The following is a 56,368-nucleotide window of genomic DNA, read 5'->3' as shown; positions in this document are numbered from 1 at the left end:
GTGGTGGAGGCCGACAATGGCAAGGCCATGGGCGTGGCCTACGTCAATCCCAACTCGCTGATTTGTGCGCGGCTGGTCTCCCGGGATCCCAAGCAGGGCCTCGACCGCTCGCTGCTGGTGCACCGCCTCAACCAGGCCCTGGCGTTGCGTCAGCGGCTGTTCGCCGCCCCCTATTACCGACTGGTCCACGGCGAGGGCGACCTGCTGCCGGGCCTGGTGATCGACCGTTTCGGCGACACCCTGGTGGTGCAGCTCAATACCGCCGGCATGCAGGCGGTGCTGCCCGAGCTGCTCGATGCCCTGGACAAGGTGCTCTCGCCCACCACTGTGGTGCTGCGCAACGATACCTCGGGGCGCCGCCAGGAGGGCCTCGAGCGCGGCGTTGAGGTGGTCAAGGGGGAGGTGAGTGACCCCGTGCTGCTGGAGGAGAACGGCGTGCGCTTCGCCGCCCCGGTACTCGACGGCCAGAAGACCGGCTGGTTCTATGACCACCGGGTCAACCGCGCCTGGCTCAACCAGTTCGTGGCCGGCAAGCGGGTACTGGATCTATTCAGCTATGTGGGCGGCTGGGGCGTGCAGGCCGCGGCCCACGGCGCCAGCGAGGTGCTCTGCGTGGATGCCTCCGCCCCGGCGCTCGAGCGCGTCGCCGAGAATGCCGCGCTCAACGGCCTCCACGAGCGGGTGTCGGTAGGCGAGGGCGATGCCTTCGAGGCCCTGGCGGCCCTCAAGGCGGAGGGAGAGCAGTTCGACGTGGTGATCCTCGACCCGCCCGCCTTCATCAAGAAGCGCAAGGATATCCCCAATGGCGAGCGTGCCTACGGCAAGCTCAACCGCGAGGCGATGCGCCTGCTCGGGCGCGACGGCCTGCTGCTCTCCGCGTCCTGCTCCATGCACCTGGCGCCGGAGCGCCTGGTGGACGTGGTGCGGGGTGCGGTGCGTCATCAGGACCGCCAGGGCCAGATCCTCTTCCAGGGCCACCAGGGGCCGGATCACCCGGTGCATCCGGCGATTCCCGAGACCAGCTACCTCAAGGCGCTGGGCGTGCGGGTCTTCCGGGACTGATATGGCGGGCGAGGGGGTGCGGGTCTTCGCCCACAGCAATGCGCTGCTGGTCAGCCATGTGCGCAACCTGCTCGAGGCGGCGGGGATCCCGGCCCAGCTGCGCAACATGACCCTGGGTGGTGGCGCCGGCGAGCTGCCGCTGGGGGAGTGCGAGCCCGAGGTGTGGGTAATGCCCCACAACCGCGAGCGGGCCGAGACGCTGATCCGCCAGGCCCTGGCCGGGGAGGGCGAGGCGCCGGCCTGGCGCTGCCCCGGCTGCGGCGAATCGCTGGAGGGCGTGTTCGAGGCCTGCTGGAACTGTGGGGCGCCTCGTCCCTGAGCCTCGCCCCCCCCGATACCCGAGGAGTCTTCAATGGAGTGGGAGCTGCCCGAGCCCTTCGTCATCGAACTCGTCGTCGAGCCCGCGGCCATCGACGAGTATGACCATGTCAACAACGCCGAGTACCTGCGCTGGATCGAGCGGGTGAGCTGGGCCCACTCCGACGCCCTGGGGCTCACCCTGGCGCGCTACCGGGAGCTGGATCGCGGCATGGCGGTACATCGCCACGAGCTGGACTACCTGGCCCCGGCCTTCGCCGGCGACCGTCTGGCCATGGCCACCTGGATCATCGACGATGACAGCCGCCTGACCCTGACCCGCCGCTTTCAGCTGATCCGCCCCGCCGACGGTCGCACCCTGCTGCGGGCCCGTACCCGCTTCGCCTGCATCGAGCTGTCGAGCGGCCGCCCGCGGCGCCTGCCCGAGGAGTATCGGCGCATCTACGGTGAGGCCGCCGTCGCCGAGTGATCCCTCGGCGGATAGCCGCAGTAGCCCTGACCCCGGTCGCCTTGACGGGGTGCGCGCGTTACCATAGCGGCCATTTACGAACCGCAGAGTCCGCCTACCCCATGAGTGCAGCATCCGAGAAGACCCGCGTTCTGACCGGCATCACCACCACCGGTACCCCCCACCTGGGCAACTACGTCGGCGCCATCAAGCCCGCCATCGAGGCGAGCCAGGATCCCAACGTGCAGTCCTACTACTTCCTCGCCGACCTGCATGCGCTGATCAAGTGCCAGGACCCGCGGCGGGTGCAGGAGTCGCGCCTGGAGATCGCCGCCACCTGGCTGGCGCTGGGCCTGGATACCGACAACGCCATCTTCTACCGCCAGTCGGACATCCCCGAGATCCCCGAGCTGACCTGGATGCTCTCCTGCGTCTGCGCCAAGGGGCTGATGAACCGCGCCCACGCCTACAAGGCGTCGGTGGCGGAGAACGAGGCCGCCGGCAACCAGGACCCCGACAAGGGCATCACCATGGGGCTGTTCGGCTACCCGGTGCTGATGGCCGCGGATATCCTGATGTTCAATGCCAACAAGGTGCCGGTGGGACGCGACCAGATCCAGCATATCGAGATGGCCCGCGACATGGCCGGGCGCTTCAACCACCTCTACAAGGGGCAGTACTTCTCCCTGCCCGAGGCGGCGGTGGACGAGAAGGTGGAGGTGCTGGGCGGCCTGGACGGGCGCAAGATGTCCAAGAGCTACAACAACACCATCCCGCTGTTCGTCTCCGAGAAGAAGCTGCTGAAGCTGGTGCGCAAGATCAAGACCAACTCCCTGGAGCCCGGCGAGCCCAAGGACCCCGACACCTGCACCCTGTTCCAGATCTTCTCCGCCTTCGCCAGCGCCGAGGAGACCGCGGCCATGCGCGACGAGTACGCCAACGGCATCGGCTGGGGCGAGGCCAAGAATCGTGTCTTCGAATACCTCGATGAGCACCTGCGCGAGCCTCGCGAGCGCTACCAGGCGCTGCTGGAAGATCCGGGGCATATCGAGCAGGTGCTGCTGAAGGGGGCCGAGCGTGCCCGTGCCGAGGCCGCCCCGCTGATGGATCGCCTGCGCCAGGCCGCGGGGCTGGGCCGCTTCGTCTGAGGCGACGCCCTGCCGATCGTGGTGGCGGGCGCCTTCGGGCGCCCGCTGGCGTTGGCGGCCGGGGGGATTGCTTATTCATTTTTGGAATCAATTCTTTCGTTTAAATGCTTTTACGTGCTTTTTCGGGATCGTTACCATGGCCGGTCACCCGGGCTCCCCGCCCTGACGACTTCGAGAGAGCACGCCATGAGTGAACTCGCCCTGACGCAACGACCCCGCCTCTCCCTGCCGCTGCTGGCCGCCGCCGGCCTGGTCGCCGCCGCCCTGGTGGTCGGCAGCGTTTTCGGCATCCGCCTCGGTGCCCTGATGCTGGTCGGCGGCCTGCTGGGCATGGTCCTCTACCATGCCGCCTTCGGTTTCACCGCCGCCTGGCGGGTCTTCATCACCGAGCGCCGCGGCCGCGGCCTGCGCGCCCAGATGGTGATGCTGGCCATCGCGGTGCTGCTGTTCTTCCCGGCGCTGGGTGCCGGCAGCCTGTTCGGCCAGCCGGTCTATGGCTACGTGTCGCCGATCGGCGTCTCGGTAGTGTTCGGTGCCTTCCTGTTCGGCATCGGCATGCAACTGGGCGGCGGTTGCGCCTCCGGCACCCTGTTCACCGCCGGCGGCGGCAACGCGCGCATGCTGATCACCCTGGCGTTCTTCATCGTCGGCTCGCTGATCGGCACCGCCCACTTCAGCTGGTGGCAGAGCCTGCCGGCCTTCCAGCCGGTGTCGCTGGTCAACGAGTTCGGCGCCGGTGGCGGTATCGTCGTGAGCCTGGCGCTGTTCGCCGTCATCGCCGCCTTCACCGTGCTGATGGAGAGGCGCCGCCATGGCCAGTTGGAGCGGGCCCCGACCATCGACGCCGGCAACCGGCGCTGGCTCACCGGCCCCTGGCCGCTGCTGTTTGGCGCCGTGGCCCTGGCGCTGCTGAACTTCGCCACCCTGGCCCTGGCCGGCCGACCCTGGGGCATCACGTCGGCCTTCGCGCTGTGGGGCGCCAAGGGCTTCGAGGCGCTGGGCGGCGACGTCAGCCAGTGGGGCTACTGGCAGGCGAGCTGGAATGCCTCCGCCCTGGAGGCCAGCGTATGGAGCGACATCACCACGGTGATGAACGTCGGCATCATGGTCGGCGCCCTGGTGGCGGCGTCCCTGGCCGGCAAGTTTGCCCCCAACTTCCGTATCCCGGCGCGCTCGGTGCTGGCGGCGGTGATCGGCGGCATCATGCTCGGCTATGGTGCCCGCCTGGCCTTCGGCTGCAATATCGGCGCCTACTTCGGCGGCATCGCCTCCGGCAGCCTGCACGGCTGGGTGTGGCTGGTGGCGGCCTTCGCCGGCAACATGCTCGGGGTCAGGCTGCGGCCCTTCTTCTTCACCGGAGAGGCGGCGCTCAAGCCGGCCGCCAAGGGCTGCTGAGCCCGGTCGGTGCTCCGAGATTGTCCCGTGATTGCCCCGTGAAGCGCGCCCCGGCCTCGGCCGGGGCGCGGTCGTTTCGGGCATGGTAGAGTATTCGGGAAGGCGCCGGCAGAGCGCCCACGGCCCGTTCCCGTCAACCGATCGAGAGTCGAGATGACCACCCAATCCAAGCGTCCCCTGTATATCCCCTATGCCGGCCCGCCGCTGCTGGAGATGCCGCTGCTCAACAAGGGCAGCGCCTTCAGCCACGAGGAGCGCATCGAGTTCAATCTGATCGGCCTGCTGCCGCAGTGCGTGGAGACCATCGAGGAGCAGCTGGAGCGGGCCTACCGCCAGTACCGCCAGTGTCAGACCGACCTCGACAAGCACATCTACCTGCGCGCCATCCAGGATGATAACGAGACCCTCTACTACCGATTGGTCTCGGAGCATCTCGAGGAGATGCTGCCGATCATCTATACGCCCACGGTGGGCAAGGCGTGTCAGGAGTTCTCGAACATCTATCGCAATCACCGCGGCCTGTTCATCAACTACGGCGACCGCGACCGCATGGATGACATCCTGCGCTCCTCCACCAAGGATAACGTCAAGGTGATCGTGGTCACCGACGGCGAGCGCATCCTGGGCCTCGGCGACCAGGGCATCGGCGGCATGGGCATTCCCATCGGCAAGCTGGCGCTGTATACCGCCTGTGGCGGCATCAGCCCGGCCTACACCCAGCCGATCATGCTCGACGTGGGCACCAACAACCAGGCGCTGCTCGACGACCCCATGTACATGGGGTGGCGTCATCCGCGCATCTCCCAGGAGGAGTACGACGCCTTCATCGCCGAGTTCATCGCCGCCGTGAAGCGGCGCTGGCCCAGGGTGCTGCTGCAGTTCGAGGACTTCGCTCAGGCCAACGCCGTGCCGCTGCTCACGCGCTACCGCGACGAGCTGTGCTGCTTCAACGACGACGTCCAGGGCACCGCCTCGGTGGTGGTGGGCACCCTGATGGCGGCCTGCCAGGCGCGTGGTGAGGGCATCGCCCAGCAGCGCGTGGTGTTCGTGGGCGCCGGTTCCGCCGGCTGCGGCATCGCCGAGCAGGTGGTGGTGGCCATGCAGGCCGAGGGCCTCACCGACCGCGAGGCCCGCGCCCGTATCTACATGGTCGACCGCGAGGGGCTGGTCACCGACGACCAGGAGTGGCTGCGCGACTTCCAGAGCCGCCTGGCCCACGAGGCGGCGCTCACCGAGGGCTGGAGCGGGCAGGAACTGGTAGAAACGGTCCATCGGGTCAGGCCCACGGTGCTGATCGGCGTTTGCGGGCGACCGGGAATCTTCACCGAGGAGGTGGTGCGTACCATGCATGCCGGCTGCGAGACGCCGGTGATCATGCCGCTCTCCAATCCCACTTCCCAGGCCGAGGCGCTGCCCGAAGACGTGATTCGCTGGACCGACGGTGCGGCGCTGGTCGCCACCGGCAGCCCCTTCCCGCCGGTGGAGCATGAGGGACGCGTCATCCCCATCGCCCAGTGCAACAACGCCTATATCTTCCCCGGCATCGGCCTGGGGGTGGTGGCCTCGGGCGCGCGGCGGGTGACCGACGACATGCTGATGTCCGCCTCCCGGGCGCTGGCCCGCGAGGCGCCCATCGTCAAGGCGGGCGAGGGGGCGCTGCTGCCGCCGCTCGCCAAGATCCGCGAGCTCTCCAAGGCCATCGCCTTCGACGTGGCCGGCCAGGCCCAGGGCGAGGGCGTGGCGCTGAAGACCAATGGCATCAAGCTGCGCGAGGCCATCGAGCGCAACAGCTGGACGCCGGAGTACAGGCGTTATCGTCGCCGCTCCTTCTGATAGTGCACTGATTCATTACTGCGCTCGATATCCTGGCCGCCGGCGGTGCTCGCAATCCTCATTGAGCGGCCTGCCAACTCCGGTTGCTCTGCTCCGGCGGCGGCCAGCCTATCTTCGCTCGTGACATGAATCAGAAGCACTATCCCAGTTAATCGATAAAGGCCCCGCCGGCTGAATGAACCGTCCAACTATTGGGGGTCAGTTCAAACCGGCGGGGCCTTTTGCTTGGGCGATGGGGGGGCGGTTTACGCCGTCCTGTCAGGCCGACCCGATCATCTTGCGCAGCACGTAGTGCAGGATGCCGCCGTGGCGGTAGTACTCGAGCTCGTTGGCGGTGTCGATGCGGCACAGCGCGTCGAGCTTCTTCTCGCCCTTGTCGCTCTTGACGGTGACCTTCACCTGGCCGCCCGGGGTGAGCTCACCGAGCCCTTCGATGGAGACCTGCTCGTCGCCGGTGAGGCCCAGCGACTGGCGGCTCTCGCCCTCGGGGAACTGCAGCGGCACCACCCCCATGCCGATCAGGTTGGAGCGGTGGATGCGCTCGTAGGACTCTGCCAGCACCGCCCGCACCCCGAGAAGGCGGGTGCCCTTGGCGGCCCAGTCGCGGGAGGAGCCGGTGCCGTACTCCTTGCCGGCCACCACCACCAGCGGCGTGCCCTCCTGCTGGTAGCGCATGGCGGCGTCGTAGATCGCCATCTGCTCGCCGGAGGGCACGTGGCGGGTCTCGCCGCCGACCACGCCGTCGAGCATCTCGTTCTTGATGCGCACGTTGGCGAAGGTGCCGCGCATCATGATCTCATGGTTGCCGCGGCGGGAGCCGTAGGAGTTGAAGTCCACCGGCTTGACCCCGCGCTCCTGCAGGTAGCGACCGGCGGGGCTGTCGGGCTTGATGGCGCCGGCCGGCGAGATATGGTCGGTGGTCACCGAATCGCCCAGCATGGCCAGGATGCGTGCCTCCTTGACGTCCTCGATGGCGTCGGGCTCGCGCCCCATGCCCTCGAAGAAGGGCGGGTGCTGGATGTAGGTCGAGTCGTCGGACCACTGGTAGACCTTGCTCCGCGGCACCTCGATGGCCTTCCAGACCTCGTCGCCGTCGAACACCTCGGCGTACTCCTTGCGGAACATCTCGGTGTTGACCTGCTCCACGGCCTCGGCGATCTCCGCCTGGCTCGGCCAGATGTCCTTGAGGTAGACCGGTTCGCCATCCTTGCCGGTACCCAGGGGCTCGCGAGTCAGGTCGAGCTGGACGTTGCCGGCCAGCGCATAGGCGACCACCAGCGGCGGGGAGGCCAGCCAGTTGGTCTTGACCAGCGGGTGCACTCGGCCCTCGAAGTTGCGGTTGCCGGAGAGTACCGAGGCCACGGTGAGGTCGGCCTTGTCGATGGCCTTCTCGATGGGCTCGGCCAGGGGGCCGGAGTTGCCGATGCAGGTGGTGCAGCCGTAGCCCACCAGGTTGAAGCCCAGGGCATTGAGGTCATCCTGCACGCCGCCGGCGGCCAGGTACTCGGTGACCACCTTGGAGCCCGGTGCGAGCGAGGTCTTCACCCACGGCTTGGTGGAGAGTCCCTTCTCGCGGGCCTTGCGGGCCAGCAGGCCGGCGGCCATCATCACGCTGGGGTTGGAGGTGTTGGTGCAGGAGGTGATGGCGGCGATGACCACGGCCCCCGGGTCGAGCCGGAAGGCCTCGCCGTCGAGATCGACGTCCTGGCTGTCGTGGTGTTCGTAGCTCTCCTCGACGCCCACGGCGGTCTGGCCGCCCTCGGACATCAGCTTGCCCTTCTCGGTGGAGGAGAGCGGCTTGCCATCGTCCTCCATGACCTTGGCGAAGGTCGACTTCATGTCCTTGAGCGCCACTCGGTCCTGGGGCCGCTTGGGGCCGGCCAGGCTGGCCTCGACCTCGGTCATGTCCAGCGCCAGGGTGTCGCTGAACACCGGCTCGTCGCCGGGCTCGCGCCACAGTCCCTGGGCCTTGCTGTAGGACTCCACCAGCGCCAGCTGGGCGTCGTCGCGGCCGGTGAGGCGCATGTAGGTCAGGGTCTCGTCGTCCACCGGGAAGAAGCCGCAGGTGGCGCCGTACTCCGGGGCCATGTTGGCGATGGTGGCGCGGTCGGCCAGCGGCAGGTCCTTGAGACCGTCGCCGTAGAACTCGACGAACTTGCCCACCACGCCATGGTTGCGCAGCATCTGGGTCACGGTGAGCACCAGGTCGGTGGCGGTGATCCCCTCGCGCAGCTTGCCGGTAAGCTTGAAGCCCACCACCTCGGGGATCAGCATGGAGACCGGCTGGCCGAGCATGGCCGCCTCGGCCTCGATGCCGCCCACGCCCCAGCCGAGCACGCCCAGGCCGTTGATCATGGTGGTATGAGAGTCGGTGCCCACCAGGGTGTCCGGGTAGGCCAGGGTCCTGCCGTCCTCGTCCTTCGTCCACACCGTCTTGCCCAGGTACTCGAGGTTGACCTGGTGGCAGATGCCGGTGCCGGGCGGCACCACGCGAAAGTTGTCGAAGGCCTGCTGGCCCCAGCGCAGGAACTCGTAGCGCTCGTGGTTGCGCTCCATCTCGATGGCCACGTTGTCCTTGAACGCCGTGGGGTTGCCGAACTTGTCCACCATCACCGAGTGGTCGATGACCAGGTCCACCGGCGACAGCGGGTTGATGCGCGCAGGGTCCTCTCCCAGGCTCTCCACGGCGGCACGCATGGAGGCGAGATCGACTACCCCGGGCACCCCGGTGAAGTCCTGCATCAGTACACGAGCCGGGCGATAGCCGATCTCGCGGTCGGAGCGGCCCTTCTTCTGCCAGTCGACCAGCGCCTGCATGTCCTGGCGGGAGACGCTCTCGTCATCGGCGAAGCGCAGCTGATTCTCCAGCAGGATCTTGAGGGTCTTGGGCAGGCGGTCGATGCTTCCCAGCGCCTCGGCGGCCTTCGGCAGGCTGTAGTAGTGATAGGTGTTACCCGAGGCCTCGAGGGTCTGCAGGGTGTCGGGAATGGAATCGGTGCTCATCGAAGTCCTCCTCGTCGCGGAGAGTGAACGAACCTTCCTGGTACGCTTGAGAGTACATGGTCATGATAGGCGGGCTTTTCAACCGCTGCCCGGGAGGCGCTTGAAATGCCCCGGGCCCGGCGCCATGTCACCACCCATGCGTCCGTGCTGCCGAGCCGGCAGGATGGCACCAGTCCATGACAGGCCGAGGATGGTCGGGGAGTTCCCATGCATGAAGAGTCGCTTATCCCGCGACGAGTGCGTTGCCCCTACTGCGATGCGCCCTTCGATCTGCTGCTGGATGTCTCCCAGGGCAGCCAGTTCACCTGGGAGGATTGTCACGTCTGCTGCGCGCCGATCCAGGTGCGTATCGATGCCGACCCCGGCGATCCCGAGTCGCTGACGGTGATCCTGGGCCGCGATGACGAGGTGCTCTAGCCGGCCGCGGAGAGGCGCCGCGGCTGCTACAATGGCGCCCCCTTTCTGAACGCTACAGCCACGAGGTTTTCCCATGAGCGATGCGCGTCACGAACGCCTGATCATTCTCGGCTCCGGCCCGGCGGGCTACACCGCCGCGGTCTATGCTGCCCGCGCCAACCTCAAGCCGTTGCTGATCACCGGCATCCAGGCGGGCGGTCAGCTGACCACCACCACCGACGTGGATAACTGGCCCGGCGACGATGCCGGCGTGCAGGGTCCCGAGCTGATGGAGCGCATGCAGCGCCACGCCGAGCGCTTCGACACCGAGGTGCTGTTCGATCACATCAATGAGGTCGAGCTGCGTGAGAAGCCCTATACCCTGAAGGGTGATAGCGGCACCTATACCTGTGACGCCCTGATCATCGCCACCGGCGCCAGCGCCCGCTACCTGGGCCTGCCCTCCGAGCAGGCGTTCATGGGCCAGGGCGTGTCGGCCTGCGCGACCTGCGATGGCTTCTTCTACCGCAACCAGCAGGTGGTCGTGGTGGGCGGCGGCAACACCGCCGTGGAGGAGGCGCTCTACCTGGCCAACATCGCCTCCAAGGTGACCCTGGTGCACCGTCGCGACAGCCTGCGCTCGGAGAAGATCCTCCAGGACAAGCTCTTTCAGAAAGCTGAGGAGGGCAAGGTGGTGCTGGAGTGGAACCACACCCTGGACGAGGTGCTGGGCGACAACACCGGGGTAACCGGCGTGCGCCTCAAGTCCACCGAGAGCGGCGAGACGAAGGAGATTGCCGCGCCGGGCGTGTTCATCGCCATCGGCCATAGCCCCAACACCGGCATCTTCGAGGGGCAGCTGGAAATGAGCGGGGGTTATATCCGGGTCAAGTCGGGCCTCGACGGCAACGCCACCGCTACCAGCGTGCCGGGCGTGTTTGCCGCCGGCGATGTCATGGATCATGTCTACCGCCAGGCGATCACCTCTGCTGGCAGCGGCTGCATGGCCGCCCTGGACGCCGAGCGCTACCTGGACGAGGTGTAACGGCGGCGAGTGCCGAGCGTGACGTGGCCTCGCTGCCTAATGTGGCATGAGGTCGCGGCTTACCCGGCGACAGGCCTGTACGGGGGCGCTGTAAACCCCTCCCTGGGCGCTACCGACGCCATCCCTGGCGTAGGACCCCCTGCCAGGCCTGTCCCCGGCGCCGCTCGCCTAGGTGCCGCCGCTTATCGTCCCTTGCTCCTTACCCCTTGAAGCTGGGGTCAATAGTGCGGCGGCAGCTCGTCCTCGGGGCGAGGTTGCGCCGCGTCACCCTCCTGCAGCGCCCGCTGCTGCTCGCGGATCTTCTGCTGCATCAGTGCATTGATGCGCTCCAGCCTGGTCAGGCGCGTCTCCTGGGCGGCGACGGCCTGGTCCAGGGTGTCCAGCCAGTGCTCCTGATAGGCGATACGGCTCTCCAGCGCCTCCAGGCGCTCGTTCAGGGCGTCGGACGCCTGTGTCTTGCTCATGCTAGAATCCTGTCGCTGTGTGTCACCGTTCACCTTGGCACCTTCCCGTGGTTGTTAACACTGGTTGTCAACATCGTTCATTACCAACAAGAGAGTCATTCGAGTCCATGAATCGCAAGGTCATGTTTCGCTGTAGTCTGGTCAGCCTGCTGCTCGCCGCCCCGGCGCCGCTGCTGATCGCCCTGTTCATTCATCTGGCCGGCGGCGCCCTGTCGGAGGCGCTGTTCGACAGCCTGCGCATCGGTGGCGTGGCCGTGGTCTATGCCGCCGCGGCGCTGGCGGTCTTCCTGGTGCTGCTGGTCGCCACCCTGGCGGTCAATGCCCTTAGCCCCCAGCTGGTCAACTTGGCCGAGATCGAGAGCGACGACCGCGAGCTCGGCGAGGTGAAGTGGTTCAACGTCAACAAGGGGTACGGTTTCATCACCCGCGACAGCGGCGAGGATGTCTTCGTCCACTTCCGCGCCATCCGCGGCCGCGGCCATCGCACCCTGGCCGAGGGCCAGAAGGTGCGCTATCACGTGGTGGAGAACGAGAAGGGGCTGCAGGCCGACGACGTTACTGTGATCACCTAGCCACTCGGCCGTGCCCGGCGGCGTTCCGTCCGTCGGTGCGGCCTGCGTCACCCCGGCTTTCGTCCGACACGACATCGCCCCGCACTCGCGGGGCGATGTCGTTTGCGGCTACTGGCCGGAGTCGGGCCAGTGGATCTCCTCCTCGCGGCCGTCGGGGAGCACCCGCAGGAAGCGGTCGGGCTCGTCGCCGGGCTGCCAGCCGCCCAGCGAGCAGCGTACCTCGCTTCCCAGGTGCCTGGCGGCGGCGCGGGCGCAGGCCGCGTCGTCGGGCCAGGGGGTCTCCGCGCTGTCGAACCACAGGCTGGCAAAGCCGTCGGCGGCGCGCTCCATCAGCAGCACCGGGATCGCGTGCTCCCCCACAAGGCCGCTGCTGCGCCACTTGCCCTTGCCGACGGGGGTCAGGGGCTCGGCGCCGATGGCCATACCCAGCCACTCGTTCAGCGACGCCATGGGGGCCTTGGCCAGGTAGATCTCGATATCGGGGTAGCGGGTTTCGCTGTCAGCTGTCATGGAAGCCTCAGGGTCAGGCGCTGCCGTTGATGAACAGGTGCTTCATGACCGCCTCGTAGATGCGGCTCAGCTCGTCCAGGTCGGCGGCGCGTATCCGCTCGTTGGCCTGGTGGATGGTGGCGTTGAGGGGCCCGAGCTCCACCACCTGGCTGCCCAGGGTGGCGATGAAGCGCCCATCGGAGGTGCCGCCGCTGGTGGAGAGCTCCGGCGCCTGGCCGGTGACCTCCTCCACGCCGCGCACCGCCGCCTCCACGAGCTCACCCTCGGCGGTGAGGAAGGGCTCGCCGTTGAGGGTCCAGTCCAGCTCATAGTCGAGGCCGTGGGCGTCGAGGATGGCCTCGGTGCGTGCCCGGAGCTCCGCGTGGGTGACCTCGGTCGAGAAGCGGAAGTTGAATACCGCCTCCACCTCGCCGGGGATGACGTTGGTGGCACCGGTGCCCGAGCGGAAGTTCGAGACCTGGAAGCTGGTGGCGGGGAAGAAGTCGTTGCCGGCGTCCCAGTGCTCCTGGGTCAGCGCATCCAGCGCGGGCAGCGCCTGGTGGATGGGGTTCTTCGCCAGGTGAGGATAGGCCACGTGGCCCTGCACGCCCCTGATATGCAGCACGCCGCCCAGCGAGCCGCGGCGGCCGTTCTTGATCACGTCGCCCAGTCGGGACGTGGAGGAGGGCTCGCCGACGATGCAGTAGTCGAGGCGCTCGTGGCGCTCGCGCAGGTGCTCCACCACGGCCCGGGTGCCGTCCATCGCGGGCCCCTCCTCGTCGGAGGTGATCAGGAACCCCAGGCGGCCATGGTGATCGGGGTGGTCCGCCACGAAGCGCTCCACCGCGGTGACCATCGCCGCCAGGCTGCCCTTCATGTCGGCGGCGCCACGGCCCCGCAGCATGCCGTCGTCGTCGATGCAGGGCTCGAAGGGCGGGAAGTCCCAGCGGGTGTGGGGGCCGCTGGGTACCACGTCGGTATGCCCGGCGAAGGCCAGCAGCGGGCCGTGGTGGCCGCGGGTGGCCCAGAAGTTCTCGACGTCGCCGAAGGGCAGGCGTTCGATATGGAAACCGAGCGCCGCGAGGCGCTCGATCATCAACTCCTGACACCCCAGGTCGTCCGGCGTCACCGAGGGGCGCGCCAGCAGGTCGAAGGCGAGCCTCAGGGTGGACGTGAGACCGGCGGGATCAGTTATGGGCATGCAGCGCCTCGTTGAGCGCGATGGCACTCTTGTTGGTCAGGCACTCGATGCGGCCGTTCTGGGAGTTGCGGCGCAGCAGCAGGTCGTCCTGGTTGGCCAGCTCGCGGGCGGCCACGGTCTTGACCTCCTGGCCCTGGTCGTCGAGCAGGGTGATCTTGGCGCCGGCGGTGAGATAGAGGCCCGCCTCCACAGTGCAGCGGTCGCCCAGGGGGATGCCGATGCCGGCATTGGCACCGATCAGGCAGCCCTCGCCGACCTTGATCACGATATTGCCGCCGCCGGAGAGGGTGCCCATGGTGGAGCAGCCGCCGCCGAGGTCCGAGCCCTTGCCGACCATCACGCCGGCGGAGATGCGGCCCTCGATCATGCCCGGCCCCTCGGTGCCGGCGTTGAAGTTGACGAAGCCCTCGTGCATCACCGTGGTGCCCTCGCCCAGGTAGGCACCCAGGCGCACCCGGGCGGTGTCGGCGATGCGCACGCCACTCGGTACCACGTAGTCGGTCATCTTGGGGAACTTGTCGACGCAATCCACGGAGAGCGGGCGGCCCTCCAGTCGTGCCTTGAGGCGGCGAGCGGGCAGCTCCTGGACGTCGATGGCGCCTTCGCTGGTCCAGGCGATATTGCGCAGCAGGCCGAACATGCCGGTGAGGTCGAGGCCGTGGGGCTGGACCAGGCGGTGGGAGAGCAGGTGCAGCTTGAGGTAGACCTCGGGCGCGCCCTGGGGAGGCTGGTCCTCGGCGATGAACATCGCCACCAGCGGGCGTGTCGCGCCGGCGAAGGCCTCGGCCAGTTCCGCCTGCTCGGGGTGGCCGGCGGCCTTGAGGGCGCCGGCCAGCTCGGCGCACTGCTCGGGCAGGAAGCTCACCGCGGCGTTGCCCGCCGGCACGTCCAGCACCCGTTTGACCGCCTCGACCAGGCCGTCGTCGGGATTCAGCAGCGGGGCGGGGTAGTAGATCTCCAGCCAGTCGCCCTGGGTATTCTGGGTGCCGGTTCCGAGTGCAAAGCTCAGCATGTCGAGAGTCCTCGTGGGTCGAGTGTGAATAACGTGGGTCGTGAGAGTCGGGGGTCAGCCCTGGAGGTCATCGTAGTCGCCATCGCGGTAGCCGACGCGGATCTCCTCGCCGGTATCCAGCAGCGGGCGCTTGAGCAGGGTGGGGTGGGCGAGCAGCAGCTCGCGGGCACTGTTGGCGTCCACCTCCCGCTTTTCCTCGTCGGGCAGGTTGCGCCAGGTGGTGCTGCGCTTGTTGAGCGCCGTGAGCACCGGCACCTTGTCGAGGATATGCTCGAGCAGCGGCGCGGAGAGGCCATCCTCGCGCAGGTCATGGAACTGGTAGGGAACCCCGGAGCCATCCATCGCCTTGCGCGCGCGGCGACAGGTGTCGCAGTTCTTGATGCCATACAGGGTGAACATCACAGCCTCCTTTCGATGAGGTCGCGGATGCGGCGTGCCGCCTCGGCGGTGGCCCGGGCCTCGGCCACCAGCGCCAGGCGCACGCGGCCGCGGCCGGGGTTGGTGCCGCGCGTGTCGTCGCGGCCCATCCTGTCGTCGGCAGCGGGACGACCCATATAGGAACCGGGCAGCACGCTGACGTTGGCATGGCGCAGCAGCTCCCGTGTAAAGGCCTCATCGTCGCCGCCGGGTACCGCCGGCCACAGGTAGAAGCTCGCCTCGGGGGCGGGGAAGTCCATCACCGGGGCGAGGATCTCGGTCACCGCGGCGAACTTCTCGCGATAGGCATCGCGGTTGGCGCGGACATGGGCCTCGTCGCTCCAGGCGGCGATCGAGGCCTGCTGCAGCGGCAGCGCCATGGCGCAGCCGTGATAGGTGCGGTAGCGCTTGAAGGGGGCGATCAGGTCGGCGTCGCCGGCCACGAAGCCGGAGCGCAGCCCCGGCAGGTTGGAACGCTTGGAGAGCGAGTGGAACACCAGGCAGCGGCGGTAGTCGTGGCGCCCCAGCGCCGCGCAGGCCTCGAGCAGCCCCGGCGGCGGGGCGGCCTCGTCGAGGTAGAGCTCCGAGTAGCACTCGTCCGAGGCGATGATGAAGTCGTGTTCATCCGCCAGGGCAATGAGTCTCTTGAATTCGTTGAGCGGCGTCACCGCGCCGGTGGGATTGCCCGGCGAGCAGAGGAACAGGATCTGCACCTGGCGCCAGGTGTCGGCGGGCACGGCGTCGAGGTCGGGGCGAAAGCCGTTCTCGGCGCGGCAGTCGAGATAGAGCGGCTCGCCGCCGGCCAGCAGGGTGGCGCCCTCGTAGATCTGGTAGAAGGGGTTGGGCATGGCCACCCTGGCCGGGCGCGTGCGGTCGAGTGCCGCCTGGACGAAGGCGAACAGCGCCTCGCGGGTGCCGTTGACCGGCAGCACCTGGGTCTCGGGGTCGAGCCCGGCGAGACCGAAGCGCCGCGTGGCCCAGTCGCCAATCGCCTCGCGCAGCGCCGGGAGCCCGGCGGTGGCCGGGTAGCGGGCGAAGTCGTCCTGGTGGGCGTGCAGCGCCTCGAGGGCCGCGGCGTAGGGGGCGTGCCGGGGCTCGCCGATGGTCAGCGGGATGTGCGCGAGCTCCTCGGGGGGCGTCACACCGGCCCTGAGGGCGGCCAGCCGCTCGAAGGGGTAGGGCTTGAGGGCGTCGAGATCGGGGTTCATGGGGGTCCAGGCGCGCCTCTGGGCCGTGGCCTCGGGCGTCGTTATGTGGGTCGTTGTCGGAGAAGGGGCTCGATTATAGGGAAGCCCGCAGTAGGCCTCAAACGCGAGGCCATGCACGAGGGGCGCCGGGGACAGGTCGTAGAGGAGGTCCTACGCCAGGGATGGCGTCGGTAGCGTACAGGGAAGTATTCACAGCGCCTCCTCGCAGACCTGTCGACGGATCAGCCCCGAGCACCTCTGCACGTAACTTGCGACCTCAGCCGGAGACATCCAGCACCTCCACCAGGCGCTCGCGCAGCCGTGCCTGGCGCTCGGGGTCGGTGAGGGGCGCCCCGGCCTTGTCGGTGATGAAGAAGACGTCCTCCACCTTCTCGCCGAGGGTGGCGATCTTGGCCGCGGAGAGGGCGATGTCCTGCTCCATGAAGATGCGACCCACCCGGGCCAGCAGGCCGGGGCGGTCGGGCGCGATCAGCTCCAGCAGGGTGCGCTCGTTGGCCGGGTCCTGCTCGATGATCACCTCGGTGGGCACCTTGAAGTGGCGCAGCTGGCGCGGGGTGTGGCGGGTGACGATCTGGGGATAGTCGTCGGGATCGTCGAGCTCCTCCACCAGGTGGGCGCGGATCTCCTCCAGCCGCTCGGGCTCGCGGATCGGGTCGCCATGGTCGTCGAGCACGATGAAGGTGTTCAGCGTCCAGTCGTTGCTGGAGGTGGCGATGCGCGCATCGTGGATGGAGAGGCCGAGCTGGTCCATGGCCGCGGCGGTGGCGGCGAACAGGTCGTCCACCGAGCGGGTGTGGATGAACACCTTGGTGCCGCCTTCCGCCATGCCCTCGGCCGGGGCGCTGAGCAGGATCAGCGGCAGCTGGCTGTCGGCGTGGGCGAGGATGCCCTGGGTCTGCCAGGCGATCTCGCTGGGCGCGTACTGCAGGAAGTAGTCCTCGCCCAGCGACTCCCACAGCCGCCGTACCCGGTCCATGTCGGCGCCCACCGCGGCGAGCAGCGAGAGCGCCTCGTCGCGGGTCTCGTTGACCCAGTCGTTGCGCTCCAGGGGGTTCTCCAGGCCGCGGCGCAGGGCGCGCTTGGTCTCGGTGTGGAGCTGGCGCAGCAGCGAGGCGCGCCAGCCGTTCCACAGCGTGGGGTTGGTGGCGTTGATATCGGCCACGGTCAGCACATAGAGGTAGTCGAGGCGCGTCTCGTCGCCCACCAGGCGGGCGAACTCGGCGATCACGTCGGGGTCGGTGATGTCGCGCTTCTGGGCCACCATGGACATGGTCAGGTGGTGCTCCACCAGCCAGCTCACCAGGCGGGTGTCCCGGGGCGAGAGGCCATGGCGCTCGGCGAAGGCCTCCACGTCGCGGGCGCCGAGCAGCGAGTGGTCGCCGCCGCGCCCCTTGCCGATGTCATGGTAGAGCCCGGCGATCCACAGCAGTTCCAGCTTGGGCAGCTGATGGATGACGTTGGCGGCCACCGGGAAGGTCTCGCGGGCCTCGGGCTTGCGGAAGCCGTGGATGAACTTCAGCAGGCGCAGGGTGTGGGCGTCCACGGTGTAGATATGGAACAGGTCGTGCTGCATCAGCCCCACGGCGCGGCCGAACTCCGGCAGGTACTTGCCCAGCACGCCGTAACGATTCATGCGCCGCAGCTGGCGCGCCACGTTACCACCGGAGCGCAGCAGCTCCATGAACAGGCTCTGGTGGCGCACGTCGTCGCGGTAAAGGCCATCGATCAGGTGGCGATGGTCGCGGATCTGGCGGATGGTGTCGGCCCGCACCCCCTCGATCCTGGGGTGCTCGGCCATCAGCAGGAAGAGTTCGAGCAGCGCCGAGGGGCGGTCGCGGAAGACGGTGCGCGAGCGGGCCTGGATGAAGCCATCCTTGATCTCGAAGCGCTCGTTGAGGGGGGTCACCGGCAGGGCCTCGCCGGCGTGGAGGATCGCCTCGTCGAAGTGCTGCAGCAGCATGTCGTTGAGGCCGGCCAGTGCGGTCACATGGCGATAGTAGCGCTTCATGAACTGCTCGACGGCGAGGCGTTCGGGGCTATCGCGGAAGCCGAACAGCTCGGCGATGGTGCGCTGATGGTCGAACAGCAGGCGGTCCTCGGCACGCTCGGTGAGCATGTGCAGGGCGTAGCGCACCTGCCACAGGAAGGCCTGGCCCTGGCTGAGGATGCGCAGCTCCGGATCGTTCATGAAACCCGTGGCGACCAGGTCCTCGTAGCGCTCGCTGCCGAAGTGCCGCTTGGCCACCCAGCCGATCATCTGGATATCGCGCAACCCACCGGGGGCACTCTTGATGTTGGGCTCCAGGTGGTACTCGGAGTTGTTGTGTCGGTAGTGGCGGTTGATCTGTTCCTGCCACTTGGCCTCGAAGAAGCGGTCTGCCGGCCACACGCGCTCCGGGGCCAGGCGTGCCTTCATCGCCTCGCGCAGGGGCTCGGGGCCGGCGATGGTGCGGCTCTCCAGCAGGTTGGTGATCACCGTGACATCGGCGCCGGCCTCGCGCTCGCAGTCGGCCAGCGAGCGCACGCTGTGGCCGATCTCCAGGCCGATGTCCCACAGGAAGGTGATGAAGGCGGTCAGTGCCTCCCGGTAGGGGGTGTCGTCGTCCTGCTCGAGCAGCAGCAGCAGGTCGACGTCGGAGTGGGGGTGCAGCTCGCCGCGGCCGTAGCCGCCCACGGCGAGCAGGGCCACGCCCTCGTCGGGCCAGGCGTGCTGCTCCCAGGCCACCGCCAACAGCCGGTCCAGGCACCAGGCGCGGCCGTGGACCAGGTCGCGGATATCGGCCCCGGCGCGGAAACGCTCGTCGAGGCGCGCCTGGATCTCGCGCAGTGCCGCCTTGAAGGGGGCGATCGGCGAGCGGCTGCCCGAGAGCTCCTCGCGAAAGCCGTCGACGTCGAACAGTGTCTCGTCCGGCGTGAAGCGGTAGTGGTGGAGCAGCATCGGCTCAGTGCTCGAGGAAGGAGAGGTCTTCGTCGCTGCGTGCGGTCAGCACCTCGACGCCGGACTCGGTGACCAGCAGGGTGTGCTCCCACTGGGCGGAGAGGCTGCGGTCGCGTGTCACCGCGGTCCAGTCGTCGCGCAGCACCTTGGTGCGGTAGCCCCCCACGTTGATCATCGGCTCGATGGTCAGGCACATGCCGGCGGCGAGTTCGATGTCGGCCTCGGGGGCATAGCCGTCGTAGTGCAGCACCTGCGGGTCCTCGTGGAAGCTGGCGCCGATGCCGTGGCCGCAGAAGTCGCGCACCACCGAGTAGCCGTTGGCCTCGGCGTGCTTCTGGATGGCTCGGGCAAGCTCGGAGAGGCGCACGCCCGGGCGCATCAGCGCCATGCTCCGGTAGAGGCACTCCTGGGTGACCCGGCACAGGCGCTCACCCTGGATGGTCTCGCCGATCACGAACATCACGCTGGAGTCGCCGTGGTAGCCGTCGGCGGTCTTCACGGTGATGTCCAGGTTCATGATGTCGCCATTCTTGAGTTTCTTGGCGTCATCGGGGATGCCGTGGCACACCACGTGGTTGATCGAGGTGCACACCGACTTGGGGAAGCCGTGGTAGTTGAGCGGGGCGGGGGTCGAGCCCAACTCGTCGACGATGAAGTCGTGGCACAGGCGGTCGATCTCGCCGGTGGAGATGCCGGCCTTGACGTGGGGGGTGATCATCTCGATCACGCGGGCGGCCTGGCGGCCCGCCTCGCGCATCTTCTCGATCTCGTCGGGCGTCTTGATGGGTACGTTCATGAGGTCTCGGATTCGGGGGTGGGGCGTCCGTGCGATGGAGCGGCACGCGCGCGGACGGCTTCATCTCGGCGTTATTCCATGGTATAAAGCTGCGCGCCTTCCTGCAATCGCCGAGCCCGTCGGCAGCGTCTCTTGCGACCCCCTCGGTCGCGAAGCCGGGCCGGGAGCCCGCGATAGCGAGGGCGTCAATCAACATAACGCCTTGAAAACACACATGCACCGGCACATGGTCCCGGGTGCTGCGGCGTCTCTTGTCGAGATCGAGAGATGCGGCGGTCGGATCCATGGGGTGCATGGAGGCCTAACCCGATATTTCAGGAGTCATCCATGGCACACGTCAACATGCGTGACCTGCTCAAGGCAGGTGCCCACTTCGGTCACCAGACCAAGTACTGGAACCCGAAGATGAGCAAGTTCATCTTCGGCGCCCGCAACAAGATCCACATCATCAACCTCGAGCACACCCTGCCGGCCCTCAACGAGGCGATCGACGTGGTCGAGAAGATGGCCGCGGCCAACAACAAGATCCTGTTCGTCGGCACCAAGCGCAGCGCGAGCAAGATCATCAAGGAAGAGGCCAACCGCGTCGGCCAGCCGTTCGTCAATCACCGCTGGCTCGGCGGCATGCTGACCAACTACAAGACCATCCGCGTTTCCATCAAGCGCCTGCGCGACCTCGAGACCATGCACGAGGACGGCACCTTCGAGAAGCTGACCAAGAAGGAAGTGCTGATGGCGACCCGCGAGCAGGACAAGCTCGAGCGGTCCGTGGGTGGTATCAAGGAGATGGGTGGCCTGCCCGACGCCCTGTTCGTGATCGATGTCGACCATGAGCGCATCGCCATCAACGAGGCGAACAAGCTGGGCATCCCGGTCATCGGCGTGGTGGATACCAACTCCGACCCGGACGGCGTCGACTACGTGATCCCCGGCAACGATGACTCCATCCGTGCCATCCAGATCTACGTCAAGTCCATCGCCGACGCCTGCGCGCGTGCCAAGGAGGGTCGTCCCGACGAGTTCGTCGAGGTGACCGAAGAGCCCGCCGCTCAGGAAAGCGACAGCGCCGCCGAGTGATCGCGGCCCGTCTGATCGGCGGCTGTGGGCGGCCTGTCATGCCGCTGCCATCGATGCCGGTTAGACGAGAAGGGGGCCGCGGCCCCCTTTCTTCTCCGAATTTTCCGGACTCTCCCCCGGGAGGGGTCCGGCCCACTTCCCGAGATATTCAGAGGTGACACCCATGGCAGCTATCAGCGCCTCCCAGGTCAAGGAACTGCGCGAGCGTACCGGGCTCGGCATGATGGAGTGCAAGAAGGCCCTCACCGAGACCGGCGGTGACATCGATCAGGCCATCGAGAACCTGCGCAAGAATTCCGGTCTCAAGGCCGCCAAGAAGGCCGGTCGTACCGCCGCCGAAGGCATCGTGGTGACCCGCGTGGCCGAGGATGGCAGCTACGGCGTGATGGTCGAGATCAACTCCGAGACCGACTTCGTCGCTCGTGACGATAACTTCACGGCCTTCGCCGAGAAGATCGCCGATGCCTTCTTCGCCGCCAAGAGCGAAGACGTGGCCGCCGTCATGGCCGGCGATCTGGAAACCGCTCGCGAGCAGCTGGTGCAGAAGATCGGCGAGAACATCGGTGTGCGTCGCAGCGTGGTGGTCGAGGCCGGCGCCGGCAACCTGGTGGGCGAGTACGTCCACGGCGGCCGTATCGGCGTGCTGACCGAGCTCAAGGGTGGCAACGCCGAGGTGGCCAAGGACGTCGCCATGCACGTCGCCGCCATCAACCCGGCCGTGGCGCGTCCCGAGGACATGCCCCAGGAGCAGCTGGACGCCGAGAAGGCGATCATCCTGGCCCAGCCCGACATGGCCGGCAAGCCCGAGCAGATCGCCGAGAAGATGGTCCAGGGCCGCCTCAAGAAGTACCTGGCCGAGAACAGCCTGACCGAGCAGCCCTTCGTCAAGAATCAGGACCAGTCCGTGGCCGAGTTTGTCAAGGCGGCCGGCGGCGAGGTGGTCGGCTTCACCCGTTTCGAGGTGGGTGAGGGCATCGAGAAGGAAGAGGTCGACTTCGCCAAGGAAGTGATGGAACAGGCCAAGCGCAGCTGAGGTCTGAAGTTCCGCTAAGATGATGGCGTGCGCGCGAGCGCACGCCTTCGCGTATCCGGCCGGTCGATCCGGTCGCCCCGTCATGCCACCGCTGATGCCCAGGAGATGATGCGATGTCCACATCCGATCACGTCGAAGCGCCCGCCAAGCCACGCTCCCAGAAGTCGAAGTACAAGCGTATCCTGCTCAAGCTCTCCGGCGAGGCGCTGACCGGCGATGCCGAGTTCGGCATCGACCCCAAGGTGCTCGACCGCATGGCGCTGGAGATCGGGCAGCTGGTCGGCATCGGCGTCCAGGTGGGCATCGTGGTCGGTGGCGGCAACCTGTTCCGCGGTGCCGCCCTCCACGAAGCCGGCATGGAGCGGGTCACCGGCGATCACATGGGCATGCTGGCCACGGTGATGAACGCCCTGGCCATGCGCGATGCCCTGGAGCGCTCCAATATCCGCTCGCGGGTGATGTCGGCGATTCCCATGAGCGGCGTGGTGGAGCACTATGATCGGCGGACCGCCATCCGCTATCTCACCTCCGGTGACGTGGTGCTGTTCTCCGCCGGCACCGGCAACCCCTTCTTTACCACCGACTCCGCGGCCTGCCTGCGCGGCATCGAGATCGATGCCGATGTGGTGGTCAAGGCCACCAAGGTGGACGGGGTCTACGACAAGGATCCGGTCAAGTATCCGGACGCGGTCAAGTATGACCAGCTCAGCTACGACGACGCGCTGGCCCAGAAGCTCGGCGTCATGGATTTGACCGCCATCTGCCTGGTGCGGGACCATGACATGCCGGTACGCGTCTTCAACATGAACAAGCCCGGCGCCCTGCTCAACCTGGTGGTGGGCGGCGAGGAAGGCACGCTGATAGACAGAGGCTGATATCGTGATCAATGACATCAAGAAGGACGCAGAGAGCCGGATGAAGAAGAGCGTCGAGGCGCTCCACGGCAACCTGAACAAGATTCGTACCGGGCGTGCCCACTCCAGCATCCTGGATTCGGTGACCGTCGACTATTATGGCAGCCAGGTTCCGCTGAATCAGGTGGCCAACATCAACACCGAGGATGCCCGCACCCTCTCGGTGGTGCCCTGGGAGCAGAGCATGGTGCCCAAGGTCGAGAAGGCGATCATGACCTCCGATCTGGGCCTGAACCCCTCGACCGCCGGCAACAACATCCGCGTGCCGCTGCCGATGCTCACCGAGGAGACCCGCAAGGGCTACATCAAGCAGGCGCGTCATGAGGCCGAGAACTCCCGGGTGGCGGTGCGCAACGTGCGCCGCGACGCCAACGGCGATATCAAGTCCCTGCTCAAGGAGAAGGAGATCAGCGAGGACGAGCAGCGCCAGGCCGAGGAGGCGATCCAGAAGCTGACCGACAAGTACATCGCCGAGATCGACAAGACCCTGGAGTCCAAGGAACACGACCTGATGCAGGTCTGAGGACATCCGCCCGGCCCGCTCGCGGCCGGGCGGCAGCGACACACCCGAAGCGAGACCCCATGACGTCAACGCACTCCCCCGACGCCGGCTCCGATGCCGGCGCTTCTGCCACCACCGAGGCCGGTCTGCCGCGTCACGTGGCGATCATCATGGATGGCAACAATCGCTGGGCCAAGGCCCGCGGCCTCTCCGGCGTGCGTGGCCATCACGCCGGCGTCGAGGCGGTGCGCGCCACCATTCGCCGCGCCGCCGAGCGCGGCGTCGAGACCCTGACCCTGTTCGCCTTCTCCAGCGAGAACTGGAAGCGGCCCAGGGCCGAGGTGAGCGCGCTGATGGAGCTGTTCCTGCTGGCGCTCAAGCGCGAGGTGAACAAGCTGCATGCCAACGGCATCCGGCTGTCGGTGATCGGTGACCTCTCGGGGTTCTCGGACTCGATTCAGAAGCACATCGCCCGGGCCGAGGCTCGCACCCGCGACAACACGCGCCTGCACCTGGTGATCGCCGCCAACTACGGCGGCCACTGGGACCTCGCCCGAGCGGCGCGCCGCCTGGGCGAGCGGGTCGCCGCGGGCGAGCTGGCACCGGCGGACATCGACGAGGCCGCCTTCGCCGGCCAGCTGAGCCTTGCCGGGGTGGCGCCGGTGGACCTGTGCATCCGCACCAGCGGTGAGCAGCGCATCTCCAACTTCGTGCTCTGGGAGCTGGCCTACGCCGAACTGTACTTCACGCAGCGCCTGTGGCCCGATTTCGACGCCGACGCCTTCGATGCGGCACTGGAAGACTTCCGGCGCCGCAAGCGGCGCTTCGGCATGACCGATGACCAGATCGACGAGGCACAAGGTGCTTAGACAGCGCATCATCACCGCCGCCTGGCTGGCACCGCTGATGCTGGTCGGCCTGTTCGGCCTCACCGGTGGCGCCTTCGCGCTCTTCACCGCGGCCATCGTGCTGCTGGGCGGCTGGGAGTGGACCAACCTGGCCGGCATCGCCGAGCGTGGGCGTCGCCTGGGGCTGGTCGGCGTGCTGGCCGTGGCCATGGCGCTGCTGTGGGTCAGCGGAGCCATCCAGGCCGCCTGGCCGCTATGGCTGGGCCTGGCCGGCTGGGCGCTCAACCTCACCTGGGTCACCCGTTACCCCGAGCGCACGAATCAGTGGTCGTCCTCCTCCAGGCGCCTGGCCATGGGCCTTTGGGTGCTGCTGCCCGCCTGGGTGGGGCTCAATGTATTGCGCGAGACCGGGGGCCTCTGGCTGCTCTTCGTGCTGCTGCTGGTGTGGAGCGCCGACATCGGTGCCTACTTCGCCGGCCGCGCCTTCGGGCGCCAGAAACTGGCGCCGCGGGTCAGTCCCGGCAAGAGCTGGGAGGGCGTGCTCGGCGGCATGGCGGCCACGCTGGCCCTGGCCCTGGTGTTCGCCATTGGCCAGGGACTGGTCGCGGTCGATGCCGCCCTGCTGGTGCTGACCACCCTGGCGGTGACCCTGGTCTCGGTGCTCGGCGACCTGCTCGAGAGCATGCTCAAGCGCCATCGCGGCATCAAGGATTCCAGCAACCTGCTGCCCGGCCACGGCGGGGTGCTCGACCGCATCGATAGCCTGACCGCCGCGTTGCCGCTGTTCGCCCTGCTCGCACCGGGGGTGATCTAGCATGGCAAGCGATACTGCCCCGCAGCGTCAGGGGGTCACCGTGCTGGGCGCCACCGGCTCCATCGGCACCAGCACCCTGGATGTGATCGAGCGCCATCCCGAGCGCTACCGCCTCCACGCCCTCACCGCCCATCGCTCCCGCGAGGCGCTGCTGGCGCTGTGCCGGCGTCACCGACCTACGCTGGCGGTGCTCGAGCGTGAGGCCGACGCCGCCTGGCTGCGCGAGCGCCTGGCCGATGCCGGCATCGCCACCGAGGTGCGCAGCGGCGCCGCGGCGCTGGTGGAGGTGGCCGAGGCCACCGAGGCCGAGGTGGTGATGTCGGCCATCGTGGGTGCCGCGGGCCTGCTGCCGACCCTCGCCGCGGTGCGCGCCGGCAAGCGGGTGCTGCTGGCCAACAAGGAAGCCCTGGTGATGTCCGGGGCGCTGTTCATGGAGGCGGTGACGCACCATGGTGCCACCCTGCTGCCCATCGACTCCGAACATAATGCCATCTACCAGTGTCTACCCGTGGAGCATCGTGGCGGCCTGGCGCGTCACGGGGTGACCCAGCTGCTGCTGACCGCCTCCGGCGGCCCCTTCCGAGGTTGGTCGGCCGAGGCGCTGGCCGGGGTCACGCCCGCCCAGGCCTGCGCCCACCCCAACTGGAGCATGGGGCAGAAGATCTCGGTGGACAGCGCCACCCTGATGAACAAGGGGCTCGAGCTGATCGAGGCGTGCTGGCTGTTCGATGCGCGCCCCGACCAGGTTCAGGTGGTGGTGCACCCGCAGAGCGTGATCCACTCCATGGCCGCCTACAGCGACGGCTCGGTGATCGCCCAGCTCGGCAATCCCGACATGCGCACGCCCATCGCCTATGGGCTGGCCTGGCCCGAGCGCATCGACGCCGGCGTGCGCTCGCTGGCCCTCTTTCAGGTCGCGCGACTCGACTTCGAGCCGCCCGACGAGATCGCCTTTCCCTGCCTGCGCCTGGCCCGGGAGGCCATGGCGGCCGGCGGCACGGCGCCGGCGGTGCTCAATGCCGCCAACGAGGTGGCGGTGGCGGCCTTCCTGGCCGGGCGGCTGCCCTTCACCGGTATCGCCGAGCTGGTGGCGAGGGTGCGTGACGCCGAGCCGGTGCGGCCGGCCGATGAGCTCGAGGCGGTCCTCGAGGCCGATGCCCGGGCGCGGCGGGCCGCCGAGATCTACCTGGCACGCCTGTGAGGTGAGGCCACTTATTCATGAGGTTAGCCATGCCGTCAGGAGGAGAGTGACTTGGGCGTGATCCAGAATATCCTGGCCGTGATCGTGGTACTGGGCCTGCTGATCACCTTCCACGAGTTCGGCCACTTCTGGGTGGCCCGGCGTTGCGGGGTGAAGGTATTGCGCTTCTCGGTGGGCTTCGGCACGCCGATCTGGTCGCGGCGTGACCGCCACGGCACCGAGTTCGCCATCGCCGCCATCCCGCTTGGCGGCTACGTCAAGATGCTCGACGAGCGTGAGGGAGAGGTGCCGCCCGGGGAACTCGACCGCGCCTTCAATCGCAAGAATGTCTGGCAGCGCATCGCCATCGTCGCCGCCGGTCCCCTGGCCAACTTCCTCCTCGCCCTGGTGGCCTACTGGGCGCTGTTCGTGGCCGGCACCACCACGGTGGCGCCGGTGATCGGGGAGGTGACGCCGGGCTCGCCCGCCGAGCGGGGCGGCCTGGAGGCCGGGCACGAGATCACCGCGGTACAGGGCGAGGCGGTGCGCGGCTGGGACGAGATCAACCTCAAGCTGGTGGCCGCCATCGGCATGAGCGGCGAGCTCACCCTCGACACCCGCAGCGACGCGACCACGGAGCCCCGGGAGTATCGTCTACCGGTGGAGAACTGGCTGGTGCGCCAGGATCCTCCGCAGCCGCTGCCGAGCCTCGGGGTGACCCCCTGGCGGCCGCCGATGCCGGCGGTGCTGGGCCAGGTGATTGAGGGCGAGGCCGCCGCCGAGGCGGGGCTGGCGCCCGGCGACGAGATCCTCGCGGTGGCGGGCGAGCCGGTGGACGACTGGATCGCGTTCGTCGATGTCGTGCGTGGCAGCCCGGGGGAGACCCTGGAGCTCTCGGTGCGCCGCGACGGCGAGACGCTGACCCTTGCGGTGTCGCCCCGCGAGAACACCCTCGAGGAGGGCGTGACCATCGGTTACATCGGCGCCGGAGTGGCGCCGGTGGAGTGGCCCGAGGAGTATCGCCGCGAGATCCGCTACGGGCCGGTGGCCGCGGTGGGCGAGGCCTTCGCGCGCACCGGCGAGATGATCACGCTGACCTTCGATGCGGTGCGCAAGATGCTGGTGGGGCTGATCTCGCCCTCCAACCTCTCGGGGCCGATCACCATCGCTCAGATCTCCGGCGACTCGGCGCGTGCCGGCCTGGAGAGCTTCGTCGGCTTCCTGGCCTACCTGTCGATCAGCCTGGGGGTGCTCAACCTGCTGCCGATTCCGGTGCTGGATGGTGGCCACCTGCTCTACTATGCCATGGAGGTGGTTCGCGGTCGGCCGGTCTCGGAGCGCACCCAGGCCATCGGCCTGCGCATCGGCCTGGCGCTGGTGGGTACCCTGATGTTGATGGCGATCTATTTCGACCTGATGCGGCTCTGGTAGGCCGTCCCTCGCCTTGTCAGTGGGCTGCACAAGTGTATAAGGTGCCTGTCTGGACAGGTTTGGCAGATCAACGCGAGCGAATCGACTGCATGAAAATCAAGACCATCGGACTGGCGGCACTGCTGCTTGCCGGGGCCAGCGTGGCCCAGGCGGAACCTTTCGACGTTGCCGACATTCGGGTGGAGGGCCTGCAGCGCATCTCTGCCGCCTCCGTCTTCAACGCCTTTCCTGTCACCGCCCGGGATCGCGTCGACGAGCGTGAGCTCGCCGAGGCGGCACGCGAGCTGTTCGCCACCGGCCTGTTCGAGGATGTCAGGCTGGCCCGCGAGGGCGACGTGCTGATCATCCAGGTGGTCGAGCGCCCCACCATCAGCCGCCTCAATATCGACGGCAACCGCCAGCTCGATGAAGACCAGCTGCGCCAGGGGCTGCGCGAGGCCGGCCTCGAGGAGGGGCAGGTGTTGCAGCTCTCCACCCTGGAGGAGATCGAGCGCGAGCTCGAAGGCGTCTATCAGGCCCAGGGGCGCTACAGCGCCGGCATCGAGACCAGTGTGCGCGAGATCGACGAGGGCCGTGTTCAGGTCGACATCGACATCGACGAAGGGGCGGTGGCCAAGATCCGCCAGATCAATATCGTCGGCAACCAGGCGTTCGACGACGAGACCCTGCGCGAGGTGTTCGAGCTCAACGACCGTCCGGGTCGCATCTTCGGCTGGTTCTCCAAGGATGAGTACTCCCGGGAGGCGCTGGCCGGCGACCTCGAGCGGCTGCGCTCCTTCTATCTGGACCGTGGCTATGTCAACTTCAACGTCGAGTCGACCCAGGTCTCGATCAGCCCCGACAAGTCCGAGATCTTCGTCACCATCAACGTCGACGAGGGCGGCGAGTACCGGCTTGGCGACGTGCGATTCGTGGGCGACCTGACGATCAGCGAGCGCGAGGCGCGTGAGCTGCTGGAGGTCACCCCGGGCGAGACCTTCTCGCGCAGCGATGTCACCGCCTCCACCGAGGCGCTGCGTGCCCGCCTGGGTGCCGACGGCTACGCCTTCGCCAGCGTCGATGGCATTCCCGAGACCTCTGCCGATGGCGAGACCGTCGACCTGGTGTTCCGGGTCGATCCGGGCCGTCGCGCCTATGTGCGGCGCATCGAGTTCGTCGGCAATACCACCACCATGGACGAGGTGCTGCGCCGCGAGATGACCCAGATGGAGGGCGCGCCGGCCTCCACCGAGGCGATCAGTCAGTCCCAGCAGCGCCTGGAGCGCCTGGGCTTCTTCAAGCAGGTCGAGGTGGAGACCCAGCCGGTGGCCGGCGAGCCGGACAAGCTCGACGTCACCTATAGCGTCGAGGAGCAGCCCTCAGGCTCCATCTCCGCCAGCATCGGCTTCTCCCAGAGCGCCGGCGTCATCTACGGGGTGGGCCTCTCCCAGAGCAACTTCCTGGGCACCGGCAACCGGGTGAACATCGGCGCCCAGCGCAGCGATACCTTCACCAGCATCAACTTCGGCTTCACCGATCCCTACTGGACCATGGACGGGATCTCCCGGGGCTATAACCTCTACTATCGCGAGTCCGACTACGAGGACTCCGACATCTCCACCTACTCCACCGACGCCTACGGTGCCGGGATCAACTTCGGCTATCCGATCAACGAGATCACGCGCCTCAACTTCGGCACCGCGGTGGAGGACCTGACCATCAAGACCTACAACGACACGGCGTCGGAGATCAAACGCTATGTCGACGACCAGGGTGCCGACGGCCAGGCCCTGAAGCTGACCGCCAGCTGGACCCGCAACAACCTCAACCGTGGCATCATGCCCACCGACGGCAGCTACCAGCGCCTCTCGCTGGAGTCCGCGGTGCCGGGCAGCGACGCCGAATACGCCAAGCTGCGCGCCGAGGCTCGCCAGCTCTTCGCGCTGGACGACAACCACGACTGGGCGCTGAAGTTCAGCGGCGAGCTGGGTTATGCCGATACCCTGGGCGGCAGCGACCCCTATCCGTTCTACGAGAACTTCTATGCCGGGGGCCTGGGCTCGGTGCGCGGCTTCACCGGCAATACCCTGGGTCAGCCCACCACGCCGCCGAATGATAGCTCCACCCGCGATCGCACCCTGGGCGGTAACGTGCTGGTGCAGGGCAGCGCCGAGCTGATCTTCCCGACCCCCTTCATCGAGGACCAGCGCACGGTGCAGAGCTCGCTGTTCATCGACGGCGGCAACACCTTCCTCACCGACTGCTACCCGGTGGAGGATGGTCGTACCTCCAGCTGCAACTCGGGGGTCGACCTCGGCGACCTGCGCTACAGCGTCGGCCTGGGACTCTCCTGGCTGACCCCGGTGGGCCCGCTGACCTTCAGTGTCGCCGAGCCGCTCAACGACGAGAGCGGCGACGATACCCAGTTCTTCCAGTTCTCCCTCGGTCAGACCTTCTGACCGAGGATCGACACCCCAGATCCTCGGCCGCCGCCGCCGGCGGCCCCAACAGGAGTCCTACCATGCGCAAGTTGACCGCCGCCTTCGCTCTTTTGATGATCTCCGCCATCGCCCTGCCGGCCCTGGCCGCCGACGTGGCGGTGCTGGACTGGCGCCGTGCGCTGATGGAGACCGACGCGGCCCAGCGCTCCATGAGCGAACTGGAGAACCGGGTCGGCAGCCAGCAGCAGCAGGCCCAGGCCCTCGAGCAGGAGCTCAATCAGCTGCAGCAGCGTGCCGACAGCCTCAGCGACAGCGAGCGCCAGCAGGCCAACCAGAAGGTGGCCGAGCTCAACCGCCTGATGGGCGAGGTCATGCAGGCCCGCCAGGCGTCCGAGCAGGCCCTGCTGCAGCGCGCCGAGCCCAGGCTGCAGCAGGCGGTGGAGCAGATCATCGCCCGTCACAGCATCCAGGTGCTGGTGGAGCCCCAGGGGGTGCTGCACGCCGAGCGCGACCTGCAGGACGTCACCGCCGAGGTGACCGAGATCCTCAACAGCATGCTGTGACCGCGGCGGGCCCTCTCCATGACGCGAAGCGATATTTCCAAGATGACCCTGGGTGACCTGGCCGAGCGGCTGGGTGCTCGCCTGGTCGGCGATGCCCGCCGCCGGGTCACTGGCCTGGCCACCCTCAGCGAGGCCGGGCCTGACCAGGTGGCCTTCCTGGCCAACCGCGCCTACCTCAAGGACCTCCCCGGGACCCGCGCCGCGGCGGTGCTGCTGCATCCGCAGTACGCCGAGACCTGCCCGGTCGACCGGCTCGAGCTCGACAACCCCTACCTGGGCTATGCCGCGGCGTCGCGGCTGTTCGACCCCCTGGCGGGCCGTGAGCCGGCCGGCATCCACCCCTCGGCGGTGGTGGATCCCTCGGCGACCCTGGGGGAGCGGGTCGAGATCGGGCCCCAGGCGGTGATCGAGGCCGGCGCCTGCCTGGGCGATGACGTCAGCGTCGGGGCCGGCTCGGTGGTCGGCGCCGATACCACCATCGGCGCCGGGTCGCGCCTGCATGCCAACGTCACCGTCTACCACGGCGTGGTGATCGGAGCGCGGGTGATCCTGCACAGCGGCTGCGTGGTCGGCGGCGACGGCTTCGGCTTCGCCCACGACGGCAGTCGCTGGCACAAGATCGCCCAGCTCGGCGGCGTGGTGCTGGGCGACGACGTCGAGGTGGGCAGCTGCTCGAGCATCGATCGCGGCGCCCTGGGGGATACCCTGATCGGTGATGATGTCAAGATCGACAGTCAGGTGCAGATCGCCCACAACGTGCAGATCGGCGAGCACAGCGCCGTGGCAGGCTGTGTGGGTATCGCCGGCTCCACCAAGGTGGGGCGGCACTGCATGCTGGGGGGAGGGGTGGGCCTGGCCGGTCACCTGACCCTCTGCGATGGCGTTCAGGTGACCGGCATGAGCCTGGTCACCAACTCGATCCACGCGCCGGGGGTCTACTCCTCGGGTACTGGCTCGATGGCCAATGCCCAATGGCGCAAGAACGCGGTGCGCTTCAAGCAGCTGGATGACATGGCCAAGCGACTCGCGCGTCTCGAGCGGACGCGCGGCGCTTGAGGGCGTTGCGGGGGGCGCTATAATCCCCCGCCAGACCGGCATGATCGCCGGCTCTCGCCTGCCGGGACGGCAGGCATCCCGAGACTTCAGAGGTTGTAACGATGGTAATGGACATCAACGAGATCCGTGAGTATCTGCCCCACCGGTATCCTTTCCTGCTGGTGGACCGGGTCACCGAGCTGGCCCTGGGCGAGACCATCGTTGCCTACAAGAACGTCAGCATCAACGAACCCTTCTTCAATGGCCACTTTCCCCATCACCCGATCATGCCCGGGGTGCTGGTGATCGAGGCGTTGGCCCAGGCCTGTGGCATACTCGGCTTCAAGACCGTCAACAAGCTGCCCGCCGACGGCTATGTCTACTACCTGGTGGGCAGCGACAACGTGCGCTTCAAGCGCCCGGTCATGCCTGGCGACCGGCTCGACCTGCGCGCCGACGTGATGCGCGAGAAGCGTGGCATCTGGAAGTTTGCCTGCAAGGCCAGCGTGGCCGGCGAGCTGGCCTGCGAGGCCGAGATCATCTGCGCCGAGAGGAAGGTCGCTTGATTCATCCCACCGCCCTCATCGACCCCGCCGCCCGGCTGGCCGACGACGTCGAGATCGGCCCCTTCACCGTGGTCGGCCCCGACGTGGAGATCGGCCCCGGCTCGCGTATCGGCCCCCATGTGGTGATCAAGGGGCCCACGGTGCTCGGCGCGCGCACCCGCATCTTCCAGTTCGCCTCGGTGGGCGAGGATTGCCAGGACAAGAAGTATGCCGGCGAGCCGACCCGCCTGGTGATGGGGGATGACAATGTGGTCCGCGAAGGGGTCACCCTGCACCGCGGCACCGTCCAGGACCGCGGCGAGACCACCATCGGCTCGCGCAACCTGTTCATGGCCTATGTCCATGTGGGCCATGATTGCGTGATCGGCAACGACTGCATCCTGGCCAACCAGGTGACCCTGGCGGGGCACGTCAAGATGGGGGACTTCGCCATCCTCGGTGGCCTCTCCGCCGTGCACCAGTTCTGCCATTTCGGCACCCATGCCATGGCCGGTGGCGGCTCCATCATCACCAAGGACACCCCGGCCTACGTGATGATCAACGGCAACCCCGCCCAGGTCCACGGCCTCAACCTGGTGGGGCTCAAGCGCCGCGGCTTCAGTCGCGATGCCCTCAAGGCGCTGGGCGAGGCCTACAAGCTGGTCTATCGGCAGGGGCTCACCGTCGAGCAGGCGCTCGCCGAGATCCGCCGCCGCTTCCCGCTCGACGAGACCGAGGCCTTCGCCGATTCCATCGAGGCCTCGACCCGCGGCATCATCCGCTAGCCATGCCCGTCGACGAGCAAGCCGCCGTGCAGCGCATCTACCTGGTGGCCGGCGAGCTCTCCGGGGATATCCTCGGCGCCGGCCTGATGCGGGCGCTCAAGTCCCGTCATCCCGGCGTCGAGTTCCGCGGCATCGGTGGCCCGCGCATGATCCAGGAGGGGATCGACAGCCGCTTTCCGCTGGAGACCCTCTCGGTGATGGGGCTGGTCGAGGTGCTTCGCCACTTGCCCCGGCTGATCGGCGTGCGTCGCGAGCTCAGGCGCGATGCCCTGGCCTGGCGGCCGGATATCGTGATCGGCATCGACGCCCCCGACTTCAATCTCGGCCTCGAGCGACAGCTGCGCGAGGCGGGCCTGACCACCGCCCACTACGTCAGCCCCTCGGTGTGGGCCTGGCGCCAGGGGCGGGTCAAGGGCATCGCCCGTTCCGTCGATGCCATGCTCACCTTCCTGCCCTTCGAGGCCGCCTTCTACGCCCGCCACCGCGTTCCCGTGGCCTTCGTCGGCCACCCGCTGGCCGACGAGCTGCCCCTTGAGAACGACCGCGCCGCCGCCCGTACCGAGCTGGGGCTGCCCGCGGCAGGCGAGGTGCTGGCGTTGCTGCCCGGCTCCCGGGCCGGCGAGATCCGCTTCCTGGGCGAGACCTTCCTCGCCGCCGCCGAGCGGCTGTGTGCCGCGCGACCGGGCCTCTCGGTAGTCATCCCGGCGGCCACGCCGGAGCGGCGCGGCGAACTCGAGGTGCTGCTCGCCGCCTATCCCGCCCTCGCCGAACGCCTGACCCTGCTCGACGGCCGGGCCCGGGAGGCCATGGTGGCAAGCGATGCCGTGCTGCTCGCCTCGGGGACCGCGGCGCTGGAGGCGATGCTCTGCCATCGCCCCATGCTGGTCGCCTACCGCATGGCACCGGCCACCCACTGGCTGGCGAAGCGATTGGTGAAGACCGAGTGGATCTCGTTGCCCAACCTGATTGCCCGGGAGAGCCTGGTGCCGGAGCTGATCCAGGAGGCGGCGAGCCCCGAGGCGATCGCCGAGCGTCTCGGCGAGATGTTCGACGACGTCGCCGGTCGGGCGGCCCTGGAGACACGCTTCGCCCGGATGCATGCCGGCCTGCAGCGCGACGCCAGCCGCCGCGCCGCGGAGGCCATCGAGGCGCTGGTGGCGGGCCGCCCGCTGCCGGCCAGCGTCGCGCCCGAGCGGGCCGACGAGGTGGCACCTTGACCCTGACGCAGGCGAAGGCGGCGAGGGCCAAGCAGGTCAGTGACTTGCCGCCGCTGGTGGTCCACTACACCGGCGAGCGGCTGGCCGGGGTCGACGAGGTGGGGCGCGGCCCGCTGGTGGGCAGTGTGGTGGCCGCCGCGGTGATCCTCGACCCGGCCCGTCCGATCCCGGGGCTCGGCGACTCCAAGACGCTCACGGCCAGGCGTCGCGAGCACCTGGATGGAGAGATCCGTGACAAGGCCCTGGCCTTCGCCGTGGCCGAGGCGTCGGCCACCGAGGTGGACGAGCTCAATATCTATCACGCGACGCATCTGGCCATGCGTCGCGCCATCGATGCCCTGGACCCGGGGGCCGAGTACCTGCTGGTGGACGGCAATCGCCTGCCCGGGCATCATGTGCCCGGCCAGGCAGTGGTCAAGGGCGACGCCCGCCATTCGGCCATCGCCGCGGCCTCGATACTCGCCAAGGTGGCCCGGGATGCCCAGATGCTGGCCCTCGACGCCCGCCATCCCGACTACGGCTTCGCCCGCCACAAGGGCTACCCGACCCGCGAGCATCTGGCCGTCCTGGCGCGCCTGGGGCCGCTGCCCGAGCACCGCCGCTCCTTCGGCCCGGTCAAGCGCCAGCTGGCGCTGTTCTGACCCACCCTTGGCCTCCACAGACGCAGGCAGCGAGGAGCGTCGGGGGCAGGCCGAAGGGGAGGTCCGATTCCAGGGAAGGAATCGGTAGCGTACAGGGAGGTATTCACAGCGCCTCCCCGATGGTCCGACACTTCGGGGCCTGTCGCCGTATCAGCTCCGAGCGATATTGCCGGGATAGCCTCGCGCTTCCTGTACTGATTATTTTCCGCCAAGCCCCGAGCCCTCTATGACCACGCCCTTCGTTCATCTTCGCGTCCACACCGAATACTCCCTGGTCGACGGCCTGCTGCGCCTCAAGCCGCTGGTCAAGCAGGCGGCGGGGCTGGGCATGCCGGCGCTGGCCGTCACCGACGAGGCCAACCTCTTCGGCCTGGTCAAGTTCTACAAGGCGGCCCAGGGCGCGGGGCTCAAGCCGATCATCGGTGCCGACCTGTGGCTCACCAACCCCCAGGATGACGCGCACCCCTATCGGGTGACCCTGCTGGCCATGAACGAGGTGGGCTATCGACACCTGACCGAGCTGATCTCCCGGGGTTGGATGGAGGGGCAGCACCAGGGCCAGGCGCTGCTCCGGCGCGACTGGGTGCTGGAGCGCAGCGAGGGGCTGATCGCGCTCTCCGGCGGGCGCGACGGCGAGGTGGGGCGCCACCTGCTCGGCGATCACCCCGACGAGGCCCGGGAGATCCTGGCGCAGTGGAACGCCGCCTTCCCCGGCCGCTTCTACCTGGAGCTGACGCGTACCGGCCGCCCCCAGGAGGAGGAGTGTCTGCACCTCTCGGTGGAACTGGCCGCCGAGAGCGGCACCCCGGTGGTGGCCACCAACGACGTGCGCTTCCTCGAGAAGGAGGACTTCTGGGCCCACGAGACCCGCGTGGCCATCGGCGAGGGCAAGGCGCTGGACGACCGGCGCCGCGAGAAGAAGTACACCGAGGAGCAGTACCTCAAGAGCCCCGAGGAGATGGCGGCGCTGTTCGCCGACGTCCCCGAGGCCCTGACCAACAGCGTGATGATCGCCGCGCGCTGCAGCGTCGAGGTGCGCCTGGGGGAGATCTTCCTGCCCGAGTTCGAGATCCCCGAGGGCCTGACCCGGGACGAGTACTTCCGCAAGGTCTCCCACGACGGCCTCAGCGAACGCCTGGACTTCCTCTTTCCGGCTGAACACTACCCTCGGGACGGCGCCGAGTACGCCGAGATCGACGCCCGCTATCGAAAGCGCCTGGATTTCGAGCTCGACATCATCATCCAGATGGGCTTCCCCGGCTACTTCCTGATCGTGATGGACTTCATCCAGTGGGCCAAGGACAACGACGTGCCGGTGGGCCCCGGCCGCGGCTCCGGTGCCGGCTCGCTGGTCGCCTATGCCCAGAAGATCACCGACCTCGACCCCATCGGCTACGACCTGCTGTTCGAGCGCTTCCTCAACCCCGAACGGGTCTCGATGCCCGACTTCGACGTCGACTTCTGCATGGAGAAGCGCGACCGGGTGATCGACTACGTGGCCGACCGCTACGGGCGCGACGCGGTCTCCCAGATCGTCACCTTCGGCACCATGGCGGCCAAGGCGGTGGTTCGCGACGTGGCCCGGGCCCAGGGCAAGCCCTACTCGCTGGGCGACAAGCTCTCCAAGCTGATCCCCTTCGAGGTGGGCATGACACTCGGCAAGGCCATCGAGGCCGAGCCGGCGCTCAAGGAGTTCCTCGACAACGACGAGGAGGCCGCCGAGATCTGGGAGATGGCCAGGAAGCTCGAGGGCATCACCCGGGGTACCGGCAAGCACGCCGGCGGCGTGGTGATCGCGCCCACCAGGCTCACCGACTTCTCGCCGCTGCTCTGCGATGAGGATGGCTCGGGGCTCGTGGTGCAGTTCGACAAGAACGACATCGAGGACGCCGGCCTGGTCAAGTTCGACTTCCTGGGCCTGCGCACCCTGACCATCATCGACTGGGCGCTGGAGATGGTCGACAAGGTGCGTGCCGTCGAGGGGCAGGGGCCGCTTAACATCGACACCATCCCGCTGGACGACGCCCCCACCTTCGAGATGCTCAAGCGCGCCGAGACCACGGCGGTGTTCCAGCTCGAATCCCGCGGCATGAAGGAGCTGATCAAGCGCCTGCTGCCCGATTCGCTGGAGGACATGATCGCCCTGGTCGCACTGTTCCGCCCGGGCCCCCTGCAGTCGGGCATGGTCGACGACTTCATCAACCGCAAGCATGGCCGGGCGGAGATCTCCTATCCGCACCCGGACTACCAGCACGAGCTCCTGAAGCCGGTCCTCGCCCCCACCTACGGCATCATCCTCTATCAGGAGCAGGTGATGCAGATCGCCCAGGTGATGGCCGGCTACAGCCTGGGCCAGGCCGACATGCTGCGCCGTGCCATGGGCAAGAAGAAGCCCGAGGAGATGGCCAAGCAGCGCGCCGGCTTCCTGGAAGGGTGTGAGGCCAACGGCATCGATGCCGACCTCGCCGGCAACATCTTCGACCTGGTGGAAAAATTCGCCGGCTATGGCTTCAACAAGTCCCACTCGGCGGCCTATGCGCTGGTGTCGTATCAGACCGCCTGGCTGAAGGCACACTATCCCGGCCCCTTCATGGCGGCGGTGATGTCTACCGAGATGGACAACCTCGACAAGGTGGTGCCGCTGATCGAGGAGTGTCGCAACCTCGGCCTGACGGTGACCCCGCCGGACGTCAACGTCGGCGGCTACAAGTTCAGCGTCGACGACCAGGCCCGTGTGGTCTATGGCCTGGGGGCGATCCGCGGGGTGGGCGAGGGGCCCATCGGCGCCATCGTCGAGGCCCGCGAGGCCGACGGCCCGTTCGCCGACCTGTTCGATTTCTGCCGACGGGTCGACCCCAAGCGCATGAACAAGCGCACCCTGGAGGCGCTGATCCGCTCCGGCGCCCTGGATACCCTGGGCCCCAATCGCGCGGTGCTCAGCGCGGCCCTGGACGACGCCCTCAAGGCCGCCGCCCAGAACCAGACCAACCAGAACCTGGGCATGATCGACATGTTCGGCGAGGCCTTCTCCGATGCCCCCGAGGAGGGCGAGGTCTACGCCGAGTACCTGCGGGTGCGCGAATGGAGCGACAAGGAGCGCCTGGCAGGCGAGAAGGACACCCTGGGGCTCTACCTCACCGGTCACCCCATCGACGAGTACGAGAAGGAGCTGGAGCGCTTCGTCGCCACGCGCATCGCCGACCTCAAGCCCTCCCGGGAGCCCCAGCGGGTCGCGGGCCTGGTGGTGGGTGTGAGGACCATGAAGTCGAAGCGTGGCGACACCATGGCCTTCCTTACCCTGGACGACCGCACCGGACGCATCGAGGCGTCGCTGTTCGGCGAGCTCTTCGACCAGATGCGTGGCCAGCTGGAGACCGATCAGGTGCTGATCGTCGAGGGCGAGGTCTCAAGCGACGACTACTCCGGGGGGCTTCGCCTGCGCGGCAAGGAGGTCACCCCCATGGTGGCGGCGCGCACCCGCTACGGGCAGGCGGTGGAGCTCTCCCTGGACGGGGCGGCGGTCAATGGTCGCCTGGTCGACTCGCTGCGAGCGAGCCTGGAGCCCCACCGGAACACCGAGGGGCTGCCGGTGCGGCTGCGCTATCGCAACGCCGAGGCCGCCGGCTGGCTGGAGCTGGCCGAGGAGTGGAAGGTGGCCCCCACCGACGAGTTGCTGATCGGCCTGCGCGAGGTGCAGGGCCAGGACGGGGTGCGACTCAAGTACCGCTGAAACAGGACGATGCCGGGCTCGCAGCTTGCCCGGCGACAACCCTTCAGGGAGGCGCTGTGAACCCCTCCCTGGGCGCTACCTCGGCCATCCCTGGTCCTCGGACCTCCCTTCCGGGTTATCCCCGGCGCTTCTCGCCCCTCTTCCTGCCGCCTTGCGTGGCGCGTTGAGGGTGCGATAATGCCCCTCACTCTTTTTCATGCCGTCCTGGACCTCAGTGGGTCGGTCGGTGGCAGACGATGACAAGGCGGCTTGCTCATGAATCCCAACTATCTCGACTTCGAACAGCCCATCGCCGAGCTCCAGGCCAAGATCGAGGAGCTGCGCCTGGTCGGCAACGACAGCCAGGTCAACCTCAGCGACGAGATCGGCCGGCTCGAGGAGAAGAGCCGCAAGCTTACCGAGTCGATCTTCAAGGACCTGACCCCCTGGCAGGTCTCGCAGCTCTCCCGGCACCCCCAGCGTCCCTACACCCTCGACTACCTTGAGCATGTCTTCACTGACTTCGATGAGCTCCACGGCGATCGTCGTTTCGCCGATGATGCCGCCCTCGTCGGCGGCGTGGCGCGCCTCGATGACCGGCCGGTGATGGTGATCGGCCACCAGAAGGGGCGCGATGTCCACGAGAAGGTGCGGCGCAACTTCGGCATGCCGCGTCCCGAGGGCTACCGCAAGGCGTGCCGGCTGATGGAGATGGCCGAGCGCTTCGCCATGCCGGTACTCACCTTCATCGACACGCCGGGTGCCTATCCCGGCATCGATGCCGAAGAGCGCGGCCAGTCCGAGGCCATCGCCTACAACCTGGGCGTCATGTCGCGCCTGCGCACGCCGATCCTGGCCACCGTGGTGGGCGAGGGCGGCTCCGGTGGGGCGCTGGCCATCGGCGTCTGCGACGAACTGGCCATGCTGCAGTACTCCACCTATTCGGTGATCTCCCCCGAGGGCTGCGCCTCCATCCTGTGGAAGAGCGCCGAGAAGGCCTCCGACGCCGCCCAGGCCATGGGCATCACCGCCGAGCGCCTCAAGGAGCTGGGGCTGGTCGATACCCTGATTCCCGAGCCCCTGGGCGGGGCCCATCGCCAGCCGGTGCAGACCGCCGAGCGGGTCAAGGAGGCGTTGTTGGCCAGCCTCGACCGCCTCGATGCCATGGATACCGATGCCCTGCTGGAACGCCGTTACCAGCGGCTGATGAGCTACGGCGCACCGGTGTGACCTGACCCCATGGGGAGGCCCCTCCAAGCCATCATCGACGACGCCCTGGCGCAGACCCCGCCGGGGCGTTGCGTCTGGGTGGCCCTCTCCGGGGGGCTCGACTCCAGCCTGCTGCTGACCCTTGGCGCCGACGCCTGCCGGCGTCACCCCCGCCCGCTGCGTGCCCTCCACGTCCACCACGGCCTGCAGGCCGCCGCCGACGCCTTCGAGGCGCACTGCCAGGCGCTCTGCCAGCGCCTGGGGGTGCCGCTGTCCATCGAGCGCGTCAGCGTCGACACCTCCGACGGCCAGGGGCTGGAGGGCGCCGCCCGGGAGGCTCGCTACGCCGCCTTCGCCCGCCGGGTGGCCCCGGGCGAGACCCTGTGGCTGGCCCAGCACCGCGATGATCAGGCCGAGACCCTCCTGCTGGCCGCCCTGCGTGGGAGTGGTGTGCGCGGCCTGGCGGGCATGCCGGCGGCGCGTAACTGGCAGCGGCGCCGCCTGCAGCGACCGTTGCTGGGCGTCTCCCGGGCGGCACTCGAGGCCGAGGCGGCGCGCCGCGACCTCGCCTGGAGCGAGGACCCCAGCAACGCCGAGGCCGATCAGGACCGCAACTACCTGCGCCATGCGATCCTGCCGCGGCTCGGCGAGCGCTGGCCCCATGCCGCCGGATCGCTGGCGCGCAGCGCGGCGCTGTGTGCCGAGGCCGATGGCCTGCTGGCGGACCTGGCGGGGATCGACCTGGAGGGCCTCGGGGGGAATCCGGGGCGCCTGCCTCGTGACGCGCTGCTCTGCCTCTCGCTGCCACGCCGTCGGCTGCTGGTACGCCACTGCTGTGGGCGGCTGGGCCTGGCGCTGCCGCCGGCGCGTCGCCTGGAGAGCCTGCTCGCCCAGCTGGATTCACGGGAAGATGCCGAGACCCGGGTGGCCTGGCCCGGCGGCGAGGCGCGGGTGTGGCGGGGGCATCTCCACCTGCTGGCGCCGCTGCCGGCACTGCCGGTGGGGTGGCAGGTCGCCTGGGATGGGCGCTCGCCCCTCGCCACGCCCTGCGGCAGCTGTCGGGTCTCGCTTGCGGGACCGCCGGATGGGGAAGGGGACCTGCGGGCGATGGCGCGCCGCGGCGGCGAACGTCTGCGCCTGGCCGGGCGCGGCCGTCGCGACCTCAAGCGGCTGCTCCAGGAGCTGGGGGTGCCGCCCTGGATGCGCGGACGGCTGGTGGTGATCCGGGAGGAAGAGACGCCGGTGGCGCTGCTCGACCCCGTTGCCGGGCGGTGGCTGGCGCTCGCCGAGGGTTGGCGAGGGGAGGCCCAGGCGCCCGGGGACGTGGGGTAGGGTCAGCGCCCCAGCAGCAGGCCGAAGCCGGCGGCCTGTAGGTAGGCGGCCTCCTGCTCCAGGTCGTTGAGCAGCAGCGCCGGGTCATCCTCGTGGCCCAGGCCCAGCGTCAGTTCGTCGCCCCTGGCCGAGAGCCGCGGTGCCTCGGGGGGCTGCTCGGGACGCGAGTGGTTGAGGATCACCGCCAGGCGCAACAGGCGGGCCAGTCGGGCATGGGAGTCGCGATCGGAGGCAGGCAGTGCCTGCCACTCCTTGAGCGGAAACTTGCGGCGATGGGCGCGCACCAGGAAGGCCATCAGTCGCTGCTCGGGCCGCGAGAAGCCGGGCAGGTCGGAGTGTTCCAGCAGATAGGCGCCATGGCGGTGGAACTGGCTATGCGAGATGGCCAGGCCGATCTCGTGCAGGCGCGCCGCCCATTCGAGGAAGCGTGCCTGGACCTCGTTCAGCTCCCACTCGTCCCTGACCTGGTCGAACAGCGCCCGGGCCGTGGTGGCCACGTTGTCGGCCTGGCGGGCGTCCACCTGATAGCCGCGGCTGAGGTTGTCGAGAGTCTTGAGTCGGCTATCTTCGGCGCTGTTGCGCCCCACCAGGTCGTAGAGCACGCCTTCGCGCAGGGCGCCGTCCGAATAGCGCATGTGCTCGAGCTCGAAGGCCTCGAAGATGGCGCCGAGGATCGCCATGCCGGCGGGGAAGACCCGCGCGCGGTCGGGCTTGAGGCCCTCCATGGAGACCCTGTCCAGGCGCTTGGCCTTGATCAGCCGGCGCCGCAGCTCGACCAGCCCCGTGCGGGTGATCACCCCCTCCTGGGCGGTGCCGCTGGCCGCCATCACCGCGGCGGCGGCCTTGATGGTGCCGCTGGACCCCACCGGGTCACGCCAGCCCAGTTCCCGATAGGGGCGGCGGATATTGGCCAGCTCCGAGAGGGCGGCGAGCTCGGCCCTGCGCATGCGCTTCTCGCTGATCTCGCCGTCGGCGAAGAAGCGTTGCGTGAAGGTCACGCAGCCCATCCGCAGGCTCTCCAGGGCCAGCGGCTCGAAGCGCTCGCCGATGATGAACTCGGTGGAGCCGCCGCCGATGTCGACGATCAGCCGCCTGCCATCCTCGGCCAGGGCGTGGGCCGCGCCCAGGTAGATCAGGCGAGCCTCCTCGCGCCCGGCGATGATCTCGATGCGATGCCCCAGGTTGGCTTCGGCACGCTCGATCAGGGTCTCGCTGTTGGCGGCGTCGCGCAGGGCGTTGGTGCCGACGACCCGCAGGTGGTCCCGGGTGACGCCCTCGAGGAAGGGGGCGAAGCGCGCCAGGCACTCCAGGGCACGGGTCATGGTGGCCTCGTCGAGAACGCCCTCCTCGTCCAGGCCCGCGGCGAGCTGCACCTTCTCGCCCAGGCGTGCCACCACCTGCAGGCGGTCGTCCTGGTAGTTGGCGACCAGCAGGTGGAAGCTGTTGGAGCCCAGGTCGATGGCGGCCAGCCGGCGAGGATCGCTGGTGGCTTCCTGGGAGGCGGTGGCCGGGTCCTGTGGCGAGATCATGGGTCTTCCTTCGGTGGGTCTGGAAAAAAGGGTGCGGCCAAGCCGCGTCGCTGTCAATCGCCGCCGGCGGCAGGACTTGCGTTCATCGGCGGGCTTGTCTAGTATCGAAGCGTTCGCCTGTTCCGAATGCTTTCCGACCGAACCAGCGATCCCGTCTCGGTCATTTCCAAGTCGTCAGACAGCCCACTGCATCAGCCCGCGTTCCCGGCCTCGCGGCTCCGAACCGCTGATCAGGCGAAACGAACCTGCTTCCTCGCTTTCGATATCGGCCCGGTGGCCCGGCAATCCCCGCGCGGTCTCCCGCCCATGGCCATTCGATGCATCACGACCAGAGGTGGCCTGTCCGGGCTCTGAACGCATCCACAGGGCGTCTTCGTCTCGCCTCCTGTCGCTTTTCCTCACGGCGCATGCCGCCCGGCTTACCAAGAGCAACGTCTGAACACACCGATGAATCTTACCGAACTCAAGCAAAAGCCCGTGCCGGAACTGCTGGAGATGGCCCGCGAGATGGGCATCGACAACCTCGCACGTTCCCGCAAGCAGGACATCATCTTCGCCATCCTCAAGAAGCACGCCAAGAGCGGCGAGCCGATCTACGGCGATGGCGTCCTCGAGATCCTGCAGGACGGTTTCGGCTTCCTGCGCAGCGCCGACAGCTCCTACCTGGCCGGGCCCGACGATATCTATGTCTCGCCGTCGCAGATCCGCCGCTTCAACCTGCGCAAGGGCGACTCCATCTCCGGCAAGATCCGCCCGCCCAAGGAGGGGGAGCGCTATTTCGCCCTGCTCAAGGTCAGCGAGATCAATTTCGATCGGCCGGAGAACGCCAAGCACAAGATCCTGTTCGAGAACCTCACGCCGCTGTTTCCCGATGAGCGGCTGCGTATGGAGATCGGCAACGGCTCCACCGAGGACCTCACGGCGCGGATCATCGACCTGGTGGCGCCCATCGGCAAGGGCCAGCGCGGCCTGCTGGTCTCCCCGCCCAAGGCGGGCAAGACCTTGATGCTGCAGAACATCGCCACCTCGATCACCCGCAACGATCCGGATTGCCACCTGATCGTGCTGCTGATCGACGAGCGCCCGGAGGAGGTGACCGAGATGTCGCGCACGGTGCGTGGCGAGGTGGTGGCCTCGACCTTCGACGAGCCGCCGGCACGCCACGTGCAGGTCGCCGAGATGGTCATCGAGAAGGCCAAGCGCCTGGTCGAGCACAAGAAGGACGTGGTGATCCTGCTCGACTCCATCACCCGCCTGGCGCGCGCCTACAACACCGTGGTGCCGAGCTCCGGCAAGGTGCTCACCGGTGGCGTCGACGCCCACGCCCTGGAGAAGCCCAAGCGCTTCTTCGGTGCGGCGCGTAACATCGAAGAGGGCGGCAGCCTGACCATCATCGCCACGGCGCTGGTCGACACCGGCTCCAAGATGGATGAGGTGATCTTCGAGGAGTTCAAGGGCACCGGCAACATGGAGGCGCACCTGGACCGCAAGCTGGCCGAGCGTCGCGTCTACCCGGCGATCAATATCCGCCGTTCCGGCACCCGCCGCGAGGACCTGCTCGCCTCCGAGGACGAGATGCAGCGCATGTGGATCCTGCGCAAGCTGCTCAACCCCATGGAGGATACCGCGGCCACCGAGTTCCTGATCGACCGCCTCAAGGATACCAAGACCAACATCGAGTTCTTCGAGGCCATGAAGCGCCGCTGACCTCGATTGCCGGGACTGTTATGGCGCGGCTGACCCGGCGACAGGCCTGCGAGGGGGCGCTGTAAACCCTTCCCTGGGCGCAGATGCCCTGCTTCGCTCTCGCGTCCTGCTTCGCTTGCAGGACCGGTGCTGGCCCTCCATGGCCAGCCCGTTCGAAGCAATGCTTCTCACCCCTGGCATAGGACCCCCTCTTCGGCCTGTCCCCGGCGCCGCTCACCCTGGCAACTCCGCAGACGTATTCAAGGGGCATGCTATGCTGCCCCTTTCGTCATTCTGGAACCGGGACATCCGAATGAAGTACAAGGACCTGCGCGACTTCATCGCCGCCCTGGAGGAAAGGGGCGAGCTTCAGCGCATCACCGCCGAGGTCGACCCCTACCTCGAGATCACCGAGATCTGCGATCGCACCCTGCGGGCCGGCGGGCCGGCGCTGCTGTTCGAGAACGTCAAGGGCCACGCCATGCCGCTGCTCGGCAACCTCTTCGGCACGCCGAAGCGGGTGGCCCTGGGCATGGGCCAGGACTCGGTCGCCGCGCTGCGCGAGGTGGGCGAGCTGCTCGCCTTCCTCAAGGAGCCCGAACCGCCCAAGGGCTTCCGGGATGCCTGGAGCAAGCTGCCGATCTTCAAGCAGGTGATGAGCATGGGGCCGAAGACGGTGCGCTCGGCCCCGGTCCAGGCGCTGGCCTATGAGGGCGACGAGGTCGACCTCGATCGCCTGCCGATCCAGCACTGCTGGCCCGGCGATGCCGCGCCGCTGGTCACCTGGCCACTGGTGATCACCCGCGGGCCTCACAAGAAGCGCCAGAACCTGGGGATCTATCGCCAGCAGAAGCTCGGGAAGAATCGCCTGATCATGCGCTGGCTCTCCCACCGCGGTGGGGCGCTGGACTTCCAGGAGTTCCAGCAGGCCCACCCCGGCGAGCCCTTCCCGGTGGCGGTGGCGCTGGGTGCCGACCCGGCCACCATCCTCGGCGCGGTGACCCCGGTGCCGGACTCGCTCTCCGAGTACGCCTTCGCCGGTCTGCTGCGCGGCTCGCGCACCGAGCTGGTCAAGTGCGGCCACGCCGACCTCGAGGTGCCGGCGTCCGCCGAGATCATCCTGGAGGGCTTCATCTATCCGGATGACATGGCGCCGGAGGGCCCCTACGGCGACCATACCGGCTATTACAACGAGGTCGACCACTTCCCGGTGTTCACGGTGACGCGCATGACCATGCGCGAGAACGCCATCTACCACTCCACCTATACCGGTCGTCCGCCCGACGAGCCGGCGATCCTGGGCCTGGCGCTCAACGAGGTGTTCGTGCCGATCCTGCGTCGCCAGTTCCCCGAGATCGTCGACTTCTACCTGCCGCCGGAGGGCTGCTCCTACCGCATGGCGGTGGTGACCATGAAGAAGCAGTACCCCGGCCACGCCAAGCGGGTGATGATGGGGGTATGGAGCTTCCTGCGCCAGTTCATGTACACCAAGTTCGTGGTGGTGCTCGACGATGACGTCGACGCCCGCGACTGGAAGGACGTGATCTGGGCCATCACCACCCGCATGGACCCGGCCCGGGATACCGTGATGGTGGAGAACACCCCCATCGACTACCTGGACTTCGCCTCGCCGGTCTCCGGCCTGGGCTCCAAGATGGGCCTGGATGCCACCAGCAAGTGGCCCGGCGAGACCGACCGCGAGTGGGGCGTGCCCATCGTCATGGACGAGGCCGTCAAGGCCCGCGTCAGCGAGCGCTGGCACGAACTGGGCATCGAGCTTCCCGATACACGCCCCCCCGACAATACGACCCCCTGACAAGTGTACGAGGCACTCATGACGCCAAGGATCCTGACCTACCCGGTCACCGAGGTCGAGGACCTCAGCCCGGACGTCTTCCGCGTCCGGCTCGACGGCCGCGCCGAGGCGGCCGCCCACGACCCCGGCCAGTACCTGGAGCTCAAGCTCGACGAGGGACTCTGGGTACCGTTCTCCATCGCCAACGCCTGGCGCGGTGACGGCGAGATCGAACTGCATATCCAGCACTGGCCGGAGCGCGACAACTCCGCCCGGCTGCGCGAGATGGTCAAGGTGGCCAACCGCCTGACCCTGCGCCTGCCCGGCGGCGACTGTGTTCTCGATCCCGACAGCACGCGGCCACTGCTGCTGATCGCCGCCGGCACCGGCTTCGCCCAGATGAAGGCGCTGGTGGAGGGGGCGCTGGCCGCCGATCCCGGACGCGAGATCGCCCTGTGGTGGGCCGCGCGGGAGGAGCGCGACCTCTATCTGGAGCGCCTGGCTCGGGAGTGGGCCGAGGCCCATGCCGGCGTCACCTTCCATCCGGTGACCGAGGTGGCCCCGGCGCTGCCCTGGGCCGGTGAGCGGGTGGTGGGCCATCGCGGGCGAATCGACCAGGCCCTGGCCGCGGGGCTCGATGACGTCTCCGGCCATGACGTCTATCTCTCCGGCTCGCCGGGCATGGTCTACGCCTGCGTGGACGTGCTCGCCTCCCTGGGCCTTGCGCCCTCGCGGGTCTTCTCCGATGTCTTCGCCTATGCGCCGCGGGACCCCATCGTGCCCACCGCCGGCAGCCTGCGGCGCGAGGCCGGCGCATGAGTGCCTCGCCGATCCTGATCACCGGCGGCGCCCAGCGCCTGGGCCGCCACTGTGCCGAGCAGCTGGTCAATGACGGCCATCCGGTGATCATCAGCTACCGGCGTGAGCGGCCGGAGCTCGACGCGCTGCGCGAGCGTGGCATCGTCACCCTGCAGGCCGACTTCTCGACGGAGGCGGGTATCCTCGACTTCCTGGCGCGGCTCAAGGCCGAGACGCGCTCGCTGCGTGCCATCGTGCATAACGCCAGCGACTGGGCGCCGGACTCCACCGGGCCCGAGGCGGGGGCCACCTTCGAGCGGCTGTTCCGGATCCATATGCTGGCGCCCTACCTGATCAACCTGCACGCCCGCGAGCTGCTCGAGGCGTGCAGCGAGCCCCAGCGCGATATCGTGCACATGACCGACTACGTGGTGCAGAAGGGCTCCAGGAAGCACGCCGCCTACGCCGCCACCAAGGCGGGCCTGGACAATCTGACGCTGTCGTTCGCCGCGATGTACGCCCCCGAGATCCAGGTCAACGCCATCGCCCCGGCGTTGATCATGCTGGGTGAGGGCGACGACGAGGCCTATGCCGAGAAGGCCAGGGCCAAGTCGGCGATGCAGAAGGTCCCCGGCCCCGGGGTGATCTACCAGACGCTGCGTTATCTGCTCGACAACCGCTACGTCACCGGCGCCACCCTGCCGGTGGATGGTGGCCGACACCTGCGGTAGCGCTGCCGGCGACCTTCGGTGCCGTGCCGAGGCGCGCCAACTTCGCTAGAATGGGCCTACCCCAGACCCTTTACCCTGACGCAATCGAAGGAGTGACACATGGCGGGACACGACGAGAACTTCCGTGACAGCAGCGGCCTGCTTTCCATCATCATGGGCCTGATCGTGCTGGTGGCCATGAGCGCGCTGCCGGCCACCATCGGCTGGTATCAGCTGTTCGCCGGCTGAGCCGCTCGGCCTGGCGGGCCTTGCCAGCCATGCCGCGATGCGGCAGGATGATGCGAATGCTCAGGAGAACCCCATGATCGCAGCCGTCGCCCACCGCTTCCCTCATCACGCCGCCATCGGCCGTGGGGAGTTGTCGTGCGTGGCCGCGAATGGCTTCTGGTATGGCTATTTTATGACCGGTGTGCCGGCGGCCATGTCCTGAGCGCAAGACGCGACATCGCCGGAGGCACACCCACCAGGGCCGCCTCCACCAGAACCCCCGGACGGCAGCCCCGCCCGGGGGTTCTGCGTGTCAGGACACCCCACAACACAGCTGACATCGAGGAGAGAGACCATGACCGCATCCATCGCCATCCGCCGGACCCGAGGCCGTGTGGGCTATTACGGCTACTGGCGATTTAGCGAGCTGCGGTCGGTCCACTCCGCCACGTCCGACCGTAGCGAGATCGGTGGCACCCGACAGACACGATGTATGACCGCTACCCGGAGCCGATGACACCATGAACGCTACCCTTGCCGCCGTGAACCTGAACGAATCCCCGCGCCCCGCCGCCAACCCCGCGCGAGCGCTGCCTACCCCGGGGGAGCTGACCCGCGAGCTGCCGCTCTCCGCCGACCTGGCGTGCCGGGTCGATGCCCAGCGCCGCGCCGTCCACGATATCCTCGCCGGCCGCGATGACCGCCTGCTGGTGGTGGTGGGCCCCTGCTCCATCCACGACCCCCAGGCGGCGCTGGAGTATGCCCACCGGCTGGCGGAGCTGGCGCCGCGCATCTCGGACCGTCTGCTGCCGGTGATGCGGGTCTATGTGGAGAAGCCCCGCACCACCGTGGGCTGGAAGGGGCTGGCCTACGACCCCGACCTGGACGGCAGCGGCGACATGGCGCGTGGCCTCGAGATCTCGCGGCGGCTGATGCGCGACGTGGCCGCCCTGGGATTGCCGGTGGCCACCGAGCTGCTCCAGCCGATGCTGGCTCCCTATCTCGAGGACCTGCTCGCCTGGGTGGCGATCGGTGCCCGCACCACCGAGTCCCAGCTGCACCGCGAGCTGGCCAGCGGCCTCTCGGCGGCGGTGGGCTTCAAGAACGCGACCGGCGGCGATATCGGTGTGGCCCTGGATGCCATGCGTGCCGCGGCCCACCCTCACAGCCATTTCGGCATGGATGCCGAGGGCCGCCCGGTGATCCGCGATACCGCCGGCAATCCGCATACCCAGCTGGTGCTGCGCGGCGGTCACGGCGAGCCCAACTACCAGGCGCATCACGTCCAGGCGGCGCGTCGCGCCCTGGAGGAGGCCGGCCTCTCGCCGCGGTTGATGGTCGACTGCAGCCACGCCAACGCCCGCAAGGATCACCGCCGTCAGAGTGAGGTGCTGCTCGATGTACTGGCCCAGCGCGAGGCCGGCGAGACGGCCATCGCCGGCCTGATGCTGGAGAGCCATCTTCACGAGGGCAAGCAGGCGCTGGAGCCGGGGCGGCTGCGCCACGGGGTCTCGGTCACCGACGCCTGCATCGGCTGGGAGACCACCGAACACCTGCTGCTCTCCGCCGCCGAGCGATTGAGGTAATACGCGAGGCTGATCCGGCGACAGGCCTTCGAGGGGGCGCTGTGAACCCCTCCCTGGGCGCTACCGATGCCGTCCCTGGCATAGGACCCCCTCTCCGCCCTGTCCCCGGCGCCTCTCACGCTGGTGGTGGCGGCATGGTGGCATCTGGGTCTGTACCCAGCATGGTGTTGTCGGGATAATGCCGACGATTGCCGATTCGCCACCCAGGAGCCCGCCATGCCGTTCCAGTTCGAGGAGCACGATCCCGAGTCCTACCGCCGCAAGGGGCGCTTCATCAGTCTGGCCATGGCCGGCCAGTTGATCGTCTTCGGACTGGTGTTCGTCCAGCTCCTCCAGGCCGCCTTCGAGGGCGGCTTCTGGCTCAACGTGCTGGGCGTGGTGCTGGGGCTAGTGGCCACCAGCCTGGTCTTTGCCGTACTGCGCGAGCGCCCCTGGATGACCGAGGTGCGCTATGTATGGCAGCTCAAGCACCACCTCTCCCGGGTCAGCGGCTACCTGCCGGCGCTGCGCCGGGGCATGGCGGAGGACAACGCTACCGCCCTGGACCTGCTCGCCTTCTACCACCAGGGCATGGCCCAGCTCGCCGAGCTCAACGGCCGCACCCTGGACGACGATGCCGAGTTGCTCGCCGAGCGCGAGGTGGTGCGGGCGGCTCGCCGCGAGCGTGGCCTGCCCGAGCGGGTCGACGGCGTCGACCCCCACGACCTGGCGGCCTTCCGGAGGGGCTGAGGCCCCACCGTTAGGGGGCTGACGTGGATAAAGCGTGCCTCCACGTCCAGCGCCTCATCCCCTCGGGCCAGTGACCAGTCCAGCGCCCACCAGCCCTGGTCCTGGGCCCAGTCGGCGAAGGCCGTGAAGGCCTCCGGTGTCTCCAGGGTGCCGCTCAGCACCAGGTCGGCCCCTGACGTCTCGACCCGCACGTCATGGAGATTCAGTCGCGAGGCCGTCGACTCCCACGCCGCCTGGTCGATCCTGCCGGTCGTGCCGTCGAGCGACAGCGACGGCTGCCACGGAAGCTGCCTGGCGATCAGAAGGCCGCTCATGGCCAGGATCGCCAGTCCGCCTGCCAGCAGGCGATAGCGCTCTCCGGCAGGTCGCTGGCGCCATCCCGCCATGCATCGCCTCCACAGACTCATTGTCCCCCTCCCGTTGATGCCGATGCGTTGCCGAGTCGAGTCTCCAGGCGTAGCTGACCGGCCCCCCGCGAGACCTCACCCAGCCCCTCCAGGCGCTGCGCCAGTGCGACGCTGGCCTGCTCGTCTTCCATCGTCCAGGTCAGGCTCAGGCGCTGGCCCGCCACGCTGAAGCGCGCCAGGCGCAGCGGCGCCTCGTCCAGCACCGGCGACAGTCGTTCCATCAGGGCCGCCATGTCGGTGTTGCGCTGCGCCAGCCGGGTCGCCTGTGCGGCGTCGGACGCGGGGGAGGGCATGGCCGGCCAGGCACTCAGGCCGCCATGTGCCAGCAACAAGATGGTCAGCACCAGGGCCAGGCGCCAGGGCCTCTGGCGCGCGGTCCCCGCCCCCGGCATCTCGGGCAACCGGGCCGGGAGGTGGCGTCCGAAGAGGGCGAGCCGTTCATCGGGCGGGAGCGTAGCGGTGACGGACGTGCCCTCGGGGCCCAGCCAGTGACTATCACTCAGCCCGGGGGGGAGCAGGGACAGCCAGTCCCTGGGCCAGCTCAACCAGCGCTCGACCTCCGGGAACTCGGGGTCCCGGGCCTTGATCATCCAGCAGGTGCCGTCATCCAGGACGCAAACCTGCTCTGGCATGTCGGGTGTCGGCAGGCCCATGAATCCGCTTGCCCAGTAGCCTACCCCGAGGTTGCGGTCGTTCAGCCAGGCCTGCCACGCGGCCAACAGCTGCTGCTCTACCGCCACCAGCTCGAGCCTGTCCGGTCGCCTTTCCAGGGCGGCGAGGGTGAGTCGTGATACCGGGGTGGCGACCTGCTCCTCGATCAGCAGCGGCCACTCGCGTCGCTTTACCCCCCTGGGGTGAGCGGGAGAGAAGTGACTGACCGCATCGGGAGGCAGCAGCAGCACGGCGGAATGCTGGCGGCACAGGCCGGCCAGCCGTTCGTCGAGGTCGCCGCCCGTCAGGCATCCCGCTTCCAGCGGCGGCGCACCGGGTGGTGCGTCGGGGGCGACCAGTGCCCACCAGAGCGTCGCCTCCGCCGAGGCTTCGCGCTGGCTTGCCTGCAGCAGCACGCGAGGCGATGGGTGGCGTCGGGACAGTGACAGGGTCATGGAAATGTCTCCTGGATGACAGGGGGAGTGCCGCGTCTCAGGACCCTGACCCGGGCCGCTGCCACGGAGGGTGCCCAGTTGCTGACCCCTTCGGCTCGCAGCAGCCGGGTAAAGCGGAAGCGGTGACCGCGAACCTCGACCTCGATATGCAGCGTCAGGTAGTCGGGCGAGAGCGTGAGGCGGTTTCCCAGTTCATGCAGCCAGTCGACCTGCTGGCCGAGGCGGGTCTGCAGGTCGTCGAACCCGTTGAATCCGGTGGTCGGACGGGCCGCGATCAGGCGCGAGAGCGCATCGCGGGAAACTCGACCTTCGAGGAGGGCGTCGAGCAGGTGGAGCCGGTCGGGGGGCAGGGTATTCAGGTTGAGGCGCCAGGGGCCGGGGTCGGGAAGCGCACAAAGCGACGGGTGGCGCCGGACACGGGTCGGGTCCAGTGGGGCTATCCAGTTGATTTCGCTTATGTCGGCGAGGAGGGTGTTGGCCGAGGTGCGCGCCGGTTCGTGGCCGGCGTAGTCGATCCCGTCGAGGCTGCCCGGCCGTGGCTGGGCGTCGGTATCGATCCAGTCGGCCAGGCGTGCCACCAGTCGTGCCGCTGAATCCCCGTTGCCTTCCAGCATCAGCAGTCGGTGGAGCTGGCGCTCGGCCAGGGCCGTCCCCTCCTGGGCGAGGGCGTTGAGGTTGAAACAGGTGCGTCCATCCTCGAGACGCATCACTACCTTGCCACCCTCCGTGGGCAGGTGCCTGGGCTCCCCCCTGAGCCAGCGCCACCACTGCTCGGAATGCCGCGCCGCGGGGTCGGTCAGCATTCGCCGAGCCAGCAGTTCGGCACCGCCGGCATGCAGCCGCGCCTGGGTCTCGGCCTGCAGCCGGGCCAGCCGCTGGAGGTCGCGGCGCCCTTGCTCGACGAGGTCGGTCATCAGCGAGGCGACCAGCGCCAGGCACAGCAGGACCATGATCAGGGCCACGCCCCTTTGCCGTTTCATCGCGCCTCCAGGCTTGGTAGAGCCACCACCACGCCATGGCGTTGTCCCGCCTGCCACCAGTCGAGTCGGATCGCCGTGGCAAGGCCGGCTGCCGATGGGGCTCCCCGCCACTGCTGCCCGTCGTGGAAGGCGACCTCCAGCCGCTCGAGCCCCTCGAGGCGTGCCGATGAGCGCCATGCGGGCCGGCCTGCAGCATCGAGTTCGCCGCTGGACAGCAGGCGCAGCGCTCCGCTATCCGGCTCCCACTCGAGGCGCTGGCGGCGCAGGCGGGTGTAGTGGTCCCCCCGGGCCAGCGGCCAGCCGCTGGCGGCGACCCATTCGAGTCGTCGCCCATCGGCCAGGATGTCCAGGGGACGGTTCAGGCGTGGCTGACCACCCTCGTGGAGGGGGCGCACCACCAGGCTCTCCAGTCGACGCTCCAGCCGCTGGGCGAAGTCCAGGTGCTGCTGCATGGACGGCGAGCCGGCCAGGTGTTCACGAGTATCGACCATGGCGCTGACCAGGCTGGCTACGCTGATGCCGATCAGCGCCGTCAGCCCCAGGGCTACCAGCACCTCGAGCAGGGTGAAGCCGCGTTCGCGCGTCAAGGTCATGGGGCCAGGAAGAGTGTGAAGGTGAGTGATGGGCCTGGTACCTCCCCCGGGGAGACGCTCAGCTGCCCCCTGCGCAGAGCCTGGATGTCGGTCTCTTCCACTCGGAGTCGCCAGTGGCAGCCGAGAGGTGCCTCGCCCCGGTGTTCGCCGAGATCAGGCCAGAAGCGGGTCGCGGCGAACTCCCCGGCGACGGCGCGAGCGCACAGCATGAGCGGGATCTGTTCCCGTTCGGCCAGGGCGACGCGGCTGCGCTGCTGCAGGCCCTGACTGACGCTGAGGGAGAGCAGGGCCAGGATGAATAGCGCCACCATGACCTCGAGCAGGGTGAACCCGGTGCCTCGCCCCGGCACGGCGCCGGGCCTCACGGCGGCCGACCCACGGCCAGTTCGAGATGACGCTGCGCGTGGTGCAGCATGAGGGTGGTGCCGGCCACCTCCCCGTCGGGCCACCAGATCACCCAGGGCATCGCCGTCGGTGCGTCGCTCGGGTCGCGACGCGTCACCGTCACCCCGTCCGGCCAGGCCCCGGCGGTCAGGCGGCCGTCGGCCAGAGGCTCCCAGCGGCCGTCCTCGCGCCAGGTGAGGAAGCGGTAACCGGTTTCGTCCGGCCGCCAGCCGATCAGTCGCTGCCCCTGCACCGCCAGTTGGCGAGCCTCCCGCAGCTCCTGTCTCAGCACCTCGCGTGTCGTCTCCAGCGGCTGGCGCCGGCTCGGATCCAGCAGCGGGACCCCCAGGGAGACCACGATGCCCATCACGGCAAGCACCACCATCAACTCCAGCAGGGAAAAACCGCTGGCCGGCGCAGTTGCCTTCACCGTCAGAGCATCCAGTTGCCGATATCGGCATCCTGCCCCTCCCCGCCGGGTCGTGCATCCGCACCCAGGGTGTAGATGTCGATGTCGGCGTGCTCGCCGGGGTGCCGGTATTGGTAGGCGTTGCCCCAGGGGTCCACCGGCAGGCGACGGACATAGCCTCCCTGCCGATAGTTGTCGGGCTGCGGCGTCTGGCTCGGGCGTGTGGCGAGGGCCTTGAGCCCCTGATCACTGGTGGGATAGCGCAGGTTGTCCAGGCGGTACATGTCCAGGGCCTGTTCGAGGGTGGCGATATCGGCACGTGCCTTCTGACGCATGGCGTCATCCTGGTTGCTCAGCACATTGGGGGCGACGATGGCGACCAGCAGGCCGAGGATGAAGATCACCACCATGATCTCCAGCAGGGTGAAGCCGGACTGGGGTGAGGGGCGGTAAGCAGGGTGTCTCATGTGGGTCTCCGTCAGGGGGAAAGCGAGCCATTGAGGCTCATGATGGGCAGCAGGATGGCCAGCACGATGACCAGGACCACCCCGCCCATGATCAGGATCAGCAGGGGTTCGAAGAGTCCCAGGGCGGCCTCTATGCGGCGGTTGAAGGTGGTTTCCTGCGAGATCGCAATGCGCTCGAGCATGCGCTCGAGACGGCCGCTCGCCTCGCCACTGGCCACCATATGCAGCAGCGTGGGGGGAAAGCGGCCGGTGCGAGCCAGGGCGCGGTGCAGGCTGATGCCGCCCGACACGTCGGCGACGATGGCATCCACCGCCTCGCGCAGGACCCGGTTGCCCAGGGTGTTGCGGCTGACCCGCAGGGCATCCAGCAAGGGGATGCCACTCCCCGTCAGGATCGCCAGGGTACGGGTCAGGCGTGCGGTATCGAGCAGCAGCAGCAGCTCCCCGAGGCGTGGCAGGCACAGCAGCATGGCGTGCCAGCGACGGCGTATGGTGGGTCGGCGCAGCAGGCGCTGCACCAGGACGCCAGCCACCAGCAGGAGGGCGGCGAGCCAGCCCGCGGTGGCCTGCAACAGGTCGGAGAGGCTGATCAGCAGGCGCGTCAGGGTGGGTAGCGTGAGGTTGGAGTGCTCGAACTGCTCCGCCAGGCGCGGTACCACATGGGTCATCAGGCCCACCACCACCAGGATCGAGACCACGATCAGCACGCTGGGGTAGATCAGCGCGGTGCGCGCTCGCGAGCGCTGCTGCTGTACCCGCTCGAGGTGGTCCGCCAGCTGTTCGAGGACACCTGACAGGCGGCCGGCGCGCTCGCCGGCGGCGACCAGGCTGCGATAGAGGTCGTCGAAGGTACTCGGGTGGGCGGCGAGGCTATCGGCCAGGGCGTAGCCTTCGCGCACCCGCCGCAGGATATCCAGCAACAGGCTGCGCGCCTTCGGCTCCTCGGTCTGCTGGGCCAGCGCATCCAGGGCATCGCCGATGGCGATGCCCGCCTCCACCAGGGTAGCGAGCTGTCGCGTCAGCATGGCCAGGGTGTCGTTGTCGAGGCGCGTCGAGCGCCGCCTGCGTGGACGCTGGCCCACGGGGGTCAGGCGTCGGGGGAAGAGCCCCCGGTCCCGCAGCAGTTGCCGGGCATGTCGCTCGCTGTCGGCCTGCAGGACGCTGCGCAGGCGCGACCCATCAGGTTTGAGGGCCAGGTAACGATAGGTCGGCATGGTCTCTCGGGATCCTCCATTCGGCGCTTCCATCCTGCCCGCCGGGTATTGCAGTTTGTGGTCGGGCTACTGGTGGATGGCTCTCAGGATCTCGGCCGGGCTGGTCTCTCCACTGGCCAGGAGTGCCAGCGAGGCGGAGGCGAGGGAGGCCCTCTCCCCGAAGGCGTGGCGCGCCATCTCCGACTCGGTGGCCCGGTCGTGGATCATGCCAGCCAGGGTCTCGTCGATGTCGATGAACTCGTAGACACCCAGTCGGCCGCGGTATCCAGCGCCCTCGCAGCGTTCGCAGCCGACCGCCTCGGCGACCCGGGGCAGCGCGCCGAGCCCGGCGATGCTCTCGGCCTCGCCGACCGCAGGCGGCCGCCAGCCTCGACAGTCTGCGCACAGCCGGCGTACCAGCCGCTGTGCCATCACCCCCTTCAGGCTGCTGGCCAGCAGGTAGGGCTCGATCCCCATGTCGCGCAGCCGGGTCACCGCCCCCAGGGCGCTGTTGGTATGCAGCGTCGAGAGCACCAGGTGGCCGGTGAGGCTGGCCTGAACGGCGATCGCGGCGGTTTCCAGGTCGCGTATCTCGCCGATCATGATGATGTCGGGATCCTGGCGAAGGATGGCCCTCAGCCCGTGGGCGAAGGTCAGGCCGGCCTGGGGGTTCACCGGGGTCTGGCCGATCCCGGGGAGGGCGTACTCGACCGGGTCCTCCACGGTGAGGATGCTGCGACGGCTGTCATTGAGATGCGCCAGGCTGGC

Annotated in this window: 53 protein-coding genes (2 of these 53 only partly in view); 35 read left to right on the top strand and 18 right to left on the bottom strand. The window is 68.4% G+C overall.

Going from position 1 to position 56,368, the window contains the following annotated elements; translation table 11 throughout:
• The 6 genes from RAN53_RS12010 to RAN53_RS11985 form a co-directional block, all read left to right on the top strand.
• Positions 1 to 1,062, top strand: the 3' portion of a protein-coding gene (locus RAN53_RS12010) for a class I SAM-dependent rRNA methyltransferase (RefSeq protein WP_305797054.1). Its footprint begins 132 nt before the window's first position; the window shows 1,062 of its 1,194 coding nt (coding positions 133-1,194); its start codon lies off the left edge, out of view; the stop codon is at positions 1,060 to 1,062.
• A gap of 1 nt (position 1,063) precedes the next feature.
• Entirely contained in the window at positions 1,064 to 1,381 is a 318-nt protein-coding gene (locus tag RAN53_RS12005) for a DUF2007 domain-containing protein (protein ID WP_305797053.1), read from the top strand.
• 33 nt (positions 1,382 to 1,414) lie between these two features.
• Positions 1,415 to 1,849 (top strand): acyl-CoA thioesterase, encoded by a 435-nt coding sequence (locus tag RAN53_RS12000; protein WP_305797052.1) that lies wholly within the window; start codon positions 1,415 to 1,417, stop codon positions 1,847 to 1,849.
• A 101-nt stretch (positions 1,850 to 1,950) separates the two neighbouring features.
• Positions 1,951 to 2,976, top strand: coding sequence for a tryptophan--tRNA ligase (gene trpS / locus RAN53_RS11995; protein WP_305797051.1), 1,026 nt, complete (start codon positions 1,951 to 1,953; stop codon positions 2,974 to 2,976).
• Positions 2,977 to 3,162: 186 nt separating this feature from the next.
• A complete protein-coding gene (locus RAN53_RS11990; RefSeq protein WP_305797050.1) occupies positions 3,163 to 4,371 on the top strand; it encodes a YeeE/YedE family protein in 1,209 nt (402 codons plus the stop codon).
• A gap of 153 nt (positions 4,372 to 4,524) precedes the next feature.
• Positions 4,525 to 6,204, top strand: coding sequence for an NAD-dependent malic enzyme (locus RAN53_RS11985; protein WP_305797049.1), 1,680 nt, complete (start codon positions 4,525 to 4,527; stop codon positions 6,202 to 6,204).
• Positions 6,205 to 6,462: 258 nt separating this feature from the next.
• On the opposite strand, the gene acnA is transcribed toward RAN53_RS11985, so the two are convergent.
• Complete coding sequence (acnA, locus tag RAN53_RS11980) at positions 6,463 to 9,207, bottom strand: aconitate hydratase AcnA (RefSeq protein ID WP_305797048.1); 2,745 nt, start codon at positions 9,205 to 9,207, stop codon at positions 6,463 to 6,465.
• 207 nt (positions 9,208 to 9,414) lie between these two features.
• Here acnA and RAN53_RS11975 point away from each other — a divergent pair, with 207 nt between their 5' ends.
• A complete protein-coding gene (locus RAN53_RS11975) occupies positions 9,415 to 9,624 on the top strand; it encodes a CPXCG motif-containing cysteine-rich protein (protein WP_305797047.1) in 210 nt (69 codons plus the stop codon).
• 73 nt (positions 9,625 to 9,697) lie between these two features.
• On the top strand, positions 9,698 to 10,648 hold the full coding sequence (gene trxB / locus RAN53_RS11970; RefSeq protein WP_305797046.1) for a thioredoxin-disulfide reductase: 951 nt from the start codon (positions 9,698 to 9,700) through the stop codon (positions 10,646 to 10,648).
• A gap of 218 nt (positions 10,649 to 10,866) precedes the next feature.
• On the opposite strand, the gene RAN53_RS11965 is transcribed toward trxB, so the two are convergent.
• A complete protein-coding gene (locus tag RAN53_RS11965; RefSeq protein ID WP_305797045.1) occupies positions 10,867 to 11,112 on the bottom strand; it encodes a SlyX family protein in 246 nt (81 codons plus the stop codon).
• Between the two features lie 107 nt (positions 11,113 to 11,219).
• Between RAN53_RS11965 and RAN53_RS11960 the strand changes: the two genes are divergently transcribed.
• Positions 11,220 to 11,684 carry a cold-shock protein gene (locus RAN53_RS11960; RefSeq protein ID WP_305797044.1) on the top strand — a complete coding sequence of 155 codons (465 nt, stop codon included), beginning with the start codon at positions 11,220 to 11,222 and terminating at the stop codon, positions 11,682 to 11,684.
• A 108-nt stretch (positions 11,685 to 11,792) separates the two neighbouring features.
• Here the strand turns inward: RAN53_RS11960 and RAN53_RS11955 are convergent, their stop codons facing one another.
• The 7 genes from RAN53_RS11955 to map form a co-directional block, all read right to left on the bottom strand.
• Positions 11,793 to 12,194 carry a hypothetical protein gene (locus RAN53_RS11955; protein ID WP_305797043.1) on the bottom strand — a complete coding sequence of 134 codons (402 nt, stop codon included), beginning with the start codon at positions 12,192 to 12,194 and terminating at the stop codon, positions 11,793 to 11,795.
• A gap of 13 nt (positions 12,195 to 12,207) precedes the next feature.
• A complete protein-coding gene (dapE, locus tag RAN53_RS11950; protein WP_305797042.1) occupies positions 12,208 to 13,374 on the bottom strand; it encodes a succinyl-diaminopimelate desuccinylase in 1,167 nt (388 codons plus the stop codon).
• The gene (dapD, locus tag RAN53_RS11945; RefSeq protein WP_305797041.1) at positions 13,361 to 14,386 is read right to left on the bottom strand and encodes a 2,3,4,5-tetrahydropyridine-2,6-dicarboxylate N-succinyltransferase; all 1,026 of its coding nucleotides are present in this window, start codon (positions 14,384 to 14,386) and stop codon (positions 13,361 to 13,363) included. The genes dapE and dapD overlap by 14 nt, the downstream gene beginning before the upstream one ends.
• 54 nt (positions 14,387 to 14,440) lie before the next feature.
• Positions 14,441 to 14,785, bottom strand: a complete 345-nt coding sequence (locus tag RAN53_RS11940; RefSeq protein WP_305797040.1) for an arsenate reductase — start codon at positions 14,783 to 14,785, stop codon at positions 14,441 to 14,443.
• Positions 14,785 to 16,011 (bottom strand): succinyldiaminopimelate transaminase, encoded by a 1,227-nt coding sequence (gene dapC, locus RAN53_RS11935; protein ID WP_305797039.1) that lies wholly within the window; start codon positions 16,009 to 16,011, stop codon positions 14,785 to 14,787. Before dapC ends, RAN53_RS11940 begins: the two co-directional genes overlap by 1 nt.
• 256 nt (positions 16,012 to 16,267) lie before the next feature.
• Positions 16,268 to 18,949 (bottom strand): [protein-PII] uridylyltransferase, encoded by a 2,682-nt coding sequence (locus RAN53_RS11930; RefSeq protein WP_305797038.1) that lies wholly within the window; start codon positions 18,947 to 18,949, stop codon positions 16,268 to 16,270.
• Positions 18,950 to 18,953: 4 nt separating this feature from the next.
• A complete protein-coding gene (map, locus tag RAN53_RS11925; protein WP_305797037.1) occupies positions 18,954 to 19,745 on the bottom strand; it encodes a type I methionyl aminopeptidase in 792 nt (263 codons plus the stop codon).
• 327 nt (positions 19,746 to 20,072) lie between these two features.
• Between map and rpsB the strand changes: the two genes are divergently transcribed.
• The 18 genes from rpsB to tilS all read left to right on the top strand — a co-directional run bounded on the left by rpsB (position 20,073) and on the right by tilS (position 41,000).
• The gene (gene rpsB, locus RAN53_RS11920) at positions 20,073 to 20,822 is read left to right on the top strand and encodes a 30S ribosomal protein S2 (protein ID WP_161430051.1); all 750 of its coding nucleotides are present in this window, start codon (positions 20,073 to 20,075) and stop codon (positions 20,820 to 20,822) included.
• A 163-nt stretch (positions 20,823 to 20,985) separates the two neighbouring features.
• Positions 20,986 to 21,855, top strand: coding sequence for a translation elongation factor Ts (gene tsf, locus RAN53_RS11915; RefSeq protein WP_305797036.1), 870 nt, complete (start codon positions 20,986 to 20,988; stop codon positions 21,853 to 21,855).
• 113 nt (positions 21,856 to 21,968) lie between these two features.
• Complete coding sequence (pyrH, locus tag RAN53_RS11910; protein WP_305797035.1) at positions 21,969 to 22,730, top strand: UMP kinase; 762 nt, start codon at positions 21,969 to 21,971, stop codon at positions 22,728 to 22,730.
• Between the two features lie 4 nt (positions 22,731 to 22,734).
• Positions 22,735 to 23,292 (top strand): ribosome recycling factor, encoded by a 558-nt coding sequence (frr, locus tag RAN53_RS11905; protein WP_305797034.1) that lies wholly within the window; start codon positions 22,735 to 22,737, stop codon positions 23,290 to 23,292.
• Positions 23,293 to 23,351: 59 nt separating this feature from the next.
• A complete protein-coding gene (gene uppS / locus RAN53_RS11900) occupies positions 23,352 to 24,140 on the top strand; it encodes a polyprenyl diphosphate synthase (RefSeq protein WP_305797033.1) in 789 nt (262 codons plus the stop codon).
• A complete protein-coding gene (locus RAN53_RS11895; RefSeq protein WP_305797032.1) occupies positions 24,133 to 24,933 on the top strand; it encodes a phosphatidate cytidylyltransferase in 801 nt (266 codons plus the stop codon). The genes uppS and RAN53_RS11895 overlap by 8 nt, the downstream gene beginning before the upstream one ends.
• Before the next feature lies 1 nt (position 24,934).
• The gene (gene ispC / locus RAN53_RS11890; RefSeq protein WP_305797031.1) at positions 24,935 to 26,134 is read left to right on the top strand and encodes a 1-deoxy-D-xylulose-5-phosphate reductoisomerase; all 1,200 of its coding nucleotides are present in this window, start codon (positions 24,935 to 24,937) and stop codon (positions 26,132 to 26,134) included.
• A gap of 51 nt (positions 26,135 to 26,185) precedes the next feature.
• Positions 26,186 to 27,544, top strand: a complete 1,359-nt coding sequence (gene rseP / locus RAN53_RS11885) for an RIP metalloprotease RseP (protein ID WP_305797030.1) — start codon at positions 26,186 to 26,188, stop codon at positions 27,542 to 27,544.
• 89 nt (positions 27,545 to 27,633) lie between these two features.
• Positions 27,634 to 29,982: an outer membrane protein assembly factor BamA gene (gene bamA / locus RAN53_RS11880; RefSeq protein WP_305797029.1), complete on the top strand. Its 2,349-nt coding sequence runs from the start codon at positions 27,634 to 27,636 to the stop codon at positions 29,980 to 29,982.
• Positions 29,983 to 30,044: 62 nt separating this feature from the next.
• Positions 30,045 to 30,527: an OmpH family outer membrane protein gene (locus RAN53_RS11875; RefSeq protein WP_305797028.1), complete on the top strand. Its 483-nt coding sequence runs from the start codon at positions 30,045 to 30,047 to the stop codon at positions 30,525 to 30,527.
• A gap of 18 nt (positions 30,528 to 30,545) precedes the next feature.
• Positions 30,546 to 31,583 carry a UDP-3-O-(3-hydroxymyristoyl)glucosamine N-acyltransferase gene (lpxD, locus tag RAN53_RS11870; RefSeq protein WP_305797027.1) on the top strand — a complete coding sequence of 346 codons (1,038 nt, stop codon included), beginning with the start codon at positions 30,546 to 30,548 and terminating at the stop codon, positions 31,581 to 31,583.
• A gap of 101 nt (positions 31,584 to 31,684) precedes the next feature.
• Entirely contained in the window at positions 31,685 to 32,128 is a 444-nt protein-coding gene (gene fabZ / locus RAN53_RS11865; RefSeq protein ID WP_305797026.1) for a 3-hydroxyacyl-ACP dehydratase FabZ, read from the top strand.
• A complete protein-coding gene (gene lpxA / locus RAN53_RS11860) occupies positions 32,125 to 32,892 on the top strand; it encodes an acyl-ACP--UDP-N-acetylglucosamine O-acyltransferase (RefSeq protein WP_305797025.1) in 768 nt (255 codons plus the stop codon). Before fabZ ends, lpxA begins: the two co-directional genes overlap by 4 nt.
• Before the next feature lie 2 nt (positions 32,893 to 32,894).
• Positions 32,895 to 34,109: a lipid-A-disaccharide synthase gene (lpxB, locus tag RAN53_RS11855; RefSeq protein WP_305797024.1), complete on the top strand. Its 1,215-nt coding sequence runs from the start codon at positions 32,895 to 32,897 to the stop codon at positions 34,107 to 34,109.
• 2 nt (positions 34,110 to 34,111) lie between these two features.
• Complete coding sequence (rnhB, locus tag RAN53_RS11850; protein WP_414842984.1) at positions 34,112 to 34,750, top strand: ribonuclease HII; 639 nt, start codon at positions 34,112 to 34,114, stop codon at positions 34,748 to 34,750.
• Positions 34,751 to 34,976: 226 nt separating this feature from the next.
• Entirely contained in the window at positions 34,977 to 38,480 is a 3,504-nt protein-coding gene (gene dnaE, locus RAN53_RS11845; protein ID WP_305797022.1) for a DNA polymerase III subunit alpha, read from the top strand.
• 255 nt (positions 38,481 to 38,735) lie between these two features.
• Positions 38,736 to 39,689, top strand: coding sequence for an acetyl-CoA carboxylase carboxyl transferase subunit alpha (accA, locus tag RAN53_RS11840; RefSeq protein ID WP_305797021.1), 954 nt, complete (start codon positions 38,736 to 38,738; stop codon positions 39,687 to 39,689).
• Between the two features lie 9 nt (positions 39,690 to 39,698).
• Positions 39,699 to 41,000, top strand: coding sequence for a tRNA lysidine(34) synthetase TilS (tilS, locus tag RAN53_RS11835; RefSeq protein ID WP_305797020.1), 1,302 nt, complete (start codon positions 39,699 to 39,701; stop codon positions 40,998 to 41,000).
• A gap of 2 nt (positions 41,001 to 41,002) precedes the next feature.
• On the opposite strand, the gene ppx is transcribed toward tilS, so the two are convergent.
• The gene (ppx, locus tag RAN53_RS11830; protein ID WP_305797019.1) at positions 41,003 to 42,529 is read right to left on the bottom strand and encodes an exopolyphosphatase; all 1,527 of its coding nucleotides are present in this window, start codon (positions 42,527 to 42,529) and stop codon (positions 41,003 to 41,005) included.
• A 447-nt stretch (positions 42,530 to 42,976) separates the two neighbouring features.
• Between ppx and rho the strand changes: the two genes are divergently transcribed.
• The 8 genes from rho (at position 42,977) to RAN53_RS11790 (ending at position 50,061) form a co-directional block, all read left to right on the top strand.
• The gene (gene rho, locus RAN53_RS11825) at positions 42,977 to 44,236 is read left to right on the top strand and encodes a transcription termination factor Rho (RefSeq protein WP_305797018.1); all 1,260 of its coding nucleotides are present in this window, start codon (positions 42,977 to 42,979) and stop codon (positions 44,234 to 44,236) included.
• A gap of 292 nt (positions 44,237 to 44,528) precedes the next feature.
• A complete protein-coding gene (ubiD, locus tag RAN53_RS11820) occupies positions 44,529 to 46,031 on the top strand; it encodes a 4-hydroxy-3-polyprenylbenzoate decarboxylase (RefSeq protein ID WP_305797017.1) in 1,503 nt (500 codons plus the stop codon).
• 18 nt (positions 46,032 to 46,049) lie between these two features.
• Positions 46,050 to 46,829: an NAD(P)H-flavin reductase gene (locus RAN53_RS11815; RefSeq protein WP_305797016.1), complete on the top strand. Its 780-nt coding sequence runs from the start codon at positions 46,050 to 46,052 to the stop codon at positions 46,827 to 46,829.
• The gene (gene folM / locus RAN53_RS11810) at positions 46,826 to 47,539 is read left to right on the top strand and encodes a dihydromonapterin reductase (RefSeq protein WP_305797015.1); all 714 of its coding nucleotides are present in this window, start codon (positions 46,826 to 46,828) and stop codon (positions 47,537 to 47,539) included. The genes RAN53_RS11815 and folM overlap by 4 nt, the downstream gene beginning before the upstream one ends.
• 99 nt (positions 47,540 to 47,638) lie before the next feature.
• Entirely contained in the window at positions 47,639 to 47,767 is a 129-nt protein-coding gene (locus tag RAN53_RS11805; protein WP_305797014.1) for a hypothetical protein, read from the top strand.
• 73 nt (positions 47,768 to 47,840) lie between these two features.
• The gene (locus RAN53_RS11800; protein ID WP_305797013.1) at positions 47,841 to 47,969 is read left to right on the top strand and encodes a hypothetical protein; all 129 of its coding nucleotides are present in this window, start codon (positions 47,841 to 47,843) and stop codon (positions 47,967 to 47,969) included.
• A 298-nt stretch (positions 47,970 to 48,267) separates the two neighbouring features.
• Positions 48,268 to 49,332, top strand: coding sequence for a 3-deoxy-7-phosphoheptulonate synthase (locus RAN53_RS11795; RefSeq protein ID WP_305797012.1), 1,065 nt, complete (start codon positions 48,268 to 48,270; stop codon positions 49,330 to 49,332).
• A gap of 216 nt (positions 49,333 to 49,548) precedes the next feature.
• Positions 49,549 to 50,061, top strand: coding sequence for a DUF3087 family protein (locus tag RAN53_RS11790; protein WP_305797011.1), 513 nt, complete (start codon positions 49,549 to 49,551; stop codon positions 50,059 to 50,061).
• 403 nt (positions 50,062 to 50,464) lie between these two features.
• Here RAN53_RS11790 and RAN53_RS11785 read toward each other — a convergent pair whose 3' ends face one another.
• The 8 genes from RAN53_RS11785 to RAN53_RS11750 all read right to left on the bottom strand — a co-directional run.
• On the bottom strand, positions 50,465 to 51,574 hold the full coding sequence (locus tag RAN53_RS11785) for a type II secretion system protein GspL (RefSeq protein ID WP_305797010.1): 1,110 nt from the start codon (positions 51,572 to 51,574) through the stop codon (positions 50,465 to 50,467).
• Positions 51,571 to 52,554 carry a type II secretion system minor pseudopilin GspK gene (gspK, locus tag RAN53_RS11780; protein WP_305797009.1) on the bottom strand — a complete coding sequence of 328 codons (984 nt, stop codon included), beginning with the start codon at positions 52,552 to 52,554 and terminating at the stop codon, positions 51,571 to 51,573. The genes RAN53_RS11785 and gspK overlap by 4 nt, the downstream gene beginning before the upstream one ends.
• Entirely contained in the window at positions 52,551 to 53,141 is a 591-nt protein-coding gene (locus RAN53_RS11775; RefSeq protein ID WP_305797008.1) for a type II secretion system protein J, read from the bottom strand. Before RAN53_RS11775 ends, gspK begins: the two co-directional genes overlap by 4 nt.
• A gap of 2 nt (positions 53,142 to 53,143) precedes the next feature.
• Entirely contained in the window at positions 53,144 to 53,512 is a 369-nt protein-coding gene (locus RAN53_RS11770; RefSeq protein ID WP_305797007.1) for a prepilin-type N-terminal cleavage/methylation domain-containing protein, read from the bottom strand.
• Complete coding sequence (locus tag RAN53_RS11765; protein WP_305797006.1) at positions 53,509 to 53,961, bottom strand: prepilin-type N-terminal cleavage/methylation domain-containing protein; 453 nt, start codon at positions 53,959 to 53,961, stop codon at positions 53,509 to 53,511. The genes RAN53_RS11770 and RAN53_RS11765 overlap by 4 nt, the downstream gene beginning before the upstream one ends.
• Before the next feature lie 2 nt (positions 53,962 to 53,963).
• On the bottom strand, positions 53,964 to 54,407 hold the full coding sequence (gene gspG, locus RAN53_RS11760; protein WP_305797005.1) for a type II secretion system major pseudopilin GspG: 444 nt from the start codon (positions 54,405 to 54,407) through the stop codon (positions 53,964 to 53,966).
• A gap of 11 nt (positions 54,408 to 54,418) precedes the next feature.
• Positions 54,419 to 55,621 (bottom strand): type II secretion system inner membrane protein GspF, encoded by a 1,203-nt coding sequence (gspF, locus tag RAN53_RS11755; RefSeq protein WP_305797004.1) that lies wholly within the window; start codon positions 55,619 to 55,621, stop codon positions 54,419 to 54,421.
• 66 nt (positions 55,622 to 55,687) lie between these two features.
• Positions 55,688 to 56,368, bottom strand: partial view of a GspE/PulE family protein gene (locus tag RAN53_RS11750; RefSeq protein ID WP_305797003.1) — the 3' end only. 825 nt of this gene lie beyond the right edge of the window; 681 of the gene's 1,506 nt are visible here — the last part of the coding sequence; its start codon lies off the right edge, out of view; the stop codon is at positions 55,688 to 55,690.

The sequence above is a fragment of the Halomonas sp. SSL-5 genome (assembly GCF_030708455.1).
Classification (GTDB): Bacteria; Pseudomonadota; Gammaproteobacteria; order Pseudomonadales; family Halomonadaceae; genus Halomonas.
Note: the sequence above shows the minus strand (reverse complement) of the source record. Positions and strands in the feature narration are given on the sequence as shown.

Coding starts and splice junctions, on each gene's coding strand:
- RAN53_RS12005 (WP_305797053.1), top strand. CDS start 1,064: ATGGCGGGCGAGGGGGTGCGGGTCTTCGCCCACAGCAATGCGCTGCTG.
- RAN53_RS12000 (WP_305797052.1), top strand. CDS start 1,415: ATGGAGTGGGAGCTGCCCGAGCCCTTCGTCATCGAACTCGTCGTCGAG.
- trpS (WP_305797051.1), top strand. CDS start 1,951: ATGAGTGCAGCATCCGAGAAGACCCGCGTTCTGACCGGCATCACCACC.
- RAN53_RS11990 (WP_305797050.1), top strand. CDS start 3,163: ATGAGTGAACTCGCCCTGACGCAACGACCCCGCCTCTCCCTGCCGCTG.
- RAN53_RS11985 (WP_305797049.1), top strand. CDS start 4,525: ATGACCACCCAATCCAAGCGTCCCCTGTATATCCCCTATGCCGGCCCG.
- acnA (WP_305797048.1), bottom strand. CDS start 9,207: ATGAGCACCGATTCCATTCCCGACACCCTGCAGACCCTCGAGGCCTCG.
- RAN53_RS11975 (WP_305797047.1), top strand. CDS start 9,415: ATGCATGAAGAGTCGCTTATCCCGCGACGAGTGCGTTGCCCCTACTGC.
- trxB (WP_305797046.1), top strand. CDS start 9,698: ATGAGCGATGCGCGTCACGAACGCCTGATCATTCTCGGCTCCGGCCCG.
- RAN53_RS11965 (WP_305797045.1), bottom strand. CDS start 11,112: ATGAGCAAGACACAGGCGTCCGACGCCCTGAACGAGCGCCTGGAGGCG.
- RAN53_RS11960 (WP_305797044.1), top strand. CDS start 11,220: ATGAATCGCAAGGTCATGTTTCGCTGTAGTCTGGTCAGCCTGCTGCTC.
- RAN53_RS11955 (WP_305797043.1), bottom strand. CDS start 12,194: ATGACAGCTGACAGCGAAACCCGCTACCCCGATATCGAGATCTACCTG.
- dapE (WP_305797042.1), bottom strand. CDS start 13,374: ATGCCCATAACTGATCCCGCCGGTCTCACGTCCACCCTGAGGCTCGCC.
- dapD (WP_305797041.1), bottom strand. CDS start 14,386: ATGCTGAGCTTTGCACTCGGAACCGGCACCCAGAATACCCAGGGCGAC.
- RAN53_RS11940 (WP_305797040.1), bottom strand. CDS start 14,785: ATGTTCACCCTGTATGGCATCAAGAACTGCGACACCTGTCGCCGCGCG.
- dapC (WP_305797039.1), bottom strand. CDS start 16,011: ATGAACCCCGATCTCGACGCCCTCAAGCCCTACCCCTTCGAGCGGCTG.
- RAN53_RS11930 (WP_305797038.1), bottom strand. CDS start 18,949: ATGCTGCTCCACCACTACCGCTTCACGCCGGACGAGACACTGTTCGAC.
- map (WP_305797037.1), bottom strand. CDS start 19,745: ATGAACGTACCCATCAAGACGCCCGACGAGATCGAGAAGATGCGCGAG.
- rpsB (WP_161430051.1), top strand. CDS start 20,073: ATGGCACACGTCAACATGCGTGACCTGCTCAAGGCAGGTGCCCACTTC.
- tsf (WP_305797036.1), top strand. CDS start 20,986: ATGGCAGCTATCAGCGCCTCCCAGGTCAAGGAACTGCGCGAGCGTACC.
- pyrH (WP_305797035.1), top strand. CDS start 21,969: ATGTCCACATCCGATCACGTCGAAGCGCCCGCCAAGCCACGCTCCCAG.
- uppS (WP_305797033.1), top strand. CDS start 23,352: ATGACGTCAACGCACTCCCCCGACGCCGGCTCCGATGCCGGCGCTTCT.
- ispC (WP_305797031.1), top strand. CDS start 24,935: ATGGCAAGCGATACTGCCCCGCAGCGTCAGGGGGTCACCGTGCTGGGC.
- bamA (WP_305797029.1), top strand. CDS start 27,634: ATGAAAATCAAGACCATCGGACTGGCGGCACTGCTGCTTGCCGGGGCC.
- RAN53_RS11875 (WP_305797028.1), top strand. CDS start 30,045: ATGCGCAAGTTGACCGCCGCCTTCGCTCTTTTGATGATCTCCGCCATC.
- lpxD (WP_305797027.1), top strand. CDS start 30,546: ATGACGCGAAGCGATATTTCCAAGATGACCCTGGGTGACCTGGCCGAG.
- fabZ (WP_305797026.1), top strand. CDS start 31,685: ATGGTAATGGACATCAACGAGATCCGTGAGTATCTGCCCCACCGGTAT.
- lpxB (WP_305797024.1), top strand. CDS start 32,895: ATGCCCGTCGACGAGCAAGCCGCCGTGCAGCGCATCTACCTGGTGGCC.
- dnaE (WP_305797022.1), top strand. CDS start 34,977: ATGACCACGCCCTTCGTTCATCTTCGCGTCCACACCGAATACTCCCTG.
- accA (WP_305797021.1), top strand. CDS start 38,736: ATGAATCCCAACTATCTCGACTTCGAACAGCCCATCGCCGAGCTCCAG.
- tilS (WP_305797020.1), top strand. CDS start 39,699: ATGGGGAGGCCCCTCCAAGCCATCATCGACGACGCCCTGGCGCAGACC.
- ppx (WP_305797019.1), bottom strand. CDS start 42,529: ATGATCTCGCCACAGGACCCGGCCACCGCCTCCCAGGAAGCCACCAGC.
- rho (WP_305797018.1), top strand. CDS start 42,977: ATGAATCTTACCGAACTCAAGCAAAAGCCCGTGCCGGAACTGCTGGAG.
- ubiD (WP_305797017.1), top strand. CDS start 44,529: ATGAAGTACAAGGACCTGCGCGACTTCATCGCCGCCCTGGAGGAAAGG.
- RAN53_RS11815 (WP_305797016.1), top strand. CDS start 46,050: ATGACGCCAAGGATCCTGACCTACCCGGTCACCGAGGTCGAGGACCTC.
- folM (WP_305797015.1), top strand. CDS start 46,826: ATGAGTGCCTCGCCGATCCTGATCACCGGCGGCGCCCAGCGCCTGGGC.
- RAN53_RS11805 (WP_305797014.1), top strand. CDS start 47,639: ATGGCGGGACACGACGAGAACTTCCGTGACAGCAGCGGCCTGCTTTCC.
- RAN53_RS11800 (WP_305797013.1), top strand. CDS start 47,841: ATGATCGCAGCCGTCGCCCACCGCTTCCCTCATCACGCCGCCATCGGC.
- RAN53_RS11795 (WP_305797012.1), top strand. CDS start 48,268: ATGAACGCTACCCTTGCCGCCGTGAACCTGAACGAATCCCCGCGCCCC.
- RAN53_RS11790 (WP_305797011.1), top strand. CDS start 49,549: ATGCCGTTCCAGTTCGAGGAGCACGATCCCGAGTCCTACCGCCGCAAG.
- RAN53_RS11785 (WP_305797010.1), bottom strand. CDS start 51,574: ATGACCCTGTCACTGTCCCGACGCCACCCATCGCCTCGCGTGCTGCTG.
- gspK (WP_305797009.1), bottom strand. CDS start 52,554: ATGAAACGGCAAAGGGGCGTGGCCCTGATCATGGTCCTGCTGTGCCTG.
- gspG (WP_305797005.1), bottom strand. CDS start 54,407: ATGAGACACCCTGCTTACCGCCCCTCACCCCAGTCCGGCTTCACCCTG.
- gspF (WP_305797004.1), bottom strand. CDS start 55,621: ATGCCGACCTATCGTTACCTGGCCCTCAAACCTGATGGGTCGCGCCTG.